Source organism: Litchfieldia stipae (genome assembly GCF_014837155.1).
Lineage (GTDB): Bacteria > Bacillota > Bacilli > Bacillales > Bacillaceae_L > Litchfieldia.
In genome coordinates this window covers 1-57,671 of sequence record NZ_JACYHA010000007.1, presented here as the reverse complement: position 1 = coordinate 57,671, position 57,671 = coordinate 1, and the positions used below count along the sequence as shown (strand labels likewise).

Sequence of the window (57,671 nt, the reverse complement as noted above, 5' to 3'; positions counted from 1 at the left end):
TTGAAATATTTAGCTCAGTATATTTACGAAAAAGTATTCTTGAATTATACAGTAAAACAATGGGGGGTAAAACCAGAAGATTTAGATCCAACAGTTACAGGTCGTGTTCCAGTTTACATTAGTAAAGATAATCGTTATTTCCAAGATCAGTTCCAAGGTATGCCAAAGGAAGGTTATACTAAATTATTTGAAAAAATGTTAAGTAACCCGAATATTAAAGTTATGTTAAATACTGATTATAAGGAAATAATCAATATCAACTTTGATACTAATTCAATGAAAGTATTAAATTCTGACTTTGAAGGTAAATTAATATATACTGGCCCAATTGATTATTTCTTTGACTACAAACATGGAGAATTGCCATACAGATCATTAAAATTTTTATTTGATACGTTCAACCAACCAGAATTTCAAAAAGTTGGAACTGTAAACTACCCAAATAATTATAATTTTACACGTATAACAGAATTTAAACATTTAACGGGTCAGGTATTACCAAATACAACAATTGTTAAGGAACTTTCACAGGAATATATTCCAGGTCAAAATGATCCTTATTACCCTATAAAGAACGAGGAAAATTCACAAAAGTATAAGCTATATAAATCAGAAGCTTCTAAATTAGATAATGTTATATTTGCTGGAAGACTAGCTGAGTATCAGTATTATGATATGGATGCAGTAGTCGCGAAAGCTCTTAAAGTTTTTAAGGAGAAACTACAATGATAAATCAGTCTGTTCAAGCAATAGTGGTTACATTTAATAGAAAGAATGATTTATTAATTTGTATTGATGCATTAATTAAACAATCAAAAGAGTTAGATCAAATAATCATTATTGATAATGCTAGTAGCGATGGAACACAAGAATTATTAATGGAAAATGACTACTTAAATAATAAAAAGATAAACTATATTAGATTAGAACGTAATGCTGGTGGTGCGGGAGGATTTTATGAAGGTATTTCCGAAGCGTTAAAAGGTGATTTTGAATATGTTTGGCTAATGGATGATGACGGTATACCAGCAACCGATTCACTAGAAAAGTTAGTTCAAGTTTCTAACGAAAAAAGCTTGGATATTGCTGGCCCTGTAGTTATTGATATAACTAATAATGAAAATTTGTCCTTTGGTTTAGGTGAAAAATTTACTAATATTAAGGAATTAAATTCTTTTAAGGATGATAAAATAATACCAAATTTATTAAATCCTTTTAATGGTACTTTAATTTCAAAAAAAGTAATTGATAGCATAGGAAATATAAAAAAGGAGATGTTCATCTGGGGTGATGAAGTAGAATATATAGAAAGGGCCAAGTACAATGGCTTTAAAGTTGGTACTGTAATAGATGCAAAACATTTCCATCCCAAAAATAAAGGTACCTTTAAAAATCTATTTAATGGATTAATAGGAAAAGTAATGGTTAAACCAGAGGAAAAAGAAATGATTTTTTATAGGAATTTAGGATATATTAATTCAATATATGGTAAAAGGAATGTGCATTTCAAAACATTATTAAAATATAGTGTATATATTTTATTTTATAGGAAATTCAATTTAAAGTTATTAAAAGAATTTTATTCCTATTATAACGATGGTTATAAGAATTTGTATAAATTGCCTTCAAAATTTTAGTCTTACAAAGAGGTCTTAGTATGAAAATATTAATATTTAATACATTGTATTTTCCAAATATTGTAGGGGGAGCTGAGAAGTCTGTTCAGCTCTTGGCTGAAAGGTTACTTCAAAGAGGACATACTCCTGTAATTGTAAGTAGCTCAAAGGAAGATAAAATTAATGTTATAAATGGTGTTAAGGTATATTATCTAAAATATAGAAATTTATATTGGGCTAGTGAGTCAAATGATAAAAGCAAGATGAAAAAAGTAATATGGCATGGTTTAGATAACTATAATCCATTTTTAGAAACCAAAATAAGTGAAATCATATCTATTGAAAAACCAGATGTAGTTCATACGAATAATTTAGTAGGACTTTCTACTTTGCCATGGATAAGTGCAAAGAAACATAATATACCAATTGTTCACACATTGAGGGATTTTAGTTTAATGTGTTCAAAAGGGACAATGTTCAGAGATTCTAAGAACTGTAAAGATCGTTGTGTGGAATGTTCAATTCTAACAGAATTTAAAAAGTATATGACAAATAAGAATTATGTAAATTATGTAATTGGAAACTCTAAATTCATGGTAAATAGACATAAAGAACTGGGGTTCTTTAGAGATGTACCATCAAAGAGAATCTATAATGGTGCAGTTATTAGAAATGAATCTTCGAATAAAAAAATAAAATCCGAAAATCATAATAATAAACCAATTAAATTTTTTTACATGGGAAGAATTGAAGAGACAAAGGGGGTTAACCTTTTGTTGAATACATTTAAAAATATTTCGCAAGCAGAATTACTATTAGCGGGTAAAGTTACTGATAATAAAATTCAATCTGATATTGATAACAAGTCATATCCTGATAATATAAAGTTTTTGGGTTATATTGATCCAGAGGATATATTGCCCGATATAGATGTACTTATTGCTCCTTCTCTCTGGAACGAGCCTTTACCAAGAGTAATACTTGAGGCATATTCACATGAAGTACCTGTAATTGGGTCCACAAGGGGTGGAATTCCAGAATGCATTATTCATAATGAAACAGGCTTTTTATTTAATCCGGATATAAAAGAAGAATTTGAAAGAATTGTTACTAATATAGTGGAGAAACCTGAATTACTGTCAACTTTTAAGCCGAATATTAAGAGTTATATAAAACAATTTGATATTGAGAAGAGTGTAGATGATTATATAACAACTTACAATAGTGTGTGTCAAAATAAATAAAATTGTTATAAAAACCTCTAATATGAATGAATCAATTTGTAATACTGGAAGTGAATTTAATGAAAAAAGTATATATAAATGGTCGTTTTTTAACACAGTCAGTTACTGGGGTACAAAGATATGGAAGAGAGTTATTAAAGGCTATTGACAAAATAATTACTATAAATAATCCAATTAGTAAAAATTACGAGTTTATAATTTTGATGCCTAAGCTTGATTTAGATATAAAGTTTGATAATTTAAGAGTAAGAAAAGTCGGGGCTTTAAAGGGACATTTATGGGAACAAATGGAATTACCTTATTATTCAAGAGACGGATTGCTACTTAGTCTATGTAATACTGCTCCATTGATTAAAAAAAATCAGATTGTAACAATACATGATGCAGCTGTTTATAGATTTCCCAAATCGTTTTCATTAATGTTTGAGAAATGGTATAAAATTTTATTTAGAGGATTAGGAGTACAGGCTAAAAGTATTATAACTGTTTCAAATTTCTCGAAAAGCGAACTGATAAAATATAGCAAAATAAAAGAAGAAAAAATCTCAGTAGTTAAAGAAGGTAAAGAACATATTCTGGCTTTAAAACCAGATAATAAAATTTTGGATAAATATGATTTAAGAGACAAAAAATTTATTTTTGCAGTTAGTAGTATGAACCCTAATAAGAATTTCAAAGCAATAATTGATGCGATTAATTTAGTAGATAATATAAGTGTTGTAATTGCTGGAGGAACAAACCCTAAAGTATTTAAAGATAACCAGTCAAATTCAATTGAGAATAAAAATATTAAATATGTTGGATATGTAACTGACAATGAGTTAAAGTCATTATATGAAAATGCATTGGTTTTTATTTATCCTTCATTATATGAGGGGTTCGGGTTACCACCATTAGAAGCAATGGCGTGTGGTTGTCCTGTAATTGTTTCCAATACTTCTTCATTACCAGAAGTCTGTGGAGAAGCGTCTATTTATTGTGATCCATATGATTATACTGATATTGCTAATAAAATTAGCTTACTAGTAAACGATAGTAATTTAGCAATTAAGTTAGAAAAACTAGGATTTGAACAAAGTGGAAAATTTTCTTGGAATAGGTGCGCATTGGATGTAATTAAGGTATTAGACTCGAATATTTGATTAGAGCCAGTATATGAAAATTATAACCTTAATTTTATATGTATTAAATGGTTTGAAAATAAGTGTCATGATAGTAATGGTGATGATTGTGTATGAACAATTAAAAACCAACTAAAAATATACGGAGTTCCTAATTATTTGAAACAAGGAAGTTTGCTTAATCCTTTATTTTAAAACTTACTTCCTACAATTTACATTGTATTCTCTACCTTAACAATTTAGTATTAAAATAGCTTTAAAGATATGTAGGCTATCAATAGTAAATGTGCATTAGAAATGAAAAAGAGAAAAACACCTTACCTTCAAAAAAATGTCTTTTTATAAATCTACAACTGTTAATAATATTTTCCCTTTATTCCAAACTAATATCACATATTCAAAGATATGAGAACAATAATCTTAGATATATTCTTTAAAAAGGTTTATTTGTTAAACAACTGAATATTTATAAGAGTTTAGTATACGGTTTATTTTTTGATTTGATAATTATATATATCCTGTTTGTTCTAATTACCTTGTTTATAAGAGTATGAATTTAATTAAAGAAGGGTGATATAAATGAAACTAGTTTTACTATCAGGTGGTTCAGGAAAAAGATTATGGCCACTTTCTAATGATGCTAGATCAAAACAATTTTTAAAAGTTTTAAAAAACGAAGATGGAAAATTGAATTCTATGGTACAACGAGTCTGGTCTCAACTTGTAAATGTTAATTTATCCGAATCTGCTGTTATAGCTACTAGTAATACACAGGTTGAAATGATTCAGAGTCAGTTGGATTCAGAAAAAGTTTCAGTTGTTGTAGAACCAGAGCGACGTGATACTTTTGCAGCTATTGCTTTAGCGGCAACATATTTATATAGCATAAAAGGTGTTAGTTTAAAAGAAGTTATTGGAGTACTACCTGTTGATCCATACGTAGATAATCAATTCTTTAGTAAAGTTAAAGATTTGGAATTAACAATTAATAATAGTGATGCTGAAATTGCCTTAATTGGCGTAGAACCAACATATCCATCTTCAAAATATGGTTATATAGTTCCGGAGAATAAAGATTACAACAAGGATTATTTGAATGTTAGTCATTTTACTGAGAAACCTTCTGAAACTAAAGCGATAGAATTATTAAATCAGGGGGCACTTTGGAACTGTGGAGTATTTGCTTTTAAACTGGAATACATTATCACTTTGTTACAAAAAAAGGGACTTCCAATTCAGTACGAATCTCTACTAAAGCAGTATGATAGATTACCCAAAATTAGCTTTGACTACGAAGTTGTAGAAAAAGCTGAGAAAATTGTAGCTTTACCATACGAGGGTTATTGGAAAGATTTGGGTACTTGGAATACGTTAACTGAAGAAATGGGAACTAATTTAATAGGCAAAGGTATTATTAAAGACTCAACAAATACTCATTTAATTAATGAATTAGACATTCCTGTTACTGTACTAGGTATACCCAATGCAGTGGTAGCGGTTAGTCCTGACGGTATATTAGTATCAGATAAAGAAAAAAGTCCGAATATCAAAGAGTTAGTAAACCGTTTTGAACAACGTCCTATGTACGAAGAAAGACGTTGGGGATGGTACAAAGTACTTGACCATACAAAATTTGAAGATGGACAAGAAGTATTAACGAAACGAATTGGTATTAATAAAGGTGCGAATTTAAGTTATCAATATCATAATCATAGAAATGAAACTTGGACAATAATTAAAGGTGAAGGTGTATTTGTTCTTAATGGTGAAATGAAATCTATAAAAATAGGTGATGTTTTAAAAATACCTGTAGGTGCGAAACATTCAATTAAAGCTGAATCAGATTTGGAATTTATTGAAGTACAGACAGGAAATGATTTGGTGGAAGAAGATATAAAACGTATTTTTATAACTTGGGAAGAAATTGAAAGTCATTGTTTAACTTTAGAAGAGACTGTATAAGATAGATTATTTCTAGTTTATTGATTTGTAAGAAGTTAGCTTATTTTAGTTTTTAAGGGAGATAAAAATGGATAAAAACATAAGAGTTGCCATCGTTCATGATTATCTTAATCAAGCTGGTGGTGCTGAGAGAGTAGTAGGTGTTTTACACCAAATTTTTCCTGATGCACCAATATACACAACAATACTTGATAAAGAGAAATTGATTTCAGAATTAAAAGAAGCAGATATTCGTACCACGTGGATGCAAAAAATCCCTGGTATTAACAAGCATTTTAAAACTTACTTTTGGCTTTATCCACTTGCTATGAAATCCATTACATTATCAGAATATGATTTGATTATTAGTTCTAGTAGTGCCTATGCAAAAGGAGTGAGAAAATCAAAGGATTCAATTCATATTTGTTATTGCCATACTCCAATGCGATTTGCATGGGATTTTGATACTTATATGAATGGGGTAAATATTCCTAAGTTTTTAAAATTCATTGCGAAAATGATGGTTGCACCGTTAAGATTATGGGATAAAACTACATCGAAAGGTGTAGATTATTATATTGCTAATTCAAGTATAGTACAGAAACGAATTAAGCAAAACTATGATTTACCCTCAAAAATTATTTTTCCTCCCGTAAACTTGACACGCTTTAAAGACATTAGTTTAGAAAATGATGAATATTATTTGGTTGTTTCTAGATTAGTCTCTTATAAAAAGATTGATTTGGCAATAGAGGCATGTACAAAACTTGGCAAGAGATTAGTTATAATAGGTGATGGACCAGATAGAACTAGACTTGAATCAATTGCAGGACCATCTGTTGAATTTTTAGGGCGAATCTCAGATAAAGATGTTGAATCATATATGAAAAAATGTAAAGCATTTATTTTTCCTGGTATCGAGGATTTTGGAATTACTCCATTAGAAGTAAACGCTTGTGGTAGACCTGTTATTGCATTTAGAGCTGGTGGTGCACTAGACTCAATTAAATCAGGAGTTAATGGAATGTACTTTGAGGAACAGAATGTAAATGCACTTATGGAAGTATTGAATTCTTTTGATTCAAAAACTTGGAATCCTAGGGAAATTAGGAAACATGCTGAAAATTTTAGTGAAGAACGTTTTATCAAAGAGTTAAAAGAATATATAAATTTAGTATTAAAATAAAACATGTGAACTATTAGTTAGTTTTTGATTTTAGAAAAATAAATTTTATTAGCTATATGAATTATATGAACAATAAATCTATAGAGTAATGACATTTATTAAACTAGTAATTTCAATTAGACTAGAAAGGAATAGTGAGATATGACGTTAGATAAAAATAAAATATATTTTATCACTGGTGTGGCCGGATTTATAGGGTATTATCTATCAAAAAAATTGTTAGAACAGGACTGTCGTGTTGTTGGTATTGATAACATTAATGATTATTATGATGTAGATCTTAAGTTTGCTCGTCTAGAGAATCTTACTCCTTATGAAAATTTCACTTTTATTAAAGGTGATATTTCAAATAAGGAGACAGTTTTACAAATTTTTGATGAATTCAAACCTAATTTTGTTATTAATCTTGCAGCACAAGCTGGTGTGCGTTATTCAATAGAAAACCCAGATGTTTATATACAAAGCAATGTTGTTGGTTTTTATAATATTCTCGAAGCTTGTAGACATAATCCGGTAGAACATCTTGTCTACGCTTCATCTAGTTCAGTATATGGAGCAAATAAGAAAGTCCCATTTGAGGAATCTGACAATGTAGACAATCCTGTCTCTCTTTATGCCTCAACAAAGAAATCTAATGAATTAATGGCATATACTTATAGCCATTTGTATAAAATACCAATTACAGGTTTACGCTTTTTCACAGTTTATGGACCTATGGGTCGACCAGATATGGCATACTTTAATTTTACAGAGAAATACTTTAATGGCGAGTCAATTAGTATTTTTAATAATGGTGATTTTAAGAATGATTTGTATAGGGATTTCACATATATTGATGACATAATAGAAGGGATTGAACGTATTCTTCATAACCCGTCTTTTGATACTAATAATGTTTCCCATAAAGTTTTTAATATAGGTAATAACAATCCAGAAAAATTGATGTTCTTTATTGAAACTCTAGAAAAATGTCTTAGTAATGCTACAGGTAGGAAAGTTATATTTGAAAAGATATATGAACCAATTAAACCAGGTGATGTTCCTGCTACGTATGCTTCGACAGAAATGTTAGAAAGTGCTGTAGGGTTTAAGCCAAAAACAACAATAGAACAAGGACTTCAAAAGTTTGCTGATTGGTATATTGAGTATTATTTTAAAAAATAGGATTTAAACTGGGGTGGATTTGATAATCTATCCCTTTATTTATCATGATTATTTTACTAGAAAATTCCGATTTTGATTGGTATAAATTTAATTATTGTATACACAAAAATATTTGTATTTTGATGATTGTCGACTATTATATACGATAAAATACGTATTTTCTATGTTCCTAGTAGAATTCATTTTTGGTTTATTTTATTTATGTTTTTTAGCTGGAGGAACATTGATAGTCCTTAAAATAGTTTATAAATGGAGGAAAACATGATTTGGGAAAAATTATATGAAAAGTGGGTTTCATTTAACCGTTTAAACAAAGAAATTGAAACTCAACTTAATAAATTGAAAGATGATAAAAAAAACCTAGAAGACTGTTTCTACAAAAACCTAGAGTTCGGCACAGGTGGAATGCGTGGAGAGATCGGTCCAGGTACAAACAGAGTTAATATTTATACTATCAGAAAAGCTACTGAAGGGTTAGCTCGATATATTGATGGTTTTGGTGAAGAAGCAAAGGCTAGAGGTGTAGCAATTGCTTATGATTCTCGTCATAAATCACCTGAATTTGCTTTAGAGGCTGCTCGTACACTTGGGAAGCATGGAATTAAAACGTATGTATTTGAAGAGCTACGTCCGACTCCAGAACTTTCATTTGCTGTTCGATATTTACATGCATTTGCTGGAATAGTGATTACAGCTAGCCACAATCCACCTGAGTATAATGGATATAAAGTGTACGCTGAAGATGGAGGACAGCTTCCACCAGTAGCTGCAAGTGAAATTATCGCAAAGGTTAATGAGGTTGAAGATGAATTAACTGTTGAAGTGGCTGATGTTGAAGAGTTAAAGTCTGAAGGATTATTAACTTTTATCGGCGAACATATTGATGCTGCATTTACGAATCAGTTAAAAACTATTACTCTAAATCCTACACTGATTGAACAAGTGGCAGATCAGTTGAATATTGTTTTTACACCATTACATGGGACTGCTAACAAGCCAGTAAGAAGAGCATTAGATGCACTTGGTTTTAAACAGATTACAATCGTTAAAGAGCAAGAGCTACCAGATCCAAACTTCTCAACTGTTAGCTCACCTAATCCAGAGGAACATGCTGCATTTGAATTAGCTATTGAATATGGAAACCGAGTTAATGCAGATTTATTAATTGGGACAGACCCTGATGCGGATCGTCTTGGGGTAGCTGTGAAGGATGCTAAGGGTGAGTATGTTATTTTGACTGGGAATCAGTTAGGAGCATTAATGCTACAGTACATCCTTTCTCAGAAACAAGAACAGGGAATCCTACCTGAAAATGGAGTCGTCTTAAAGACCGTTGTTACGTCAGAAATTGGACGAGCTATTGCAGAGAAATTTGGTATTCACACAGTTGATACGTTAACTGGCTTTAAATTCATTGGTGAGAAGATTAAAGAATATGAAGAGACTGGTGAGTATGCCTTCCAATTTGGCTATGAAGAAAGTTATGGCTATCTAATTGGAGACTTTGTACGTGATAAAGATGCCGTTCAATCATCTATTATGGCTGCAGAGGTTGCAGCATATTACAAAGCACAAGGGAAAACACTATACCAAGGGTTAATGGAGATATTTGAAGAGTACGGTTATTATCGTGAAGACTTGGTTTCGTTAACTCTTAAAGGAAAAGATGGAGCAGAAAAGATTAATGAAATGATGTCTTCATTCCGTCAAAATCCACCTGTTGAAATGGCTGGAAGGTCCATTGTAGCAGTTGAGGACTACCAAACAAGTAAACGAAGTGAGATTCTTTCTGGAGAAGAGAGCGAGATTAACTTACCAACTTCAAACGTGTTGAAGTATTTCCTAGAGGATGGTTCATGGTTCTGTCTACGTCCTTCTGGAACTGAACCGAAAATTAAGTTTTATTTTGGAGTGAAGGGTAACACTCTAAATGAGAGTATCGATATATTAGAAAGTTTAAAACAAGCTGTATTAAATAAAGTCCAATAACTAAGTTTGGAGTGAATAGAGTGTACAACGAACCACTATTTTTAAAACCTGTGTTTCAAGACCGTATTTGGGGAGGAACAGCTCTTCGTACTCAGTTTGGCTATGATATTCCATCAGAGCAAACAGGAGAATGCTGGGGGATCTCAGCACACCCAAATGGTCCTTCTGAAGTCATTAATGGACCATTGAAGGGGAAGACACTTGATCAGGTGTGGAACTCCAACCGTGAGTTGTTTGCTAATCAAGAGGGCGAAGAATTTCCTCTATTAGTCAAGATTCTTGATGCGAATGATGACCTGTCTGTTCAAGTTCATCCGAATGATGAACAAGCGGTTGAGTTAGAGAAGTATCCGTTTGGGAAGACAGAATGCTGGTACATTATTGACTGTGAAGAAGGAGCAGAAATTATTTACGGTCACCATGCAGGTTCAAAAGAAGAATTTGCACAAATGGTTGAGGCTGGTAAGTGGAATGAGCTGCTTCGTTCTGTCAAAGTGAAGCCAGGTGACTTTGTTTATGTGCCAAGTGGGACGATTCATGCGATTGGTAAAGGGATTCAAATCCTTGAAACACAGCAGAGCTCAGATATTACGTATCGTGTCTATGATTATGATCGTCGAGATGCTAATGGACTGACTCGTAAGCTTCATATTGAGAAATCAATTGCAGTTGCTACAACACCACATCAAGACGCAGCGTTTGAGGTTACGGAATCTGTGAATGGTGGATTAACGAGTAAGAAGTTAATTGAAGAGAAGTATTTCACTGTTTATCATTGGAACCTTGAGGGGACAGTTGAGTTCCGTGAAAATGATAAGTATTTATTGGTTAGTGTGTTAAAGGGGGACGGTGACTTTGTTGTTGATGGTCAATCTTATGCGTTTAAGAAAGGTGATCATTTTATCATTCCTTCGACTTTGAAAGACTATAAATTTGTGGGGAATGCGGAGATTATTGTGTCGCATACTACTAAGTAGAATATGATGTTTTAGCCAGGTGAGGGTGTCCTTGTCTGGCTATTTTACGAGATGAGGAGTGAGGATATATGTATGAAGTGACAGAAGCTGTAGATCGAAGTTATAAGGTCTATATTCTAAAGGATAAAACAACGAATTCATGGGTCAAGATTGCTCCAGAGCGTGGTGGGATTGTTTATTCGTATGGGGTAGAGGGAGAAGAGTTGTTGTACCTGAATGAGGAGACATTTAATCAGCCAGATGCGAATGTGAGAGGTGGGATTCCGATTTTATTTCCCATTTCAGGTCAGTTGACTGATGGAAGCTATGAATGGGATGGAATTACGTATCGGATGAACAATCATGGATTTGCTCGTAATGCCTCATGGGAAGTGGCTGGTTATGAGCAAGATGGAAAGGCTTCTCTGACGTTGAGATTGGTGAGTAATGAGCAGACGAAGGCTTCGTATCCATTTGAAGTTGAAGTTGTATTTACTTATGTCTTGGAGAATGGGAGGCTCGCTATCCATCAGGAGTATATGAATACTGGGGAACAGCCGATGCCAATGTATCCAGGGTTTCATCCATATTTCAAATCGACTGGTAAGAATCTTACATATGAAACGGATGCAACGAGGTACTTTGATTATAATGATGGGCAGGCGAAAGAGTTTGAAGGTCGTGTTGATTTAGAAGGGTTGAAGGAAGCAGTTGTTTTATTAGATGCTAATCAATCTAGTATTGCCTTTCAACCGTCATCTGGTGGGAAGAGAATTCGGCTCGATTATGGGAGTGAATTTAAGTATGTGATGTTATGGACAGAGAGCGGGAAGGACTTTGTCTGTGTGGAGCCTTGGATGGCGAAGACGGATGAATTCAATCGGAAAGATGAGTTAGTGATGGTTGGTGTGGGGGAGAACGTACAGACTGTCTTGAGTATTGGGGTTTTGTAGGTTGTGAATGTAGGCCAGAGGGACAGTCCTCTGGTCTATTCGTGGTTAAGCCTTGGCAAGTTTTTATTGAGCTGAACACAAATGGGATAGGAAGCTGTGATGACTCTAAGTGGGAACTGGAAGAGCATATTTTCCTCGCCTAAAAAAGTATATTCGTTCTAGGTGTCGTTCTAGTATACTTAGTATAAAAAGGAGTGTTTTGTGTGTACGGTTCAATAGAAGCAGGCGGGACAAAGTTTGTTTGTGCTGTAGGGAATGATGATTTTCAGATTGTTGAAAGAGTCTCGTTTCCTACGGCGACACCAGAAGAGACGTTAAATCTAGTATTTGAGTTTTTTGATCGATTTGAATTAAAGGCGATTGGGATTGGCTCGTTCGGTCCGATTGATGTGAATCCAACTTCACCTACTTACGGATCTATTTTAAATACACCAAAACTAGCATGGGTAAATTTTGATTTTGTTGGGGCTATTAAGGCGAGGTATGGCGTTCCAGTTAGTTGGACGACAGATGTGAATGCAGCTGCGCTTAGTGAGGCGACAAAAGGAGCGGGAGCAGGGTTGAAGAGCATTCTGTATCTAACGGTTGGTACGGGTGTAGGTGGAGGAGCGATTGTCGGTGGCAAGATTATCGAAGGATTTGGCCATCCAGAGATGGGGCATATAAAGGTACAGATTCACCCTGAGGATACATTTGGTGGGGGATGTCCGTATCATGTGAATTGCTTAGAAGGCATGGCGGCGGGGCCAACGATTGAGGCTAGACTTCAGAAAAAAGGTAGTGAAATTGATCCAGATCATGAGGTGTGGGACTACTTAGCCTATTATTTAGCACAAGCTCTGCATACATATACCCTTGTCTTAAGACCTGAGAGGATTATTTTGGGTGGTGGGGTAATGAAGGGCGGGAATTTGCTGTCTAAGGTGAAACAAGAGTTAGTAAGTCAGATCGGGAATTACGTAGAGATTCCGCCGATTGATGAATATGTTACTCGACCGGACCTTGGGGATGATGCTGGGGTGGTTGGTGGGTTGATATTGGCTAGGGGTGTGTTGGAGGAAAGTAGGTCGTAGGGATAGTCATAGTGGGTCTACTGTAGAAAGTTGATTAAATACACGATTAATATATCTACCATTTCCTATTTACTAAAAGTAACATTCAAGAATTTTGGAGAAGTAAAGCCCTATTCCCCCTTATTTTTCTTCGAGGAATAGGGCTTATGAGTTTTCGTTAGATGTCAGGATCCTATGATTTTCTATTGCATAGAATCCGTTAAAAGTATGGATGTTCCATTATTAGATTCAGTTACTCTTCAACAAATACTATTCGCTAAAAATTTGAAAGCAATTTTTACCTCTTTCCTTTGCTTGATACATGGCGATATCAGCTTTTTTCAACAGATTTCCTAAATGGATCTCCTCATCATAAGGAAATGTAATAATGCCAATAGAAGCAGAGATATTGATGTTAAATCCTTTCCAGTCAGATAATATACTCAAAAGGTGATGAGCTTTGTCTTCTATCTCTAAATCATCTTGTAAGTTCGGAATAAGGATAACAAATTCATCGCCGCCTAGCCGTACACCTAAACTAGTAGCATCTAAGAATTTCTTAATTCGGTTACCTACTTCTTTTAGGATGTCATCACCTACATGATGACCATGAACATCATTTACTTCCTTAAACCCATCTAAATCAAGGAGCATTAACGTCCCTTTATTAGCAATCTGAGTAAAATGAGTATATAAATAATTTCTACTATAAAGTTCTGTTAAGGAATCGTAATTAACCTTCCTTTCTAATTCAATGACGAAAGAAAATAAGTTGGAGAATTTTTGTAATACTTCGATGTCCTTCTGTGTAAAATTTGATGTTTTGCTGTCAATTGCACATAATGTTCCAAACATCTCACCATTATTATAAAAGATAGGAACACCTAAATAGGCTCGTATATTCGCATCGTGTGTTACAGGTAAATCTTTAGTAAATTCATGTATATGAGTATCATTGATCAAGAGTGGTTCCCGACCACCAAAGAATATCTTCTGTCAATATGCTTCCTCTATTCCTAAAGTTACACCTTCTTTAATGTTAACATCACTGTTATCGTTATCTAATGTTTTTATAATGGAAAAATGATTCTCTGTTGTTTTAGATAAAAAAAATGATTTTCCTTCTAAATATTCATTTACTAATTCTAATAAATCCTTTGCAGCTTCGTAAGTCATTGAACAAACCTCTTTAAAAATTATTTGTAAGATAGATTATATCAAAAAGAACATTTCTGATTTTAAGAGAAAAATTCACCTTCATTACCATTAGAATGGGATTATAAAGTACACTCTTTTTAGAGTTAACTATAGAAAAGCTTATTGCGTAGTATGAGTCTAAATACAAAAAAAGACCACTCTAATTAGTATGGTCTCATCAAATGTTTGACATGCAATCATATTGCACGTGATTTTTTATTTAAAAAATATACCTGTGCAGCCATAAAGCTTGCAGCGAGGAGGCTCACCGGACGGAGAGTGTACTCAGTCTGTGGCTTTCTAAGCAACAATTTAGACGAATACAGCCTAATAAAAAGCGTGGACGTTGATATCTATTGTTGGCTATTTATTAAAGCTTGCTCAATATCTGAAATAATATCATCTACATTCTCAATTCCGATCGATAAACGGATCAGTTCTGGACGTACGCCTGCTGAACGCTGCTCTTCCTCAGTTAATTGTTGATGAGTCGTACTTGCCGGATGAATGACCAACGATTTCGCATCTCCAACATTAGCAACATGGGAGAACAATTCAAGTGCGTTAATAAATCGTTTGCCCTCTTCTATACCGCCTTTAATACCAAATGTTAATATTGCCCCTTGTCCTTTAGGCAAGTATTTCTTTGCCAAGGAGTGAGAACGGTGCGATTCTAAGCCCGAATAGCTTACCCATTCCACCAACTCATGACTTTCTAGGAATTCAGCAACTTTCCGTGTATTCTCACAATGTCTTTCCATACGTAAATGTAATGTTTCTAATCCTTGTAACAGTAAAAATGAATTTAGAGGAGCAATTGAAGGTCCTAAATCACGCAATAATTGTACTCTTGCTTTAATGATATAGGCTAAATTCCCTACTGCTTCTGTATAGACGATACCGTGATAGCTAGGATCAGGTTCTGATAAACCAGGGAACTTGCCATTGCTCCAATCAAAATTCCCTCCGTCGACAATGATTCCTCCAATTGATGTTCCATGTCCGCCAATAAATTTTGTCGCAGAATGAACAACAATATCTGCACCATGCTCAATTGGACGGCACAAAGCTGGAGTAGAAAAAGTCGCATCAACCATCAATGGCAATTCATGCTTATGTGCAACGTCAGCAATCGCTTGTATATCAAGTACATCCCCTTGCGGATTACCGATAATTTCACCATACACCAATTTGGTTCTTGGGGTAATCGCTTGTTCAAACGCTTCTGGGTTCGTCCCATCAACTAGATGAACGGTTATTCCCATTTTCTTTAATGTATGGACAAATAGATTATATGTACCCCCGTATAATGCACTTGAAGCAACAATTTCATCTCCGTTTTCACAAATATTTAAAATGGCCAAATGGATAGCGGAACTGCCGCTCGCAGTTGCTAAAGCCCCAACTCCACCTTCAAGTTCAGCCATTCTTTTTTCAAAGACATCTTGAGTTGGATTCATAATTCTCGTGTAAATGTTTCCAACCTCGGATAATGAAAATAAATTAGCCGCATGCTCTGTGCTCTTAAAACCATAAGATGTTGTTTGATAAATAGGTACAGCTCTAGATTGAGTCGTAGGATCGATTTCTTGTCCACCATGTACGGCAATTGTTTCTAATGCCCATTTTTTTTCACTCACAAAAATTCCTCCTAACATCCATTTTAATTGTATCAACCAATAGGGAAAATGTTCTTTATTTCGGGTTAATTGTACCGTTATTCCCTTTAATTATCAATTAGTTTTGACTATTCAGTTATTTTTGCGTAATGTTTTTTCTCTTACAATAGAGGGAAGTGATAGTCAAATACGAAAAAGACCACTCTAATAAGAATGATCTCTTCAAATGATTTGACATGCAATGGTACTAAACCTGATTTTTATCAAAGGCTGTTTTCTCAAAGTTTGTTGTTTTTTGAGGTGAAATAGTTGAAAATAGATTTCTAGCAGACTGAATACACGGAGACTCCCGTGGGACTAGTAGCCAAAGTGAGACCCCGCAGGAGCGCTTGCGACGAGGAGGCTCACCGGTTACCCCACAGGACGCGGAGTGTATTCAGGCTGCGGTATCAAGAGCAACAATATATACGAAAACAGCCTTATCAAAAAAGCATACCTGCGATTGATGCGCTGAGTAAAGAGGCGAGCATTCCTGCCAACACAGCTCTCAATCCGAGCTTGGCAATATCCGGACGACGGTTTGGTGCCAGGTTACCAAGTCCTCCTAATAAAATTCCTAACGAAGAGATATTGGCAAATCCACAAAGGGCAAAGCTGATGACTGCAACAGTCTTCGGAGAAAGCTCTTCGATCATTGGAGCAAAGGAAGCATATGCGACGAATTCATTTAAGATTAATTTTTGACCTATAAATCCTCCGGCAAGTACCGCCTCATTCCAAGGAACCCCGATGGCAAAGGCCAACGGTGCAAAGAGGATGCCCAGAATCCACTCAAGGGTTAAGGTATCAAATCCGAACCAACCACCGATCAATCCCAACAAACCATTAAGCATCGCGATGAGGGCGATGAAAGCCAGTAACATCGCACCAATATTTAAGGCTAACTGAAGTCCTGTACTCGCTCCATGGGCCGCCGCATCGATGACATTTGTTGAGTTCGTGTCCTTTTCCAATTTCAGTTCATCGGATGTTTCTGAAAGCTCTGTTTCAGGGATCATTATTTTTGCAATAATTAACCCGGCAGGTGCAGCCATAAAGCTTGCAGCAAGGAGGTATTCTAACGGAACTCCGAGTAGGGAGTATCCTATAAGAACGGAACCAGCAACTGAAGCTAACCCACCTGTCATGACCGCAAAAATCTCGGATCGTGTCATTTTATCTAAATAAGGTCTAACCACTAGTGGTGCTTCGGTTTGGCCAACAAAAATATTAGCCGCTGCGGAAAGGGATTCAGCTTTACTGGTCCCCAGCAGTTTCGACAAACCGCCTCCTAGAATTTTGATCACCCACTGCATTAAGCCTAGGTAATAGAGGACCGAGATTAACGAAGAAAAGAAAATGACGACAGGCAACACCTGAAACGCAAAGATAAATCCGACATTCTCAGCCGCAAAAATACCTTCAAACAAAAAAGCAATTCCTTCTTCGGTATAATTGATAATCTCATTGACACCTAAAGCCACTTTCTGCAACATACGCTGTCCAAAATCCCATTTAAGTACAATAAAAGCGAAAGCTAACTGTATCGCTAACCCACCAAGCACGGTCCTAAGGCTAATCGCTTTTCGATTGCTCGAAAATAAAAAGGCCACTCCAAATACAGTCAGGATCCCTAACAAACCCCAAAGAATATTCACCGTTTATCACCCCTTTAATGCTAAGTTTACCCATCACATGGGGAGACAACTCATAATGGGGGGGTGGGATATTTTGTTAAAATATGAGGGTGGAGGGACAATCAACAAGGCTCAAATTTATAATAGCTTAAATGATGATAGGGAATATTATCTACACTAACTAATTAGGTTGGGAGGAGTCTGTATGTACAATGTAACTAAGGATAGAGCGATTAAGATTAGTGCAACGAGCTTTGCAGAAATAAATTACAAAGAAAGCGATATTGAAGAGTTATTAAGAAAGAATATTGATATGATTTGTGATGAAGAAGAATCAATGCTGATTGTTGGGAAGCAGGTTAGAAATGCTCAGCATGGTATCAGTGACCTGACCGCTGTTGATAATAAGGGGAATATTGTATTAGTTGAGATTAAGAGAGATCGGAAAGACATTGAGACGAGAAGAGAGGCCTTTGAATTTCAAGCGATTCGTTATGCAGCCAGTTATGCAACGATTGAAGACCCCGATGATTTAGTGAACAAAATTTACTCACCATACATTGAAAAATACCGAAATGAATTTGAAGATGGTTATTTAACGAGTGCGGAACTAGGGACACGCAAGTTATTGGAGTTCTTGCGTGAAAACGGAGCAGAGAGCTATTTTAACAAGAGCCAAAGGATTATCTTAGTTGCCTCAGATTATGATGAGCAAACTCTGTCAGCAGTTGCGTGGTTGAATAGTAATAATGTGGATATTGCTTGCATTAAAATGATTCCCTATAAAATAAAAGGTGAGATATACATAAGTATTGAGAAAGTATTGCCATTAAATACTGCTAAAGATTATTATGTCACTTTTCTAGATAGTCCATTGAAAAGTACGAAGCAGAAAAAAGGTTTTACACGACGTGATCTTCCGAAAATTGATGAGATGCTTGAATGGGGCGTTGTTAAAGCGGGTGATATCATTGTAGCTAAAGGGCGTGATGATGAGGGTATCCTTTTAGCTAACGGTAATGTAGAAGTAAAAGGGGAAGAACTCACCATGCAAAAATGGCTCAAGGACCTCTTTGGCTGGTCTAGTATTCAAACCTATGTATTTGCCATTCATAAAGAAACAGGGAAGGCACTCTCTCAAATACGGCGGGAGTATATGGAGAAGGAATTGTAAGTTGGCAGAAATAGGAGGCGGGAGGGACAATCCCTGTGGTCTTGTTGGGCTATATGGGTAGTCCCCGCAGCTCAAAAAAGCTTAATCAAAGTAGTGGAACCAGCGTGGCTGCTCAAGGTGAGGGGAATTTGTCTCTGTTATTGAAAATGTTAGAAATTATAGTTAGGTGTACCGTTTTAGTGGACAGATTTTTGATGCTCAAAGCAATATATTTTGCTGTTGAATTTTTTATTGTCTAAACAATATTTTTTAACTTTATCTGATACAGGCTTATTGCAAACTGAACAAGTATAACTTGATCTAGTCTCTTCATTTACTTCACTTGTCTGTAGTGTATGTTTATGTTCTTCTCTTCCTTTTGGATCAGTAATATTTGCTTTTGAAAAAGCTTCATAAATGGTTATAATGTCACTTTCATGTAAGAGAGGTTCTTTATGTTCAATTTTGAGGACTGATAGCTTCCGGTGAATAAATTCAGACAGTTCGATGTCATACACTATCATTTCATTGGATCCTATTTTACGGTAGTCTAAGTCAACTTTAAATGTGCAGCGTTTTGTGAAAGATACCATAGAGATAAATAAGTCATAGTACTTTGTATCAATAAATGCTGTTAATGCTTTTATATGCCCATAGTTTTGTACAAAAGGGTTCATCATTTTAAACTTCCCATTAACCAACCACGTTTTTCGATCTTTCCCACCATAGATGGTCCCTTGATAGTTCTTAGTTTCAATGACAAAGATACTATAGGGAGTTAATACTACATGGTCAATTTGTGAATATCCTGACCTTGCTTTTGGGTTTTTAACGAGGAGATCGCTTAAGTATCGACAATCCTTAGGCAGCTGATCTAGTTGAATATCAATCTTATATTCTCCTATTTCACCTTTTCTAGTATCGATCTGTTCACTCACCTTTTTAGGTTTTGACGCAGTCATATTAGCTTGTTTTGGTTTGTCCTCGTTCTTTTTCTTCTTTAAAAAGTTTAGGAATAATAGCATGAACTTCTCCCTGTTTATTTAATATATTCTCATTGTAGCTAACGACCCCATAGGGGTATTTTAACAGAATGCATGAGAACCGTCCCCAATTAGCCATGAGTCCGGCTTATTTGCTGCTTCTTCCTCACCAACGCCTCAAACCGCTTAGCCATTTCCTGACTTCTTTTCTCAGCTTCCGTATTATGTTGAATCCTTTTTGAAATGAATGCTGTAATCGACTTTTCATCAAGTAACGGATGATATTGTTGCACTTCCGCGAGAATGGTGCCAGCAGTTTTTTCTAATTCAACACCAACTCTAACAAGATCTTCAGGTGAGGGGATTTGTTTTTCCATGCTTGTCTTTGTTTCCTTTCGGTCAGTCCTAGTACATCTGTTTTGCTTAGTTGATTGCTTTTCCTTGTACCGTAGTCTTGCTGTATGAACTTCAGTGACGGTTGTGTATTGTTTGTCGATCCAGTCTCTTAGGATGGCTTCGACGTAGGCCCAGGTTTTGGAGCTGTGTTCGATGGCGAATTTCATGGCTTCGATGATGAGCTCGTCGGAGAGGTCGTTGCTCCAGGCGGTGATTTTTTCGGACATGTAGCTGCCGATGGTTCCGAAGCCATTTTCCTCGTAGAAGTGGTGGGGATTGAGTGGGGCTTCTTCTACAGCTTCTAAGATCTCTGAAGGAATCTTTGAAGTGCTTTCTGGTAATGGTGTGGTGAAGGTGGGCGCTTCGTCGGTACAGGTTGGCTGAGTGGACTGGTTAGATTGGGCACATGGATGGGGCATGGGTTCGAGCGGGTATGGAAGTAGTTCGTGTAGCTTGTCGTAGTTGATGCGGTACCATTTGGTTTTGTCGAGTTTGAGTTTGTTATAGTTTGCGGAGATGAGGATGCCGAGATTCTCTAACTTGGTGATGGTTCTGCGGATGGTGCTGACTGACCAGAAGGGGAATTGCTTTGCCCAGTCTTCGTAGGTGTTGTAGACCCAGTTGTGGTTGTCGTGTTGGTTTGTGCTTCGTTCGAGCCAGTAGTGTATTTGTTGAAGGATGAGGCTTTCGTTGAGTCCGAGTGTGGTGGCGATGGTTGGGTGAACGAGTAGGGGGCTTTCTGGGAATAGTGGTTGAGTTGTCATGGGTTTGGTGAGCTCCTTTTGTAGGGAAGGGAACAAAGTTGTTCCCTGGGTCCGGGTTTATTTTATAAGAATGAAAGATTTATTCTTCTTGTCGGTGTGGTGTGTTTGTGAATTGTAGGATGCAGATGGCGGTGCGTTGCATCTGTTTTTGCAGGATGTAGTGGGATTCGTTCATCTGAATCGATTGGTTGTTCTTGAAGTGAAGGATGGATTGGATGCTTGGGTGGTTCTTGTCGGTGAAGGGCTTGATGGATTTGACATGATGGTAGAAGATCCAGCTGCACTCGAATGCTTGTGGTGAATGGGTGGGAAAGGCGAAGATCTGGCTTTGTGGGTTGATGGGGAGCGGGACCTTCTGCTGGGCGCCTGTTAAATGGGTGACGGCCTTTTGTCTTCCGCAGAAGGTGGAGCCTCCGTCTAAGCAGCCTGATTTGATGAGCTGTAGTGGTGTTTTTCTAACGTAGAGCTTACGTGTTTCTTCTAGTGCGATTGTATAATAGTCAGTGTGTGTCGCAGGGAGTAGGGCGATTGTGCGTTGGTTGATTTCATAGTCATCGAGAATTTGATTCACGAAATGAACACTCCTTATTTGGTATAGGGTTATTGGAATAGGTGTTATTCGTACAGGCTAGTTTGAGTGCTGGATTGTGATGATTTTATTTCTGTGGATCAACGGATAACAGGGCGTCTACTGTAAGTAAGGCGGCCTTTTGGATTTCTATTGAACGGTCTGAAAGTTTATCGACGATTTCAATGAGGATCTCCGGGTTCTCATTTTTCCCTAACTTCTCAGACATGAAAAGTAATTCAGATAGACTCGTATCAAGTGCGATTGCTAGCTTCTCAAGTGTCTCTAGCGTTCCAGACTTCTCCGCACGTTCAAGATATCCGATAAAGTTTTCAGACACGCCGATTTCTTCTGCTAACCTTGCTTGACTCCACGCCTTTTTCTTTCTTAATCTTCGAATGCGTTCTCCAATCACTTTTGTGCTATACAAATAAATCACCTCTAAGGATAGTTAATCCTATAAAGGGTCAAACTTGGACAAACCACAGGTTGGTATTTTTGAGTGATTCCACACGATAGTTGGGATTTCGCAATATTGCCATATTTGGGGGATGTTTGGTTGAATGGTTGGAGGTGATGTTAGTGATTTTGGATGAAAAAAGTTGTCAGAAGGCATCTGAAAGTGTTGAATATCGCCAAGTTTCCACTAATATTCCCTTTTAAAACTGTGTTAGACTATATTTTATAAAAGGTGATGGGAGAGTTGAAAATGGAAGTATTACACAATTACATGAAAGCAACAAATACTCACAATTTTGACGAGGTTAGAAAAATACTGCATCCTAATGCTGTATATTTCTTCACAGATCAAACCTGTACAACCCACGAAGAAATAAAGGCTTACTTTGAACATGCTTGGTCAGTGGTAAAAGACGAAAATTATGAAGCTCAAGCTGTGACATGGTTATATAGGGAAAGTCACTCCGCAACCTGTACTTATACCTATTTCTATGAAGGGTATATTGATGGAACTTATACAAGTGGTCGTGGACGAGCGACAAATGTCTTTGTCAAAGAATCTGACGAATGGCTACTCATTCATGAGCATTTAAGCCCATTGCCACATGGGGACGGTTCTCATGTGTCATTTTGAATCAGTGCAAAGAAAAAAGAAGCATGAGAACAGACCCATGCTTCACTAATGATTATGTCGTTTGTTCACTTCAATTGTAATGAACTCTGGTAAATAGCTGGGAGTACAACCTTTTGCTACTTTTTCATCTTTGTAAAGACCCGTTTTCTCACCTAGTTTCATACAACGTGCACGATTCTGTTCATCATAAACGCCTATCCAGCCTGCCGTGAAATTCATCGCCCATTGAACTTCCGGTTCTTCCTGCGCAATATTAGCCTCTAATGCAGATAGTAAGTATGCGGTGTTATCAGGCGGTGTTTGTCCAGTCCATCTCAATCGCGCTTGATAATACCAGAAAGCTCGCCTTTGAAGAGGAGAAGGACTACTTTCCCATGACTCCATCAATGCCATTGTCTTCTTGCTTTTGGTGAGCTGATTAGCCATTAACCAATCCATTAAGTTATTTCGCTCATCAAAAGGGTGAGTCTGCATATCCTTATCAAGCTGATGTAGCACATCTTCTGATAGAAGTTTTTTGTCCATAATTAAGATGGCTAATAGTCTGGGTAAGTACTCTTCAGTTGCCCAAAGTTCCATCGCTAGTTCGTGATCTTTTTTAATGTCCTTGGCGATTTTTCGTAAGTCGCCTAGCTTAGTTGTACTGTTGATCTGGGCTAGAATGTCTTCTGCTTTTGATAAGCGTGTTAGTTCTGTACCTTGATTTTGATTCATTTTATACAACTCCTTTAGACGGGGGCGGTTCTCGTGTGGCATTTCGAATCGCTGCAGAGAAAGATGAAGCGTGAGAACTTGGCCCAAGCCTTTCTTTTAATAGTATCACTAATTATTGTCCCAATAAAGAAAGGTGGGACGGTTCTTACGTGTTCTTTCCAACCGGTGGAAATCAAAAGGAGGAAGCGTGAGAACCGTCCCCACTCATCTAATTTTCACAATAATTTTCCCTTTCGCCCTTCCTGTTTCCGCATATTCCATTGCTTGTTGAGCCTCTTCAAAGGGGAATACTCTATCAATGATAGGTTTGATTTTACCAGCCTCTATATGGTCAGCGATGATACGTAATTGCTCTCCACTTGGCTTCATGAACAAAAATGTGTATTGAACATGATGCTTTTTTTCAAGCTTGGTCATGTTATGAGTTGCTATTGAGAACAACAGTGTTTTTAACCATCCTGAACCGTATTCCTTACCAAAGCGAGCATTGGGTAATCCGGAGACGGAAACCATTTTTCCTCCGCTTTTTAACACTTGGAATGATCTTTCGAGGTTTTCGCCCCCAAGGGTATCAAAGACAGCGTCGTAGTCTTTCAGAATCTCTTCGAATTTTTCTGTTTTGTAATTGATGATTTCATCAGCACCAAGAGACTTAACTAGATTCGTGCCAGCTTCACTTGCGGTCGTTGCAACAGTGGCACCCATGATTTTAGCCAGTTGAATAGCAAACGTACCGACACCACCAGCCCCAGCCTGAATGAAGATCTTTTGCCCCTTTTGTAATTGCATAATGTCTGTTAGGGCTTGATAGGAGGTGAGTCCAACCAGTGGAATCGATGCGGCTTCTTCAAAGCTCAAATTCTTAGGCTTTAAGGCGATGTCATCCTCATGAATCGCGATATATTCCGCAAACGTACCGATTTTACTCTTGCGTGGACGTGCATAGATTTCATCACCCACTTTAAAACGAGTCACTTTTGCGCCAACCTTTGCAACAATACCAGCAAAGTCATTCCCTAAGATAAGCGGCATCTTATAGTTCACTAACAATTTTACTTTCCCATCTCTTATTTTGAAATCTACAGGATTAATACTGGCTGCATGAATTTCTGCCAGCACCTCATATTCCCCGATGTCAGGTGTGGGCATTTCTACCAAACGCATCGGAACCTTCCCATACCGATCAATCACCATTGCTTTCATAGCCGATTCCTCCCAATCATGTATGTTTAATTACCCTCATTTTGATAAAAATTCTGCATGAACGTATCAATATCCATCACAAGCGTTCTTAATAAACCTAATTCAGTGCGTACATTTATATAATAAAAATTCTTTGTTCCTTCTTTCCGCATTAAAATTACACCCGCATCTCGTAAAATCCTGAGATGATGAGACACCGCAGGTCGAGAAAGATGAGTTTTCTCAGTGATTTCACCCACACGCAATCCAGTTTGACAATCGGTCCCCATCAGAACTAAAAGAATAGATTGCGTGTCTCATCCCCAATGGCGAGTAGTACTTTTTGACTTTTCATAAAATCCTCTTTGATGATATTCAGTTGCTCCTGTTTATCCATTCAGTAAAATACCTCCAACCATTTGTTTAATCGTTTAAGTTGATGAACCATCTGGTTGAATACAACAATAACCGATTGTTACGTCTGCTGCAATATTGAGAAAGAAAATCGAGACGGAAGAACGGGGACGGTTCTCATGTGTCATTCCAAATCAATGCAAAAAAAGGAAGCATGAGAACCGTCTGTCCCCATGCTTCCAAAAAAAGAAGCATGAGAACTGGCCTCATGCTTTATTCGCCTACCATGCCGTCATTATCATTGTCACGCATGTAGGGGTATAACCAATGATCGCTCGTTATTGGCATCTTGAAACCTGCATCTTTTGCTTCTTTAATTGTCACTTGTCCATTCCCGTTTGTATCAATACTAGAGATATCACCGGTTTTGGCTGGACTAGTTGAATCAGTTGGCTTGCTGCCTGTTAAACCAAGTGACTCGTTGACTTCATCAGGGTTCACATTGTCAAATGTATCAACAATCACATTGCCCTTTAACGTATAGGTGTACTTATAACTTGAAGGAATCTGCGTTTCTGTATTCGGATAGGTGATAATGGCTTCAAAATTCGTAGCGCCACCAGCACGGCGAATGGCGTCTTCCATATATGCTTGGTCACCATGTCGGTTCAGCGTACTTTCTTGTGGGGTAATATTATACGCATTCGATACCCCTCCAAGCGAATCAGCAATGACATGTCCTTCATCTAACATGTCACTCTCCACACCAGGTACCTTAGCCTCATCAGAAAAGTATCTGCCAGACGATAAAACAGGTTCGTTATCGTCATCTTGCAAAATAATTTCGTCAGCAACCACACGTACTAATTGCCCGTGTTCATTCGTAAATGCCCAATATTCACGCTCCCCAAAACCAATGTCAACAACGACATTAGCCTCACGATATCCAGACAAATTACCACCATCCACTTCAATAAGTGTGTATCCTGCGAACAGGTCATTAGTTGGCTCGGATGGTGTTTCCTCTACTTCTTGCTCTGGTTCATCAACAACCGGTGTGATCGGTTCTTCTTCTTTTTCACTATCTTTCTCTGTTTCAACTGTAGTTACTTCTTGTGGCTCTGTTTCAACATCTGCAATCGATTTATCTTCTACATCAGTACAACCAGCTATAAAGATGATCGTTAAAAGTAAGACTAAATAGTTCAATTTCTTTTTCATCTAAGGACTCCTCTATGTTTTGAATATCTCAGGTTGTTAACAGCGTTAACCTGTTGATAATAGTATAATTCAAGACTAACTTAATTTCAGTACCTACTTTATTCCATACCGTTCAAACGGAGTCCGAGAAGGCGAGCAAAGGTACTCTATAGGTGTTGAGTACGGATGCTCACGGATGCTCACGGATGTTATTTCGATTCAGTACAAAGAAAAAGAAGCGTGAGAACCGTCCCCGTTTTTCCAAAGAAGCGTGAGATTAACAATGTTTTTTGAAAAAAGCTTATATTTTTGCAAAAACGTTACATAATACTTAACACACCTTATTGATGAAAATAAGGTTATGCATTTTAACTTACATTACTAAGAGTAAGGGGGACTTTGAGTGGAAGAGACAAAAGGTAAGAGAAAAAAGCCTTTTTATAAAAGATGGTGGGTATGGTTATTGGCCATTATTTTGATAGTTGCCATTGCGAATGGTGGAGATGAAGAAGATGTAGCATCACCTCCTCCAGAGGAAGGAACCGAAAATGCAACGCCTACAGAAGGAGCAGACGAAGCGCCTGCGGAAGAACCTGAGGAAGAAGTATATGGGATTGGACAAAAGGCAACTGTTGCTGATGTTGGATTCACTGTTAACGGGATTGAAGAAACGAGTGAAATTAACAGTGGTAATGAATTCATTGAAAATGCGACAACTTCAGGCAAATTTATTATTGCGGATATAACAGTAGAAAATGGAAAAAAAGAAGCGTTAACGATTAATTCAAATTATTTCAAGCTAGTATCAGCTGATGATGTTGAATACGAAGCTACAACTGACGGTACAGTTATGATGGCAATGGGTGATGCAATGAATGACTTCTTCCTTACACAAGTAAATCCAGGCTTATCTAAAGGCGGAAAAGTGGTATTTGAAGTACCTGCTGATTTGAATATTGCAGAAGCAAGATTACATTGCCAAACTGGTGCATTTGGTACGGAATCGATTCAGATTTCTTTGAAGTAATTAGTAATAGGTAGTGAAATAGTGTGGAAAAAGCAGAGTGGAATCCTCTGCTTTTTTTCATTAACACGGATTTGGCAGATTGGGGACGGTTCTGATGTGTCATTTTTGTCTAGTTGGCAAAGTGAGAACCGTCCCCATGTTGCCCATTGACAACCTAATTCTATGAATCTATAATAAAAGCGAGTTTGTAAACGTTTTCAAATCTGTGTTGGAGGTGTTTTCGAGGGTAGGGATTTCTGTTATTTTGACTTTTGGTGAAACGTTTTATCATGGATTTATTAGCGTTTTTATGAATAATTTTATGGAATTAATAGTGTTTGATAAAACGTTTAATCAACATTTTTTTGCTAATTATAGAGGAGAAAGGGTTGAGTGTATGAGTAAGCAATCGATGAAAAAGGCATTAATCGTTTTGATGGTTTTTATGATGTTTATTCCAATTGGAAGTCTTCAAATTCCGTTAAGTGTAAATGCGGAGACGGTTGGTACGCTTGAAGCAACTGATATTCCAGAGAACACAATAAGAATTCATTACCAAAAAGCGGATCAACATTATGAGAATCTTGGTCTTTGGTTATGGGAGGATGTTGCGGCACCATCGACTGATTGGGCGGCCGGAGCTACTCCTTTTTCAGCTGAGCAGACGGACAGCTATGGAGCTTATGTTGATGTAGAGCTGAAGGAAGGTGCACAGAAGCTCGGGTTTTTAGTGGTTGATCGAACAACTGGTGAAAAAGAAGGTGGAGATAAGAATTTCACCATTAGTTCCCCTGAGATGAATGAGATTTGGATTAAAGAAGGAACGGATGACATTTTTACATATGAGCCGGTGGAGCTAGCTGAGAATACGGTTAGGATTCATTATGTGAGAGACGATGCTAATTTTGAGAATCTTGGTCTTTGGATGTGGGAGGATGTAAACGCTACATTTGAAAGTTGGCCAACATCAGCGATTCCTTTCACGGCTGAGCAGACAGACCGATATGGTGCGTATATCGATGTTGAATTAAAAGAAGATGCACAAAAAATTGGCTTCTTAGTTGTAAATAGAGAAAATGGTGAAAAAGAGGGTGGAGACAAAGGGTTTTCACTACTAGAAGACTATAACCATCTATGGATTAAAGAGGGTGATGACAATGTCTATATTTCACCTTATTGGGAAACACCAACTGGGATTGTGTCAGGGGAAGTATTGTCTGATCGCAAGTTAAGCCTTACTTTTACAAGCACAAAGGGGTTAACGACGGAGGAGTTAGTGCAATCGTTAAGTATAACTGATAAGGATAACAACGCTGTTAGCATTGATTCTGTTGAAATCGCGAGTGAGACTTCGGTCATTGTTCATGCGCAGATGAATTTGGACAATGCACCATTCAATGTGACGTTCCAAGGACGAACAGTACCTGCCAAAGTAGGTTGGAGATTGTTAGATGAGATGTATGCTTATGATGGCAATGATCTTGGAGCGACTTATAAAAATGGCGATGTGACATTGAAGCTTTGGGCGCCAACGGCTAGTGCTGTGACAGCGAATTTTTATGATAAAGGCGATGCTTCTGCTCTTGTTGGAAGTATTGAACTTGAGCTAGGTGAGCATGGTGTTTGGGCTGCAGACGTGACGGCAGCGGAGTTAGGTGTCGCGGACGTAAGGGGTTATTACTATCAATATGATGTTACAAATGATGGTGTATCGAAGAAAGTGTTAGATCCTTATGCGAAATCAATGGCGGCTTTTACCGTGAATACGCATGGAGAAGCGGGTCCGGATGGAGATACGGTTGGGAAAGCAGCCATTGTTGATTTAAGTGCAACGAATCCTTCTGGTTTTAATGGAGCCGATATTGAGGGCTATGAAAAGAGAGAAGATGCAATTATTTGGGAAGTTCATGTGAGAGATTTCACCTCTGATCCATCGATTGAAGGTGATTTACATGCGAGATGGGGAACGTATTCAGCGTTTATTGATAAGCTTGATTATATTAAATCTCTTGGTGTGACACATGTTCAGCTTTTACCAGTCATGGCTTGGTATTATGGTGACGAAACGAAGATGGGTGAGAGGGAATTAGACTATTCAGCTGGTGGTAATGAGTACAACTGGGGCTATGATCCTCACAATTACTTCTCTCCAGATGGGGCTTACTCTGAGAACCCAGAGGACCCAGAGTTAAGAATTAAGGAGTTAAAAGAACTGATTGACGCGATTCATGATGCAGGTATGGGTGTTGTTCTTGATAATGTCTATACTCATATGGCAAAAGCAGATTTTCTAAATGATATCGTGCCTAATTATTATGCTTTCCAAGATGCGAATGGTAATTTTATAGGCGGCTTTGGAAATAATCTTGCTACGAATCACAAGATGGCTGAGAAGCTGATGATAGATTCAGTGAAATATTGGTTTGAAGAATTCAAGATTGATGGTATGAGATGGGATATGATGGGTGATGCAACGTATGATGCGGTGCAAAGAGCCTATGATGCGGCAGCTGACATCAATCCTGATGCGTTATTTATTGGAGAAGGCTGGGTCACATTTGGTGGTCACTTAGCAGATCCATCGTTGCAAGGAATGGGTGCTGATCAACAATGGATGGACAAAACGGATAATGTGGGTGTCTTTTCTGATGAAATCCGTAATGAATTGAAATCAGGGTTTGGTTCAGAAGGTGAGCCACGATTCCTGACTGGTGGGGCGAGAGATATTAACTTGATCTTCAATAATATTAAAGGTCAACCAACGAATACTCCTGCAGATGATCCAGGTGATATGGTTCAATATATTGCGGCACATGATAATCTTCCATTATATGATGTGATTGCGCAATCGATTAAAAAAGATCCGTCCATCCCGGAGAACGACTTGGAAATTCATAAGCGAATCCGAATTGGGAACGCGATGATTTTAACATCTCAAGGGACGGCCTTCCTTCATGCAGGTCAAGAGCTTGGGCGTACGAAGCAGTGGAAGGCAGACGGTGTACCTGAACAAAAGTATCATGCACTTGAAGATGAAGCTGGAGAAGTATTTGGCTACTTTGTACATGATTCATACGACTCTTCCGATGCAATTAATATGTTCGATTGGGAAAAAGCAACCAATTCCGATACGTATTCAGTGAACAACGTCACTCGTGAATACACAACCGGTCTCATTGAACTAAGAAAATCATCAAATGCATTCAGACTTGGTGAACTAGACTTAGTCAACTCGAATGTGACACTAATTGATTCACCTGAAATCAATGATCAAGACCTAGTGATTGGTTATAAAAATGAATCCACAGACGGAACAGGAAGCTACTATGTCTTCATTAACGCTGACAATCAAGAAAGAACGATTACATTGTCAGAAGACTTAACGGCCTACAAAGTATTAGTCGACAGTGATGAGGCAGGCGTGGCAGAAGTAACGGAGATGTCTGGATTTGAACTCACAGAAAGCAGCCTGACAATGGAGCCGTTGACAACAATCGTGATTAAAAATGAAGTAAAGGGTGAGGAGACTGATCCAGTAGACCCGGTGGATCCAGCTGAGCCGGGAGAGCCAGTAAATCCTGAGAAGCCGATAGATTCTGAGGACCCAGAACAACCAGCTGATCAGGTTGATTCAGAAGACCAAGAAGTAGGAACAGATCCAACTGATCAAGAAGAGAGTGGAACAGTTAAAGATGGAAGTGAAAATCAACTTCCGAATACAGCAACTAATAATTACACTTTATTATTAATTGGTGCGTTGATGCTAGTACTTGGGTTTGGTTTGTATGGAGTTAGGAGACTAAGAAGAAATTAAGAGCGAGAAGGAGCCAGGGGGACAGTCCCACTGGCTCTTTTTGTGCCGCGGGGACTGTCCCGAGCTTTCGTATTCTTCAGCCAGGAAGGATCTATCCGTTGAATCATACTCATCTTTCGTGGGAATATAGCTGAGATTCGTTGGATTCCATCCGGATTTGGTTGAATTCATTGGTATGTTCCAGCCAGGAAGGCCCCTTCCGTTGAATCATACTCATCTTTCGTGGGAATATAGCTGAGATTCGTTGGATTTCATTCGGATTTCGTTGAATTGATTGATATGTTTCAGCCAGGAAGACCCCTTCCGTTGAATCATACTCATCTTTCGTGGGAATATAGCTGAGATTCGTTGGATTCCATTCGGATTTGGTTGAATTGATTGATATGTTCCAGGCATCAAGAGCACTTCGTTGAATGATACTCATCTTTCGTGGGAATATAGCTGAGATTCGTTGGATTCCATCCGGATTTGGTTGAATTCATTGGTATGTTCCAGCCAGGAAGGCCCCTTCCGTTGAATCATACTCATCTTTCGTGGGAATATAGCTCAGATTCGTTGGATTCCATCCAGATTTGGTTGAATTGATTGATATGTTTCAGGCATCAAGAGCACTTCGTTGAATGATACTCATCTTTTGTGGGAATAAGGCTCAGATTCGTTGGATTCCATCCGGATTTGGTTGAATTGATTGGTCTGATCCAGCAGCCGTGAGGACATTCCGCACGCTTCCTATTTTTTATTAAACCACAAATACTTTTTTATTACTTCAGTCCCAACGGAACTTCCGACAATGCCTATTAGAACGTTTGATGAAATGGTTTTAACTACATAATATATTACGACCCCAGTGATGCAATCTATGATAATGAATTTTTTTATTGTTGAACTATTAATAGAATAGAAGATAACCTGGTTTTGATTTTTCATTGTCTTCACACCTTATTGTTTTCCTATAGGTATGAATGTTCATGATTGTCTTATTCTACAAACTTGCTTGGGATGCTATTGGGACGGTTCTCGCGTCTCCATATCTCTGTGAAACACACATTGTGAAACAAGAAAATTCGGGTGGTGACAGGCACAACTAGGAAAAGGAAGCGTGAGAACCGTCCCCAAACTTCCCACTAACCCAAATAATAAATAGCTAATTGGGTTCTATCGCGGAGTTGGAGTTTTTCTAAGATAATCGATAGGGTGTTGCGGACGGTTCCTTCACTGATGTAGAGATGCTCGGCGATTTCTCGATTGGAGAGGCCTTGAGCGACTAATCCGGCAATGTCTTTTTCCCGTGGGGTTAATTGTTCTAGGTTTTTCTTTTGTGTGGGCTGCATCAATTGTTTGAGCACATCTGCATCTAAGACAGACGATCCAGACATGAGGGTGCGTAATTGCTGGGCCATACTTGAAACCTCTGTTGATTTGATTAAATAGCCCTCGGCACCAGCTAGGATGGCTAGCCTTATATTCTTTTCATCTTTAAAAGTGGTAAGCATCATGACGCGAACCTTTGGCCATTCTGATTTGATTTGCCGAGTGGCTTGAATCCCATCCATCACAGGCATCTGAATATCCATTAAAACCACATCTGGTACTTCCACCCGGCAGGCTGTAATCGCTTCTGCACCATGACCTGCGGTGCTGATGACCTCCATATCCTCTTCGCGAGATAAAAGCAGTTTCAAGCTTTTACAAACTAAACAATCATCGTCTACGATTAAAATCTTCATCGTTCAAATCTCCCTTTATCGTTTTATTTTAAAGGTAAGACACAAATGAATAAGAAACCATTTGTGGTGTCAGTCGATATACTCCCACCAACAGCCTTCGCCCGATGACGTAGGTTTCTTAGCCCCGTTCCATGACCATGACCATAACTCTCCTTCATGACTCCATCATTAAAAACAGATAGTCTTAGAATATGGGGACTAATATCCAATGTAATTTTCACCATTGTTGGTTTTGCATGCCGAATGGTATTTGTTAAGGCTTCTTTAAGACAGGGATAGAGAATACTCCATAAATGAGCAGGGATGTTGGATGTATCACCAAACACTTGGAAGTTCACAGGACACAGCGTGAATCGGTCACTAATTTCTTGTAATCCCTCGATGCCCAACTCTGTTACTGGCTTGATATTATGGACGGTTTCTCTTAAATAGACCGCACTTTTGGAGAGTCGCTGCTGCGCTTCGTAGAACATTTCTTTGGCAGCTTCCTCGTCGTTTTCCTTCCACAACTGTTCAAAGGCTTGAAAAGCAAGGATTGATGCAGTGAGTTCGTGACCAACTTCATCATGAAGCTGTTGAGCAATGCGGTTTCGTTCTAATTGCTCGGCCATTTGCGCTCCATGAGCATTGGCAATGAGGAGCTCTTCTTTTAAATTGATCAATTCATAATGATCCTTTCGCTGGAGATCGGACTCTCTTTGAAAGTGTTCTGTTTCCTGAGCCCATCGTCCGAGGATCGCTCCCGATAATCCTGCTTGGATGTAGACTGCCACAAGGGCAAGGGAGGTTTCAGGATAGGAGATGGCAAATAAAATTGTGGGTAGCGCATACAGGAATTGCCTCTTTAGCATACTCTCGAATATAGGCATAGCAAGGGCCAAGGCAGCAAATGGCCAATAAATGATCGTGATCATGCAAGCTGCTTGATCGATAAGAACGGTCCATGTTGGGAGGTGAAATCGCCAACGAGCCAGTGTCATCACCACAAGAAACAAGAGAAGGATTACTCCTCCTGTCCCGTTGTCATCCCTTAACCACAACAGGCATAGTAAAAGTAATCCGAATAAGCGCCAATAAATGATTGCTGATGTTGAAGTCCATTTTTCCCATTTCGTCAACATTTGTACACACGTCCTTCTGATTCATACTTATCATTGTAAAGGAGAAAGGGAAAATTGTCAGTCTAGCGAAAGCCTCTTGTCTAAGAAAGTCTTCTTCTGCTACCTACTAATAAAAAAGCGATGCAAAAGAGGAACATAATGACTAACGGGAGGACGAGATCTTTGGCAGTTGCTCCGTAAGAGACAAGAGTCGTTGCTTCTGCTACCCAATAGGTTGGTAATAGCATTACCGCTCGCTGAATGAAAGATGGCATGATTTCTACTGGCCACATGACCCCTCCAAGCATGCCCATCAGAATAATGACTCCTCCTAAAACACTGGTAGCCGTTTCCTTATTTCGGAATATAGAATACCAGGCTAATGAAAATCCTAATGCCGTCATAGAGAAAGCCGTGTAAATAATAAAGAGGAAGAGTGGTGAGGGCAAGTTGTCACCATGTACGAGTACCCCTAACAAAATGAACGCTACATTTACAGTCGTCAAAATAATCGTGTAGGCTAATAAATTTTGCCACAAATATTGAAAATGGGTGATAGGCGCGACACTGACACGTAATAACGTCTTATTGAATCGATCTTCTAAAATAATGCCCCCAAGCCGAGTGGCAATGAACAATAATAGGAGAGGATAATATTGAAATCCTAACGGCATAGGTGGCCATTCTCCTGTAGGTAAAAAAACGGATCCGATGGGCAGCACAAGTAAAAAGAGACTATTTGATTTTTTTCGAAAAAAACGTTTGAACACAAAGGTGAAAATCGTCATCAGAGCTTCCGCCTTCCAAAATAGACTGCTAAGATAGACAATCCAACAGCCCAAGCTATTAGAATACCCAAACTAATGAAGGCTTTGTCAATATGTTCACCTGTCATCGTTGCAAAAATCATATTCTTTCCGAGAGAAAAGGGATTGCTATAGCTTGCGATAAATTGAAAAAAGGTACCTTCAGGTAATGGAAACCATACTTCTCCAAGCGCAAGGCACAACAGTCCGAATCCTGTACCTAAGCGTTCTGCTGTCTTATATGTTTTCACGCCTAATACAAAGTTAATATAAATAAGCTGAATCACAATCGATACAACCAATAGGATAAGAAGGACCAAGCCCATATTTCCCCAATGAACGTCATAGACAAAGATCGTATAAATGACAATGACGAAACTCTGGAGTACATTAAATAGAGTAGAGGAAATTAATATCGCATAGGCATGCTTATGTGCTTCATAGGGTAACGAGTACATTCGCCATTTCATAGAAGTCATGAGGTCGCCCTGCACATATTCCATCGTATAGAAACCACCATACATAAGAAACGTAAGTGTCATAATCACAACAACCTCATCGATCATCGGTATTCCTTGCGATTCACTCATAGCACCATCTACGATAAACCCTAACACAGTAATTAATGCGAGCGGGGTCAATACCAAAATGGCCATGCCAACATAACTTCTGAGCATTCGACGAAACATGAAGTAACTAGACCTTAAAATCACGCTTGCTCGCCTCCATCCCTCAGGCGCTTACCAGTTAGAGTTAAAAATACATCCTCTAAGGTTGGTTTTTCTGCAGAGACGGAATGAATGCCTCCAAAGTCCTTCGCAATCGAAAGGGCGCGATCAAGGTTAGCTGCACCGACTTGTGAAATGATGACAATTTCTTTACCACTTTTAATGACTTGCTTTACTCCTTCAAGCTTACGTAGTTTTTCCAATAGGAGCTCCGACGGGTCAGCTACCTCCAGCTTTATTTTTTCCTCATGCTGAATTCTGTTCACTAGCTCATCAATCGTCCCATTCGCAATGACATGTCCTTGATCAATGATCACCACTCGTGAAGCGAGATTTTGAACTTCCTCCATATAATGTGTGGTGTAAAGAATCGTGGTTCCATTCTTGTTCAATTGACGAATCGTTTCTAATATATGATTCCTGGACTGTGGGTCAATCCCCACGGTCGGTTCATCCATAATGAGTAGTTTCGGTCTGTGAACGAGAGCGCAGGCAATATTTAAGCGCCTTTGCATCCCACCAGAGAATTTAGTTGGAAGCTTATGAGCATGTTCTGAAAGGCCGACAAACTCTAGCGTTTCTTCTATCCGTTTTTTTAATTCTTCTCCCTTAAGACCATAAATGCCTCCGAAAAATGCCAAGTTCTCTCTAGCACTCAGGTCAGTAAAAACCGTGATATCTTGAGTCACTAGCCCAATTTGACGCTTAATCTCTAGTAAATTCGTTTTTTGTTCCTTCCCAAATAAGCTAATCTCCCCTGAATCAAAACCAATAATCCCTGCTAATGCATGTATAAGACTTGTTTTACCTGCTCCATTTGGGCCCAATAACCCAAGAATTTCGCCTTCTCCTATATCTAAATCAACATGATCCAATACCAGCTGAGAACCATATCTTTTCACAATATTATTCATTCGGACAATTGTCATAGCCTTATCCTCCTTGTCATACTTCATAGTATTATCTTAATTGTTCTCAATATAAAAGGAGTAGTTACAAATGTAATGAATGGCAAAGTGGGGACGGTTCTCACGTCTCCATATCTCCGTGAAACGCACATTGTGAAACAAGAAAATTCGGGTGGTGACAGGCACCACTGTTCTTTGTCTGACCTCCGATGCATATTTTAATAAGTGTTGGTTATTCCCAAAAGATCTTAGGAGAGGTTGGCTCATGATTAAGTATGTGATGTTTGATTTTGATGGGACGATTGCGGATTCAAAGAGGGCGATTGTGTCGAGCTGGAATCGTCTTGCCAAGAAGTATAGATATAAAGAAATTACGTTTGAGGAATTGGATGAGTTGAAGAAGCTTTCGCTCAAAGAAAGAAGCCAATTATTGAATTTTCCATTGCGTAAGATTCCGGTTGTCTTGCCCCAGCTTTATAAGTTATTTCTAGAGGCGAGGCATCAGGTGAAGTTGTTTGATGGGATGAAGGAAGTGCTTTCTGAGTTAGGGAGCAAAGGCTATAAAGTGATCATTATTTCCTCTAATTCACGGGACAATATTTTAGACTTTTTGAAGCTTAACGAGATAAACAATGTCACAAAGGTGATTTGTTCGAGTAGTTTTTTTGGGAAGGATAAGTTGATTCAGAGGTTTCTGAGAGAGTCGCAGCTCGGAACCTCTGAAGTGATTTATGTGGGCGATGAGCATCGTGATATTGTCGCATGTAAAAAAGTCGGCGTGAAAATCGTTTGGGTTGGATGGGGGTATGATTCAATTGAAGTGGTCGAAGCGGCAGAACCCGATTATAAGGTATATACGCCGGCGGATATTATGAAGATTATTTAGGGACAGGGGAGATCTCCTGGCTCTATTTTTGCTCGCCAAGACAGTCCTTGTAGTCGAACCATGGACTAAGAAGTATCACTACTCAGATAAAAGACTTGAGATATAATAGATATGGTGAAATTAGTTAAATGTAGGGAAGAGTCTAAGACGAATAGGAGAAAGATTCTATAATGAGAAAATTACATCTAGACAATATAAATAAAACGATTGATAAAAGAAAAAAAGAAGTCAATGAATTGTTGGCGATAAATAGTAGTACTAGGCGTAAAAAACGAAGTCGGGTACGCAGTAAAGGAGAACGGGAAGCGCTTGACCAAATTTCAAAAAAACGCTGGGAGAAATCTGTTGAAAAAGGTGAGATCAAGAAACTTGGTGATCGAAAGTGGTATTATGACCATACAACCGTTTAGATTCTGGGGTCGGTCTTACGTCTCATTTATCCGTGAAACACTGCTGTGAAACGAGAAAATTCGGGTGGTGACAGGCACCACAAAAAAAGGAAGCGTTAGAACCGTCCCCACGCTCCCGTACAAAACCCTAAAGAGCTCAATACAAATGAACCCCTAAATAAATCGCCATCCCCCAAATAATAATGGCTGAGAGCTGGTTGACTCTTTTCAGGAGCATATCACTCTTCCCAAGCTGTCCAACCTTGCGACCGAGGATGGCTAGTGAGAAGAACCAAATCCAAGAGACGATGATACAGGAGATAGCGAAGATAATTTTTTCATGGCCTGTGTAGGCAAGGGAGCTTGTTCCGATGACTCCGATGGTGTCGATAATCGCATGTGGATTAAGTAATGAAACAGAAGCTGCGAACGTTATTTGTCGTCGAGCAGAGAAGCGATGTTGCTGTTGGACATTGTTTGCTGGTTCGGGCGCGCTTCTCCACATCACTAGTCCCATATAAGTTAAGAAGATCAATCCAACGACAAATAGCAAAATCTTCAACCATTCCACATTGAGTACTACCATGGATACGCCTGTGACAGCGAGAAAGATGAGAATCGTATCACAAATTCCTGCTGTGATAATGGCGGGCAATGCGTGTATGAATTTCTTATGAGTTGCCCCTTGATTAAATATAAAGACATTTTGAACGCCCAAAGGCAGAATCAGCCCGAACGCCAAAATCATTCCGTGTACTAGTGCCTGCATAATTTCACTCCCAGTTGGCAAATTGGGGACGGTTCTCATGCTTCATTTTTGGTGGGTTGAGGCCGTTTTGGAAATGGCAAACTGAGAACCGTCCCCATGTCAAGGATACTAAAAAATAATAGACACGTCTGCAACCAATTGGATGGAAGTGGACCCAACCAATTTGCTAGTATAGTAGTAAATAGCTAAAAGCGGGGATTGTCCAATGAATGAAATCGAGTGGAAACCAACAAAGGATGCTAACATCGCGTTACATCAACAAATCTATGATTTTCTAAAAAGCAAGATCATGGCTGGTGAATGGACGGTAGGAACGAGAATCCCAACTCAACGTAGCTTGGCTCAGCAGTTTGAGGTCAATCGTAGTACGATTGTGTTTGCGCTAGACGGGTTGATTGCTGATGGATTAGTAGAAACAAAGGTTGGTAGCGGGACACGAGTGATCAATAATACATGGAGCTTACTGACTTCCACGCCGCCTCCTGATTGGAAAAGCTATGTTTCATCAGGTATTCATAAGCCGAATATTAGTATGATTCAAGAGATTAATCGTGCTGAAGCAAATCGGAATTTTATCAGATTAGGAACAGGGGAGCTGTCGCCAGACTTATTGCCGAACGCTCAAATGAAAGAGATTTTACAAGTAGATGATAAAAATGACTTGTCACTAGGGTACACTGAACCAAAAGGGCTTGTCTCCTTACGTAGAACGGTTAGCCATTATTTAAGGAGCAAAGGAATTGTTGCGTCGCCAGACTCGATTTTAATCGTATCAGGAGGTCTTCAAGCTCTTCAGCTCATCTCGATTGGGTTGTTAAAACGAGGGTCAACCATCCTTCATGAATCACCTTCATACTTAAATTCGGTCCATGTCTTCCAATCAGCCGGAATGAATCTAGTCGGTGTGCCAATGGATCAGGAAGGGATTAAGCATAATGAGATTGAGCGGGTAAAACGACAACACCAAGCAGCCCTGCTCTATACAATCCCTAGCTTCCACAATCCAACAGGAGTGTTAATGAATGAGCAACGGCGCTCTGAAGTAATGACGGTTTGCGAGCGTGCATCATTACCGATCATTGAGGATGATGTCTATGGTGATTTATGGTTTGAAGGTCCGCCACCGAAACCACTCAAAGAGCAAGATACGCAAGGGAATGTGTTGTACATTGGGAGCGTCTCGAAAACTCTCAGTCCTGGATTGCGTGTAGGCTGGATCGTCGGACCAGAGCCAGTCATCGATCGCTTAGCAGATATTAAAATGCAAACAGACTATGGCTCCAGCTCCTTATCCCAGTATGTCGTTGAAAAATGGTTGTCAAGTGGATTGTACAATGATTTCTTGGAGAGGGTAAAAGTAGAGTTAAAGCATAGAAGGGATTTTATGATTCAACTTTTACATCAGTACTTTTCGGAGATTGCAAGCTGGAGTGTTCCAAAAGGTGGGTTTTATATTTGGTTGAAGTTTGACGTAGAGGTTTCGACTAGCAAACTATTTGATCTTGCACTGAAGGAGCAGATCCTGCTGAATCCAGGAATGATCTATGACAAAAACGATTTTGAGCATATTCGATTGTCATATTCTTATGCCTCGTTAGAACAAATAGAAGTTGGCTTGATTCGGTTGGCTGGGTTGATTAGGTGAAGTGGGGACGGTTCTTATTTTGCCTCTTTTTGAGAGAGGCAAATTGAGAACCGTCCCCATGTAGCATTCAGAATTGTATATGGATACTAACGATTTCAGAGCGTGTTCCGATTCGAATAGGGGGACCCCAGAAGCCGAAACCGGATGTAACGAACGTGTGTAGCTGTTCTTTTTGTAAATAGCCCCAATCATTTTTGTAGATCGATTTTGTGATTAGGTTGCCAGGGAAGACCTGCCCACGATGGGTATGGCCTGAGACCATTAGGTCAATGCCTTCTTGCTGTGCAATGTCAAGATCATATGGCTGATGATCGATGAGGAAGGCAGGTTTTGTCAGGTCCACATCCTTCATTAGAACGTCTAAAGGTAGTCTGTCGCGTTCGGTACGATCTTTGCGTCCAATGAGTGTGAATTGACCTTGGACTTCGATTGTTTCATCATACAGGACGGTGATGCCGCTATTTTCGAGTGCGTCAATTAGCTGTTGCATGGTCCCGTCATGCTTGTCATGATTCCCTAGTGAGGCATAGACTCCGTATGGTGCGTGGAGATTGGATAATATTTGATCAATCTTCTGATCAAGGAAAGGTTGTACATCATCGTCGAAGAGATCTCCGGGTATTAGGATGAGATCAGGGTTCAGTGCGTTGATTTCTTTTACCATACGCTCCGCGTGATCCTTACCTGATAGTAGACCAAAATGTGTATCTGCCGCCATCGCAATATGGAGGTTGTCCAATGTTGAGGAGCCTTTTTCCATCTCGATTTCATAGCTTTGAACGACCGGGCTGTATGCGTTAAATGTGCCGTATGCTAGGAAAGATATGAACAGTGCTAAAGTGATAATCCCAGCCCATTTGTGTGTTCTTTGTCTCGATAGTTTGGTGAGACGCAAGAGGGTAACTGTTAGATGAGCAAGGGGCACTAATAGTAACAGCAAGTAAAAGCATGCCATCCAGTAAGAGCCAATGATATTTAAAATGGTGAGGCCAGACATGCGGCCCCAAATAAAGGAGCTAGCTGCTAGTGCGATCACGAGGCTGTATAAGATCTTGAACCGTCGACTTGATGATTCCGGTCGAAGCCAGCGATACCCGCGCCAGCCAATATAGTAGACAAGTCCGCCATAAATGAGCAGGGATATGAGTAGAATTAGAATGAACATAATGATTTATCAAACTCCTTTTTAGTGTAGAGTGGGGCTGATGATAAGTGCCCGGATGTGTGGGGACGGTTCCTCCATTTGCATGTCGATTTAGTGTGAAGAAAAGGGAAGCGTGAGAACCGTCCCGGTACTGCCAGAAAGGAAGTATGAGAACCGTCCCAACACTGCCACTTTTCCAGTGAAACAAGAAAAATCGACTGGTGACAGGCACCACAAAGTACAAAAAAAGAAGCACGAGAACCCCCGTGCTTCCCGCCCTTATTTCGCTGCTGATAGTTCAGACAGGTTGATTTTTCCTTCTTCGACTAAATGACAAGCGGCTTGTTGTCCTTCGTCGACACGGTGTAGCTTTGGTTCTTCCGTACGACAGCGGTCGTAGGCGAACGGACAGCGTGTATGGAAGCGACAGCCAGAAGGAGGATTGATAGGAGAAGGGACGTCTCCTTTTAAGATAATTCTCTCTTTCTTTTCTTCGATATTTGTACTAGGAATCGCTGAAAGTAGAGCATGTGTGTAAGGATGCTGTGGACTTTCAAATAATGATTTTTTGTCAGAGATTTCAACGATTTTTCCTAGATACATAACAATGATACGATCAGAGATATGACGAACAACTCCAAGATCATGTGAGATGAATAAATAAGTTAACTGGAACTTTCGTTGCAGGTCTTTTAATAGATTTAATACCTGTGCTTGGATCGAAACGTCAAGCGCTGATACGGCTTCATCACAGATAATCAACTTCGGATTCACGGATAGGGCTCTTGCAATTCCGACACGTTGACGTTGACCACCACTGAATTCATGTGGGTGGCGATCGATTTGGTGTGCACCGATACCAACTGTTTGAAGCAATTCTTCAATCACTTTTCGACGGTCTTTTCTAGGAACGACGTTTTGAATTTCGAGCGCTTCGTCTAAGATTTGAAAGACGGTTTGTCTAGGATTGAGTGAAGCGTACGGATCTTGGAAAATGATCTGAAGATCGCTACGTTTTTTTCTCATTTCCTTTTTATTTAAGCTTAATAAGTCTTCTCCGTCAAACATGACTTCACCAGAATACGGATTGTCTAGGCGTAGGATGGCTCTTCCTGTAGTTGATTTCCCACATCCAGATTCCCCAACGATACTAACCGTTTCACCTTCTTTAATCGAAAAGCTGATGTCATCAACTGCTTTTACATGATTCACAGTACGTCCTAGGATACCACCTTTGATGGGGAAGTATTGCTTGAGATTTTTAACTTCTAACAAGGTTTTTGTGCTCATCGCTGGGATACCTCCTCTTGTTTTTCCCATTTATCACTGTATATCCAACAACGAACCTGTTCGCCATCCTTTGTGTCTATTAGCTCAGGCAATTCCGCGCGACATAGGTCTCTTGCATGCGGACATCTTGGAGCGAAACGACAGCCCTGTGGCAAATTGAATGGACTTGGAACGGAACCAGGAATCACGGATAGGTCACCTTCATAATCCTGGTCATGCTTTGGTACAGAGTTTAATAATCCAACTGTATAAGGGTGCTTAGGATCAGTGAATAGCGTTTTCTTATCCGCATATTCAACGACCTTCCCACAGTACATAACGGCAACATAATCACACATTTCAGCAACAACACCTAGGTCATGAGTGATCATCATCAGGGAAGTTCCTAACTCTTCCTGTAGCTTCTTAATTAAATCAAGAATTTGTGCTTGAATCGTAACGTCTAGGGCTGTTGTTGGCTCATCGGCAATTAACAACTCTGGATTACAAGCAAGCGCAATGGCGATCATCACACGCTGGCGCATCCCACCTGATAATTCAAACGGGTATTGCTTCGCACGCTTTTCAGGGGATGGAATACCAACAAGCGTAAGCATTTCAACCGCCTTTTTCCATGCCTCTTTACGGTTTAATTTCTGATGAATCCGTACCGATTCCGCAATTTGCTCCCCACAAGTTAGGGTAGGGTTCAATGAAGTCATTGGCTCCTGGAAGATCATTGAAATATTATTTCCACGAATCCCCATCATTTGTTTTTTCGTTTTGTCGAGAAGATTTTCGCCTTTGAAACGAATTTCTCCGCCCACGATTTTACCAGATGTTTCCTCTAGTAATCTAAGAATCGATAGGGACGTGATACTTTTCCCTGAACCAGATTCCCCAACCACTCCGAGGGTCTTTCCTTTTTCGATGGTAAAATCCACACCATCTACGGCTTTTACCTCGCCTTCATCTGTGAAAAAGGAGGTACGTAGATTGATTACTTCTAAGATATTATCGTTTTTTGCATTAGTCATTCTATTTCACCCTCCTTAGTTCATGTCAATTCGTTTGTTAATGAGGCGGTACGTAATATCAACAAGGAAGTTAACAAGTACAAATAGGACCGCACAAACGAGAATCGTTCCTTGCACCATTGGGAAATCATGTGCACGGATGGAGTCGATAATCAAACGGCCAAGACCGTTGATAGCAAATACGGTTTCCGTAATAACCGCTCCACCTAGTAAACCACCAAACTGTAAACCTACAACTGTAACAACAGGGACTAACGCATTACGTAGGGCATGCTTATAAATAACAAGACGGTCACTTACACCTTTTGCGTAAGCCGTTCGGATATAATCCTGGTTAATAACCTCTAACATACTTGAACGTGTCATACGAGCAATGATTGCTGCTCCACCCGTTCCTAATGTGATTGCTGGTAGAATCATATGCTCCCACGTTCCCCAACCTGCAACAGGAAGGACACCGAGGTTCACTGAGAAGAGATAAATCAACATAATACCGAGCCAGAAGTTTGGCATCGATAGTCCAAATAATGCAACAAGCATAATTCCGACATCAGTCAGAGAGTATTTTCTTGTAGCGGAAATAATTCCTGCAATTAAGCCAAGTAATACAGCAGCAGCTGTTCCAATCAAGGCTAATTGAACTGTAATCGCAAAGCGGGAATCGAAAATCTCTTCTGTTACTGGACGAGATGTTCGGATGGATGTCCCTAAATCACCTTTTACAGCATCTCCAAGGAATCGGAAATATTGAATATGAAGTGGGTCATTAAGACCTAAATTTTCACGCATTTGTTCGACTTGCTCTGGATTTGCATTTTCTCCGGCCATAATTTTGGCTGCATCACCAGGAATAAGGTGCATCATCAAGAATACTGCTAATGTAACCCCGATCATGACGGGGATTGTTTGAATAAGTCTTCGAAGGATGAATACAAACATTTAGTTCACCTTCCCCTTTATGATTTTTTTGTCTTTGGATCTAGCGCGTCACGCAGACCGTCACCAAATAGATTGAAGCCAATTACTACTACTAAGATAACTAACCCTGGAAACAGAGTAATATGTGGTGCCTGACGAATATACGATCTTCCCTGGCTCAGCATCGTTCCCCATTCAGGATCTGGTGGCTGTGTTCCCATTCCAAGGAATGAAAGTGCTGCAGCAGTAATAATGGCAGAAGCGATATAAAGGGTTGATTGAACTATGATTGGTGAAACGATGTTCGGAAGGATATGGCGGAAAATAATTCTACCATCTGTTGCTCCCATTGCTCGAATCGCATCAATATACTCTAGTTTTTTCACACTTAATGTCGACCCTCGTACAATTCTCGCAAATGTCGGAACCGCAAAGAAGGCAATCGCGATAATCACGTTTGTCGTACTAGCTCCTAATACACTAACAATTGCTAGAGCTAATAGAATTCCTGGGAAAGCTAGTAAAACATCACAAATTCTCATTAATAGAGAATCGACCCAGCGGCCATAATAGCCAGCAACAATTCCTAGAACAATTCCAACAATTGCTCCTAGAATCGTTGAAACAATCCCTACAGTTAAGGAAATCCTAGATCCATAGAGGAGACGGCTTAAGATATCTCGTCCTTTGTCATCTGTTCCAAACCAATGTTCAGCAGATGGTGGCTGTAATTTGTTTGCGATATTCATTGTAGTTGGACTGTGTGGTGCGATAAGTGGAGCGAAAATAGCTAGTGAAATAAATACTGTAACGATCAAAGCACCTGCAATAGCCGCCTTATTCTTAGCTAACTTCCTTAAGAATTGCTTAGAGGAAGTGAGTCTCTCATTTGGCTCATTGATAGGAACAGTACCTGTTGAAGTAGGCTGTAGCTGTGGTTGGCTCATTCCTTATTCCCCATCCTTTCTATTCTTTTGATTATTAATTTTTGATTACAGTTGTTTTACACAGTAGTTCTATAATACCGATTACTCAAAAATATTACAATAGTATGATTATTATATTTTTATAGATTATAATGTTAGTTCGAGTATTTTAGAATCTTCGGAATCCGTAATAAATCACCAATCTTTGCTACTTTTGTGAAAAAATCTGACAAAGATTACTATTCTACTAAAATGCTTACTTTATTGGTTTATCGTTTAAAAGGACTAAAGAATGAAAATTTTTATTCAAAATATATTGTTTGTTTGTAATTTTTAGATTATTATAGACGAGACCATGTAAGCAAGCATGGGTACAAAAAATAAAAACTGGGGGTTTATGCATGAAGACAAAAAAGAATGCATTTCTAGCACTGTTGCTAGCATTTATGATGGTACTAGCAGCATGTAGTGGAAATAACGACACAACGGAAGAAGAGACACCAGGCACTGACGCTGAAGAAACACCAGAAGTTCAAGAAGGTGGAGAGTTAGTATTCGTTACTCCTTCTGATGCACCGACATTAGATCCACACGGAATGAACGATACAGCAACAACAAATGCAACAACTCAAATTTTCGATCGTTTAACTGAATATGCTGCAGACGGTTCAGTTGTAGGTTCTCTAGCAGAATCGTTCGAAGCAATTGATGATACAACTTGGGAATTCAAATTACAACAAGGTGTTAAATTCCACGATGGAACAGATTTCACAGCAGAAGCTGTAAAAATCAACCTTGAGCGTTTAATTGATCCAGATTTCGCTTCACCTCGTGCAGTTGTACTAAACATGATTTCTGAAATCACTGTTGTAGACGACCACACTGTACAAATTAGTACAGCTGAGCCATTTGCTCCACTACCATCTCACTTAGCTCATAATGCAGGTTCAATTATTGCTCCTTCAGCGATTGAAGAAGAAAATAATGGTGGTAAAAAGGTAGATGAAAATCCAGTAGGTACAGGTCCATTCAAATTTGAATCTTGGAACCGTGGCGCTGAAATCAAGTTCGTGAAAAACGAAGATTACTGGGGTGAGCCAGCGAAAGTTGACTCAATCGTAATGAAAGTTATTCCTGAGCAAGCTACACGTGTAGCAATGCTTGAAACAGGTGAAGCACACGTCATGTTAGTTGGTTCTTCTGACGTAACAATGGTAGAAGCAATTGACGGTGTTGAGCTTGATCGCGTAAAAGGTACTCGTATGGACTATGTAAGTTTCAACATCAACAAAGAGCCATTTAACAACGTAAAAGTACGTCAAGCGATCGCAATGGCAATCAATAAAGACGATATCGTTAATGGAATTCTTGATGGTCAAGGGGTACCAGCTGTAGGTCCACTTGCTCCAACAGTTGTAGGTAACTCTCAAGATCTTAAGCCACTTGAATTCAATGTAGAAGCAGCAAAAGCATTATTAGCTGAAGCTGGTTTTCCAGATGGATTTGAGACAACTCTTTATGTAAACGAAGGAAGTAAAGAACGTGCTGACATCGGTGAATTAGTTCAAGCACAATTAGCTGAAATTGGAATCACTGTTTCAATCGAAATTATCGAGTGGGGCGCTTTCTTAGAAAAGACTGGTGCTGGAGAGCATGAAATGTTCGTACTTGGTTGGACGACTGTAACAGGTGATGCTGACTACGGTCTATACGCACTATTCCATTCTTCAATGCATGGAACTCCAGGTAACCGTGCATTCTACACGAATGAAAAAGTTGACGAGTTATTAGACAAAGGTCGTACTTCAACTGACCAAAACGAGCGTAACGCTGCATACGCAGAAGTATCACAAATCCTAATCGATGAAGCTCCAATGGTGTACCTACAACATCCTGACTTCGTTCACGGTATGAACGGAATCGACGGACTGTTTGTAAACTTCAGTGGAACTCCATTCTTCCATAACGTATCATTAACAAAATAATAAAAGAAGGGCCAGGGGAGAAATCTCCTGGCTTTTTTGTTTGGGGCAGAGCGGGGGGGCAAGTTGTGCAAGTTGGGGACGGTTCTCAGTTTGCCGAAAATGGATCAGAAGAGATGGTCGGTGAACTTCGTTGGATTATGTTGTTGTTTCGTCGGAATAGGGCTGAGTTTCGTTGAATAGAGCTCAATTTTCGTTGGAATAATGGATATGCTTCAGCCAGGAAGTCCACTTCCGTTGAATCTTGCTGATCTTTCGTCGGAATATGGTTGATTTTCGTTGAATAGAGCTCAATTTTAGTTGGAATAATGGATATGCTTCAGCCAGGAAGAGCCCTTCCGTTGAATCATATTGATCTTTCGTCGGAAAAGGGTAGAGTTTCGTTGAATAGAGCTCAATTTTAGTTGGAATAATGGATATGCTTCAGCCAGGGAGAGCCCTTCCGTTGATTCATATTGATCTTTCGTCGGAATATGGCTGAATTTCGTTGAATAGAGCTCAATTTTCGTTGGAATAATGGATATGCTTCAGCGAGGAAGAGCCCTTCCGTTGAATCTTGCTGATCTTTCGTCGGAATAGGGCTAAGTTTCGTTGAATAGTGTTCAATTATCGTTGGAATAATGGATATGCTACAGCCAGGAAGAGCCCTTCCGTTGAATCATATTGATTTTTCGTCGGAAAGTGGCTGAGTTTCGTTGAAAGTGGTCAATTTTCGTTGGAATAATGGATATGCTTCAGCCAGGGAGAGCCCTTCCGTTGAATCATACTGATCTTTCGTCGGAATATGGCTGAGTTTCGTTGAATAGAGCTCAATTTTCGTTGGAATAATGGGTATGCATCAGCCAGGAAGTCCACTTCCGTTGAATCATACTGATCTTTCGTCGGAAAAGGGTAGAGTTTCGTTGAATAGAGCTCAATTTTCGTTGGAATAATGGATATGCTTCAGCCAGGGAGAGCCCTTCCGTTGAATCATATTGATCTTTGGTCGGAAAAGGGTAGAGTTTCGTTGAATAGAGCTCAATTTTCGTTGGAATAATGGGAATGCTACAGCCAGGAAGAGCCCTTCCGTTGAATCATACTGATCTTTCGTCGGAAAAGGGTAGAGTTTCGTTGAATAGAGCTCAATTTTCGTTGGAATAATGGATATGTTACAGCCAGGAAGAGCCCTTCCGTTGAATCTTGCTGATCTTTCGTCGGAATATCACTCAGTTTCGTCGAATTCCTTACAATCTCCGTTGAATAAATAAGATAAGGCCGAGGGAACATTGTCCCTCGACCTCATTCACACGCAGAATTTTAAGTAGCCGCCGAAGATGATGCGTCATCAGCTTTCACACAATCGATGGCGACAACGATTGCAATGATGATTTTCTCCATTTCTTCATTCAGGATTTCAACCTTGTAGCTATCGCCCCAGGTGAACCATTCTTTGTTAACTTTGCCGACGACTTTTCCGTTCTGCAATACTTCGAAGTTCATATCCCACCAGTTACCGTGAACCTCGATATTGGCAGCTTCAATCGAATAACGTGCTTTTAAGAAGGAGAGCTCCTTCTTAATTGTTAACTCTTCTTGACCATCTACCTCAACGTAAAACTTTGGTAAGAAGCTGAACACTTTTTTCGTAATGATTGCTACTTGTTCTCTTGACGAATTCATGATGGAGAACGTCTTTGGGAATTGCATGAAACTGCCCTCGACGAAATACACATCCTCCTCCTGTTGATTCTTTACTGTGAATTTTCCAGCTAGACTGAATACCTTTTGCTTGATGTACAGCTGCTTCATCGTATAGCCCTCCTTTTGGCGTTTTGGTGCTAACTCTCTTTGGTTCTAATATACCATGTATGAGATGGATTTTCCTTTTCTTGGATAAAGTCTTTCTGTTTTTGGAAGTATATTAAATAGGATTGAATTTTTCATGAAGAATTGCATTAGTATTTAGCTTTCGTTGTTTTAGTTAGGAGGATTTATTTGTATGGAAAATCATCATGACCATATTTCATTAACATCCGCTGAATTGGCTAATATGTGGACGACGTATCTTGCGGATACAATGGCTATTTGTGTGTTCAAGCATTTTCTTGAGCATATAGAGGATGATGAGGTAAAAAAGTTGGTCACGTTCGCAATGGAGTTATCTGAAAAACATGTTCATTTTTTGCGTGAGATTTACACGAGCGAAAACGTTCAAATTCCACAGGGTTTTACAGAAGAGGATGTGAATTTAGAGGCCGGCCGTTTATTTTCGGATACATTTTATGTGAATTATATCAAACAAATGGCTAAGGGTGGCTTAGTTACATACGGTAGAGTGGTGCAGAACATGTATCGTCAAGATCTTCTGGTCTTTTTTAATTCCTGTTTATCTGAGGCGGTAGAGCTGAATAAGCGGGCCACTCAGCTCATGTTAGAACTCGGTATTGCCTTGCGTCCGCCGAATATCCCTTATCCCAATCAATTGGAGTTTGTTCAGAAGCATTCCTTTGTGTTAGAGGGGCTTGGACGAAGGCAGGAGCTAACTGGTTCAGAGGTTACTAACCTGTTTTCAAACGTTCAGTCGAATCATTTGGGCTCAGCTTTAGCGAGAGCGTTTAGCCAAGTGGCACAGTCGGAAAAAACCCGTCATTTTTTTATAAAAGGAAAAGAAATTGCGTTGAAGCATATTAAAGTATTTGGTACTTATCTGGATTTAGCATCCTTACCTGTTCCAATGACGTATGACAATGAGGTGACAAAATCTCAAGTTGCGCCGTTTTCTGATAAGCTGATGATGTTTCATTTCAGTTTGATGATTTATACCGGTGTTGGGAACTATGGTATATCCATTTCTGAGAGTCAGAGAAGTGACATGGTCGCTGATTATTTGCGTTTGATTGGTGAAGTTCTGAAGTATTCTGAGGAAGGTGCAAACATTATGATTGCGAATCAATGGTTGGAGCAACCGCCTTTATCGGCAGATCGCAAGGAGCTAGCGAAGGATTAGTGTGAGGGAGAGCCAGGGGGTAATTTAGTCCCCGCGGCTCCCCGTGACTCATTTATTTTCCATGAAGTTTTGTTTTTCTAGGTAGTTCAGGACGGTTTGTGAAAAATCAACATGGGATTCCTTCGTGTACTTGGCGATGGTGTAGACTTGGGCTAGATTCTTCAACCCTAATTCCTCAACCATTTCCTTGAGTCTAGGAATGTCCATGTAGCGCTGCCAGCCCTTTTCGTTACGTTCTTTGTAGATGTCTAGAATGTCTTGGTCGGAATAATCATGGTACTGGTCATAGTGAACGATTCCATGTCTCGGCAGACGGTCGCGTGGGGCAGGGTTTTCGGCAGGGTATCCTAGTGAATATCCCACAACTGGCACGACATTTGGTGGTAGGTTTAATAGCTCACCAATTTGATCACAGTTTGCTAGAGTTGACCCCATATAACAAATGCCAAGACCCTCATTTTCCGCTGCCAGCGCACAGTTTTGCGAGGCTAAGGTCGCATCAATAGCACCAATCATGAAGCTCATGAAATTATCAAAATGCACAGGTGCATCATTGAGCTCAAGCCATTTTCTCATTCGATTAAAATCAGCGCAAAACGTTAATAGCACTGGTGCATCAACAACCATCGACTGCTCCATATGTGCGCTATATAATTTCTCTCTAAGCTCTTTGTCTCTCGTCACAACGATCGAATACGTCTGCATATTTCCACTTGAAGAAGCGCGAATTCCCGCATCCAATATCTTCTCTAGTAACTCCTGACTTACTTCTTTGTCCTCATACTCTCTGATTGATCGGTGTCCGTGTATAACATCATTTAGGTCCATATGTATCACTCCTTATATAGGAATTATACAACAAATACGAATTTTCTGAAAGAAATGAAGGGACGGTTCTCGTGCTTCCTTTTTCTTGAGAAAAGGCAAACTGAGAACCGTCCCCATTTAGATTTTTATTCCTTTTATTTCATTAAAACAGTCAATGCAAATATCTTTTCCTCGGAATTTGAATGTATCCGCTATACTTTCACATACGACACAGGAGTCTGAAGGTATATATTTCTTTAAGAGAACGGTATCATTTTCGACAAAAATTTCAATTGGATCTTTAATATTGATATTAAGCGTTCTGCGTAGCTCAATAGGAAGTACGATTCTACCAAGTTCATCAACTTTTCTAACGACACCTATAGACTTCATTACTAAACAGCTCCTTTTCCAATTTAACTCTATCAATCTAGATTTTTGCTCGAATAATTAATTCCTATTTATTATAAATTTAGCACTATATGGTAGCGTTGTCGAGTGAGGAGATTGGAGAAAAAAGGAGCAGAAAAACTTGCGTACAGCTTCTTTGGTCTAGGGACTGAAGTGGCTCAGGGAGCCTCCCACAGATCGAGATGAATTACTAGAATTCATTAAGTGAGCTCATGTAGCTACAATTAGTTAGAGCCAGGGGAGAGACCACCTGGCTTCTTAGGCTTTTCCGAGATTCTTTCTGTCTGCAGCTAATGGTGGTTTTTCTAACCATCCGTATTTTATTAACAGCTGTGCCCCGTCTTCTGCATACAAACCGACATCAGCCATGAATTTCGTGTACTCTAAAGCGATATCTCTTCTTTGAGAAACGGATAACCCTGCACCGTAGTATCCTATTGCTGCTGAAACTAATGTGACAATATGAAATAACATTAGTTTGTCTGAATAAGGGGATACGGTGGTGTTGGTTACTTCAGACACCCATGAGTTTGGGGAAGATAAATCTTCTTTTGTTAACAATTTGCTAAACGTATCAAAATGGTCCTTGCATATGCTTTTCCCTCTATAGAAGTACTTTTGGATGTCTTTTGTTTGACATACTTGTCCAAATCCCAATTCTAATACAATTTTGACGATATCTTTTTTCATATTAATATTCATGCCGCTAATTTCCATCGCGTTTAGAGGTCGTTTTTTTCCATACCAGCCTGCTAAATAATGTTGTTGGTCAACAAAATCGACTTGTGTCGGTGTATCGATCCTAGCTGGCTTGCTATATAGCCCTTTGTTGAGCATGACATTTAGGATTCGTTTATGTAGTTCCATGGTTTCGATGTTGCATTGAATGAAGTAATCTAGTTGATCTTCTCTGGAAGAGGTTGAGACAGCGCCTGCGTATCCTGATAACCCAAGCAAAGTCATCGCATGCATGTAATCAATCATAAATGCATCCGTAAATAACGGAGGCGCGTTTAGATTCACATCTTCTTCTAGTGAGAATCCCTTAGGAATTGGGAATTGTTCTTGAGTGAAGAATTCAGTAATTTTTACGATATGGGATTTTGCGAGACTCAGGGCAAATTCAAGTACCGCTTTGATATCTTCATCCTTTGCCTTTTCAATTGCATGAGTAAGGACACAAATTGATAATGAATCATTGATGTATTGAGTCCATAGATTTGCGATTTCTGCTGAAGTTAGATTGACGTGATGAGTCATTTTATCCATGATTGTGCCTCCTGTTTATTCGCCGCTAAAATAGCGTTCCCAATTATGGAAAAAATATGTGGGGAGAGAGAATTGGGGACGGTTCTGATGTGACCCCAAAAAGTCAGATTTTACTCTAACTTTTGGGGGCAGTACATTTGGCAAAGTGAGAACCGTCCCCAAATTGACCCAAATTGACCCAAATTGACCCAAATTGACCCAAATTGACCCAAATTGACCCAAATTGACCCAATTTGCCCAAAAAATATTTCGGGAAATTGTGAGGGGTTTCTAGGGATTTTGCACCATGATTTTTGGGTGTTAGGTCATGATGAGTTCTTATTCGACAGTTTTATCCTTCGTTAGCTATTTTTCACCTACGTGATGTGAGGAAAGTTTACATTTTATGAGAAAAACAGTTCCTTTATCCTAGGCCTCACAGTACTAGTCTGAAAACTATTAATCTTGTATATTGAAAATATTGAAAATTTACATTAAATTTTCAATTCAATCATTTGTGGGGGAGGTCAATTACTAGTTTTGCATTTTAATTGTAAATTAGGAGGATGTCGATGTTAAAAAGAATTTCTGCAATTTTACTAGTTTTATTAATCGCATTTAGTGGTAGTGGCTTAGCCGTTTCTGGTGGAATTACTCCACAGAAGGTAGATCTTGTAAAGCCAGAGAGCAAGGACGCTAGTCTAAAAGCTCAAGAGTTAGAGGCTATTGATCCGAACAAAGAGGTTCGTGTCATTGTTGAGTTAGCTGGGGATACACCAGTAGAAACTGCAACGAAAAAGGGGAAGAAGTATGACAAGCTTTCAAAGGGAGAGCGTAAGCAATTAGAGAAGGCTGCAAAGAATAAGCAAAAAGCAGCGAAGGATAAAATCAAAGGCAAGAAAGTCGATGCTGAATATTTACAAGATTTCAATGCCATTGTAAACGGCTTTAGTGCAAAGGTAAAATACGGCGAGATTGAAAAAATCAAAGAAGTCGCTGAAGTAAAGGAAGTATACATAGCAACTGAATATGAACTTCCAACTGAAACACCAGACATGAAGTATAGTAAAGAATTAGTACAAGCTCAAAATGCTTGGAGAGATTTTGGATACGATGGTGAAGGGATGACCGTTGGGATCATCGATTCAGGTCTAGATCCAAGTCATAAGGATTTTCTTTTAACAGATGGTTCAAATGCGGAGTTGTCGAAGGCGGATGTAGAAAGTGCGATCGCTGAATTTGAATTACCTGGTAAATTTTACAATGAGAAGGTTCCTTATGGTTGGAACTACATGGATAACAATGATGTCATTCTCGATAGCAATGTCGACACTAACATGCACGGGATGCACGTAGGTGGAACAGTTGCTGCAAATGGTGATGAAGAAAACGGCGGAATTAAGGGCGTTGCTCCGGAAGCACAATTATTAGCTTTACGTGTATTCGGTAACAATGTGGCAACAACGTATGGTGATATTTACATTAAAGCAATTGATGATGCACTTAAATTAGGGGCAGATGTCCTAAATATGAGTTTAGGTTCTCCAGCTGGATTTGTGGATGAGACGTCTCCAGAACAACAAGCGGTAAAACGCGCGGTTGATAACGGAGTGATAGTATCGATTTCTGCAGGGAACTCAGCATACTTTGGAAATGGCTATTTCTATCCGTATGCATCTAATCCTGATTATGGGGTAGTAGGTTCACCAAGTGTGTCTTATAGCTCGATTTCGGTTGCTTCTTATGAGAACTCGTTCATGGATGTTGATTCAGTTGGCGTGTCAATTGATGGTGGCGACGCAGAGCAAGTGATGTACCTATCTGCAGGGCAAAATGGTCCTGCAATTGGAGAAAGTTATGAGCTAGTTTACGCTGGTTTAGGAAACCCGGCTGATTTTGCTGGTAAGGACTTGGCTGGAAAATACGCGTTAGTTCAGCGTGGTGAAATTGGATTCGTTGATAAAGCAGTTAATGCTCAAGCAGCGGGTGCAGCGGGTGTAATCATTTATAACAATGCAGGTGGAACAGTGAGCATGGCAACAGAAGCTAGAATCACCATTCCACAATTATTCATGCTACAAGCTGATGGAGATCGTTTTGCAGCTGCATTAAAAGAAGGTAAATCTGTTTCAGTTACATTCAGTGGTGAAAAAATGAATATTCCAAACAGTGCATCAGGTCTTATGAGTGACTTTACTTCATGGGGAATCACTCCAAACCTTGATTTCAAACCTGAAATCACAGCACCAGGTGGACAAATCTACTCAACTGTTGATGGTGATCAGTATTCAGTGAAGAGTGGTACTTCAATGGCAGCTCCACATGTTTCAGGTGGTTCGGCATTAGTTTTACAACGTGTGGATGAAGAGTTCGCGCTTGACGGTGCAGCAAGAGCAGAGCTTGCTAAAAAGTTCTTATTAAATACGTCTGCTCCAATTGACTTCGACGGAGCACCAGTTTCTCCACGTCGTCAAGGTGCAGGATTAATGCAACTTCATAACGCATTATCAACACCTGTTGTGGTTACTGACTCGGTGACTGGTGAGGCAAAGGTAGCGTTAAAAGAAATTACTAAGAATCAAGTGACATTTGAATTAACAGCGGAAAACGTAACTGACGAAGCTGTCTCTTATGAGGTAAGTGCAAGTGCTCAAACAGATACACCTGCTAACGGTGGGGGTGTGCTAGTGACACCATCTAACTTAGTCGGTGCGCTAGATTTAGGAGCGGTTGCGACAGTTAATGGTTCAGCGGTTAGCACGATTGAAGTACCAGCAAATGGTGCGGCAACATTTGAAGTAACTCTTGATGTTAGCGATTGGGATGCTGATTTAAAAGAGGTATTTACAAATGGATACTGGTTAGAAGGATTTGTTAAATTAACTGATCCAACTGACACAAATCCAGATCTTGTGGTTCCTTATGTTGGATTTAAAGGTGAGTGGGATGCTGCACCTGTTGTTGATACACCAATTTGGGATCCAATGTCTTACTACGGATATACTGGTCTCTTAACTCATGTTGGTGGAGGTAGCTATAACTACTTAGGTACTGACCAAGCAACTGGTGATATCAACCCTGAATTCATTGCGATTTCTCCAGATGGTGATGGAGCAAATGATAGTGCAACGTACATTCTATCACTTATGCGTAATGCGAAAGAGTTGAAGTTTGAAGTAGTGGATGCGAAGGGTAAGGTTGTAAAAGAAATTACAACAGCAGGTTACCAACGTAAAAACTATTATGATGGTGGAAGAGGAGCGCAGTACTACCTAAATTCAGGCTGGACGTGGGATGGTACACTGCAAAATGGTAAAGTTGCTCCAGACGGTCAATACTACTTCCAAGTAGCGGCAACGCTTGACTTCGAAGATGCAGAGACTCAATACGTGAAATTACCGGTGAAGCTTGACATGACAACACCGAAGTTGAAGACAACATTAGCAAAAGACGAGCAAACTGTCACTGTTGATGTGTCCGATAAGACAAGTGGCGTTGCTTACTGGTATGTTGAGGTCGACGGTGAAGTTGACGGAGCTCCTTACGTGAAGGGCGAAACCTCACATGTTCTTGCGAAGCCTGCTACAAAGGATCAAACGGTAACGGTGGTTGCTGTAGATCACGCGGGTAACGTGACGACCAATGATGTGAAGATCGGTAGTAAAGGGAATAATGGAGTTACAGGGAATAAGAAGAAATAAGTGACTGATTTGAGCCAGGGGTGTTTGACCCTGGCTCTTTTGGAAGTAAGGGGACGGTTCTCAGTTTGCCATTTTCGAATGATGGCAAACTGAGAACCGTCCCTACTTAACCTTCGCTACGCCGAGTGCATAGTGGGTAAAGAGGATGTTTTCAACGAGTTCTCCTTGTGATTCTTCGCAATCGACAATAAGGATAATTTCTGAATGAAAGCCTTTCTTTAGTCTTTGCTTCTTTTTGTTGACCTTTTCAGTGAATAGTCGAATCACGAACCCTAATAGAAATCCGCCTGCGGCACCGATAAGCCCCCAGTAAATAGGTCCCCACTTAAGCTCAAATCCGATACTCGCAAAAATGACGGCAAAGGCTGTGGAGAGGGCTGCGCCAATATCTATTAAAGAAGTACCATCTGAACGATGCATGGTATCGAAGATCTGATGGTCCTCGGTCCGGTTGTCGAGCGGGAGGACAAAGATCTTTTCTTTTTGAATCCCTTTTTTCTCTAACGTAACAATCGCCATCTCGATAAAATTGGTATGCTCAAATGTTGAAAATAGCTGCATGATTAATTCACCTTTTTTCCTTTTAATACTTTAAACGTAGAAGATTGATATTGTTCTTTAAAAAAACGACGTTGTTCCTTATCGTATAATTTATTGTTTTCGACGGTGTTTATATAAGAATCATAAACTGAAAAACCATACAAAGATGGGAAAAATAAGAGCCATTGAGGCACCAACACATCGGTCGCCTGCTGAATTTCTCCGATAAATAATAGTGAAATAGCTTCAAGACCACGAGAATTGTAAAAAAAGATAACGGTCCAGGTGATGGTAAAAAAGGCACTTACAATTCTATGCATATATAGCTGACCTAATCCTGGAACAAAAAGCGACCAAATGACCGCCATGATGGGGCTTCGTTTATCTAAATAATTGATTTCAAGTGAACCGATACTAAAGCTATTAAATTGATGATCCTCTCGTTCTGCTAGAACATACACCTTATTCATATCGACGGTGGTACGATAACTGTCCCAAATCCCAAAAATATAAACTGGTATATAAATTAATAACCATCTCGTGTCTAAAACGTCCGTTGCTTTCTGAATCTCCCCTTGAAATGAGTAAATCATCGCCAAATTAAGGTTGGATTGAATGTTAACAATCACTTCCCACATGAATAACACAAATCCCCTGAGATACTTTGATAAAAGGAGATGACCAAATCCAGGATAGAAATGCTAATTTAAATATGTACAATATCACTTGAATAAAGATGTACAAAGTTGATCAGTCATTTCATACTATTCTAGAGGTGAATGGAATGTATATGACTGTAAATG

49 protein-coding genes and 1 pseudogene (1 of these 50 running past the window's edge) are annotated in these 57,671 nt (G+C 39.1%); 21 read left to right on the top strand and 29 right to left on the bottom strand.

Annotated elements, in window-relative coordinates:
* From glf to F7888_RS10400, 11 genes are all read left to right on the top strand, one after another.
* A protein-coding gene (gene glf / locus F7888_RS10450; RefSeq protein ID WP_191779179.1) for a UDP-galactopyranose mutase crosses the window boundary here: on the top strand, window positions 1–729 show its 3' portion. 420 nt of this gene lie to the left of the window's left edge; only the last 729 of its 1,149 coding nucleotides appear in the window; its start codon lies beyond the left edge, outside the window; its stop codon occupies window positions 727–729.
* The gene (locus tag F7888_RS10445; RefSeq protein WP_191779177.1) at window positions 726–1,637 is read left to right on the top strand and encodes a glycosyltransferase; all 912 of its coding nucleotides are present in this window, start codon (window positions 726–728) and stop codon (window positions 1,635–1,637) included. The genes glf and F7888_RS10445 overlap by 4 nt, the downstream gene beginning before the upstream one ends.
* A 20-nt stretch (window positions 1,638–1,657) precedes the next feature.
* Window positions 1,658–2,860: a glycosyltransferase family 4 protein gene (locus F7888_RS10440; RefSeq protein WP_191779175.1), complete on the top strand. Its 1,203-nt coding sequence runs from the start codon at window positions 1,658–1,660 to the stop codon at window positions 2,858–2,860.
* A gap of 59 nt (window positions 2,861–2,919) precedes the next feature.
* The gene (locus tag F7888_RS10435; protein ID WP_191779173.1) at window positions 2,920–4,002 is read left to right on the top strand and encodes a glycosyltransferase family 4 protein; all 1,083 of its coding nucleotides are present in this window, start codon (window positions 2,920–2,922) and stop codon (window positions 4,000–4,002) included.
* Window positions 4,003–4,560: 558 nt separating this feature from the next.
* Entirely contained in the window at window positions 4,561–5,943 is a 1,383-nt protein-coding gene (locus tag F7888_RS10430) for a sugar phosphate nucleotidyltransferase (protein ID WP_191779171.1), read from the top strand.
* Window positions 5,944–6,010: 67 nt separating this feature from the next.
* A complete protein-coding gene (locus F7888_RS10425) occupies window positions 6,011–7,108 on the top strand; it encodes a glycosyltransferase (protein WP_225228729.1) in 1,098 nt (365 codons plus the stop codon).
* Between the two features lie 141 nt (window positions 7,109–7,249).
* Window positions 7,250–8,272, top strand: coding sequence for a GDP-mannose 4,6-dehydratase (locus tag F7888_RS10420; RefSeq protein ID WP_191779169.1), 1,023 nt, complete (start codon window positions 7,250–7,252; stop codon window positions 8,270–8,272).
* 261 nt (window positions 8,273–8,533) lie between these two features.
* Window positions 8,534–10,261 carry a phospho-sugar mutase gene (locus F7888_RS10415; RefSeq protein WP_191779167.1) on the top strand — a complete coding sequence of 576 codons (1,728 nt, stop codon included), beginning with the start codon at window positions 8,534–8,536 and terminating at the stop codon, window positions 10,259–10,261.
* A gap of 20 nt (window positions 10,262–10,281) precedes the next feature.
* A complete protein-coding gene (gene manA / locus F7888_RS10410) occupies window positions 10,282–11,238 on the top strand; it encodes a mannose-6-phosphate isomerase, class I (RefSeq protein ID WP_191779164.1) in 957 nt (318 codons plus the stop codon).
* Between the two features lie 68 nt (window positions 11,239–11,306).
* Window positions 11,307–12,170, top strand: a complete 864-nt coding sequence (locus F7888_RS10405; RefSeq protein WP_191779162.1) for an aldose epimerase family protein — start codon at window positions 11,307–11,309, stop codon at window positions 12,168–12,170.
* A gap of 203 nt (window positions 12,171–12,373) precedes the next feature.
* Window positions 12,374–13,243, top strand: a complete 870-nt coding sequence (locus tag F7888_RS10400) for an ROK family protein (RefSeq protein ID WP_191779160.1) — start codon at window positions 12,374–12,376, stop codon at window positions 13,241–13,243.
* A gap of 249 nt (window positions 13,244–13,492) precedes the next feature.
* Here F7888_RS10400 and F7888_RS10395 read toward each other — a convergent pair whose 3' ends face one another.
* The 4 genes from F7888_RS10395 to F7888_RS10380 form a co-directional block, all read right to left on the bottom strand.
* The gene (locus F7888_RS10395; protein ID WP_191779159.1) at window positions 13,493–14,185 is read right to left on the bottom strand and encodes a sensor domain-containing protein; all 693 of its coding nucleotides are present in this window, start codon (window positions 14,183–14,185) and stop codon (window positions 13,493–13,495) included.
* Between the two features lie 33 nt (window positions 14,186–14,218).
* Window positions 14,219–14,398 carry a hypothetical protein gene (locus F7888_RS10390; protein WP_191779156.1) on the bottom strand — a complete coding sequence of 60 codons (180 nt, stop codon included), beginning with the start codon at window positions 14,396–14,398 and terminating at the stop codon, window positions 14,219–14,221.
* A gap of 374 nt (window positions 14,399–14,772) precedes the next feature.
* The gene (locus F7888_RS10385) at window positions 14,773–16,059 is read right to left on the bottom strand and encodes a homocysteine synthase (RefSeq protein WP_412095992.1); all 1,287 of its coding nucleotides are present in this window, start codon (window positions 16,057–16,059) and stop codon (window positions 14,773–14,775) included.
* A 461-nt stretch (window positions 16,060–16,520) separates the two neighbouring features.
* Window positions 16,521–17,735: a NupC/NupG family nucleoside CNT transporter gene (locus F7888_RS10380; protein WP_191779152.1), complete on the bottom strand. Its 1,215-nt coding sequence runs from the start codon at window positions 17,733–17,735 to the stop codon at window positions 16,521–16,523.
* A 184-nt stretch (window positions 17,736–17,919) separates the two neighbouring features.
* Between F7888_RS10380 and F7888_RS10375 the strand changes: the two genes are divergently transcribed.
* The gene (locus F7888_RS10375; protein ID WP_191779150.1) at window positions 17,920–18,888 is read left to right on the top strand and encodes a hypothetical protein; all 969 of its coding nucleotides are present in this window, start codon (window positions 17,920–17,922) and stop codon (window positions 18,886–18,888) included.
* A 176-nt stretch (window positions 18,889–19,064) separates the two neighbouring features.
* On the opposite strand, the gene F7888_RS10370 is transcribed toward F7888_RS10375, so the two are convergent.
* The 4 genes from F7888_RS10370 to F7888_RS10355 form a co-directional block, all read right to left on the bottom strand.
* Window positions 19,065–19,892: a nuclease-related domain-containing protein gene (locus F7888_RS10370; protein ID WP_191779148.1), complete on the bottom strand. Its 828-nt coding sequence runs from the start codon at window positions 19,890–19,892 to the stop codon at window positions 19,065–19,067.
* A gap of 89 nt (window positions 19,893–19,981) precedes the next feature.
* Window positions 19,982–21,010, bottom strand: coding sequence for a DnaD domain-containing protein (locus F7888_RS10365; protein ID WP_191779145.1), 1,029 nt, complete (start codon window positions 21,008–21,010; stop codon window positions 19,982–19,984).
* Window positions 21,011–21,089: 79 nt separating this feature from the next.
* Complete coding sequence (locus F7888_RS10360; RefSeq protein WP_191779143.1) at window positions 21,090–21,581, bottom strand: competence protein ComK; 492 nt, start codon at window positions 21,579–21,581, stop codon at window positions 21,090–21,092.
* Window positions 21,582–21,666: 85 nt separating this feature from the next.
* Entirely contained in the window at window positions 21,667–22,008 is a 342-nt protein-coding gene (locus F7888_RS10355; RefSeq protein ID WP_191779141.1) for a helix-turn-helix domain-containing protein, read from the bottom strand.
* 279 nt (window positions 22,009–22,287) lie between these two features.
* Here F7888_RS10355 and F7888_RS10350 point away from each other — a divergent pair, with 279 nt between their 5' ends.
* Window positions 22,288–22,671: a YybH family protein gene (locus F7888_RS10350; RefSeq protein ID WP_191779140.1), complete on the top strand. Its 384-nt coding sequence runs from the start codon at window positions 22,288–22,290 to the stop codon at window positions 22,669–22,671.
* Between the two features lie 45 nt (window positions 22,672–22,716).
* Here the strand turns inward: F7888_RS10350 and F7888_RS10345 are convergent, their stop codons facing one another.
* The 4 genes and pseudogenes from F7888_RS10345 to F7888_RS10330 form a co-directional block, all read right to left on the bottom strand.
* Window positions 22,717–23,385, bottom strand: a complete 669-nt coding sequence (locus F7888_RS10345; RefSeq protein WP_191779418.1) for a DNA alkylation repair protein — start codon at window positions 23,383–23,385, stop codon at window positions 22,717–22,719.
* Window positions 23,386–23,589: 204 nt separating this feature from the next.
* Window positions 23,590–24,588 carry an NADP-dependent oxidoreductase gene (locus tag F7888_RS10340; protein ID WP_191779137.1) on the bottom strand — a complete coding sequence of 333 codons (999 nt, stop codon included), beginning with the start codon at window positions 24,586–24,588 and terminating at the stop codon, window positions 23,590–23,592.
* Between the two features lie 26 nt (window positions 24,589–24,614).
* A pseudogene (locus F7888_RS10335) lies at window positions 24,615–24,964 on the bottom strand (ArsR/SmtB family transcription factor).
* A gap of 230 nt (window positions 24,965–25,194) precedes the next feature.
* Window positions 25,195–26,142, bottom strand: coding sequence for a DNA/RNA non-specific endonuclease (locus F7888_RS10330; protein ID WP_191779135.1), 948 nt, complete (start codon window positions 26,140–26,142; stop codon window positions 25,195–25,197).
* Window positions 26,143–26,524: 382 nt separating this feature from the next.
* Between F7888_RS10330 and F7888_RS10325 the strand changes: the two genes are divergently transcribed.
* A complete protein-coding gene (locus tag F7888_RS10325; protein ID WP_191779133.1) occupies window positions 26,525–27,148 on the top strand; it encodes a DUF4352 domain-containing protein in 624 nt (207 codons plus the stop codon).
* Window positions 27,149–27,524: 376 nt separating this feature from the next.
* Window positions 27,525–30,941 carry a pullulanase gene (locus F7888_RS10320; RefSeq protein WP_225228728.1) on the top strand — a complete coding sequence of 1,139 codons (3,417 nt, stop codon included), beginning with the start codon at window positions 27,525–27,527 and terminating at the stop codon, window positions 30,939–30,941.
* 1,124 nt (window positions 30,942–32,065) lie between these two features.
* Here F7888_RS10320 and F7888_RS10315 read toward each other — a convergent pair.
* From F7888_RS10315 to F7888_RS10295, 5 genes are all read right to left on the bottom strand, one after another.
* Window positions 32,066–32,668: a response regulator gene (locus F7888_RS10315; RefSeq protein WP_191779131.1), complete on the bottom strand. Its 603-nt coding sequence runs from the start codon at window positions 32,666–32,668 to the stop codon at window positions 32,066–32,068.
* Between the two features lie 23 nt (window positions 32,669–32,691).
* Window positions 32,692–33,789, bottom strand: a complete 1,098-nt coding sequence (locus F7888_RS10310) for a sensor histidine kinase (protein WP_191779129.1) — start codon at window positions 33,787–33,789, stop codon at window positions 32,692–32,694.
* A gap of 80 nt (window positions 33,790–33,869) precedes the next feature.
* Entirely contained in the window at window positions 33,870–34,556 is a 687-nt protein-coding gene (locus F7888_RS10305; RefSeq protein WP_191779127.1) for an ABC transporter permease, read from the bottom strand.
* Window positions 34,556–35,287 (bottom strand): ABC transporter permease, encoded by a 732-nt coding sequence (locus F7888_RS10300; RefSeq protein WP_191779124.1) that lies wholly within the window; start codon window positions 35,285–35,287, stop codon window positions 34,556–34,558. Before F7888_RS10300 ends, F7888_RS10305 begins: the two co-directional genes overlap by 1 nt.
* Window positions 35,284–36,231, bottom strand: a complete 948-nt coding sequence (locus F7888_RS10295) for an ABC transporter ATP-binding protein (protein WP_191779122.1) — start codon at window positions 36,229–36,231, stop codon at window positions 35,284–35,286. Before F7888_RS10295 ends, F7888_RS10300 begins: the two co-directional genes overlap by 4 nt.
* Before the next feature lie 244 nt (window positions 36,232–36,475).
* Here F7888_RS10295 and F7888_RS10290 point away from each other — a divergent pair, with 244 nt between their 5' ends.
* Window positions 36,476–37,096: an HAD-IA family hydrolase gene (locus tag F7888_RS10290; protein WP_191779120.1), complete on the top strand. Its 621-nt coding sequence runs from the start codon at window positions 36,476–36,478 to the stop codon at window positions 37,094–37,096.
* Window positions 37,097–37,266: 170 nt separating this feature from the next.
* A complete protein-coding gene (locus tag F7888_RS10285; RefSeq protein WP_191779118.1) occupies window positions 37,267–37,506 on the top strand; it encodes a hypothetical protein in 240 nt (79 codons plus the stop codon).
* Between the two features lie 136 nt (window positions 37,507–37,642).
* Here the strand turns inward: F7888_RS10285 and F7888_RS10280 are convergent, their stop codons facing one another.
* Window positions 37,643–38,254: a LysE/ArgO family amino acid transporter gene (locus tag F7888_RS10280; protein WP_191779116.1), complete on the bottom strand. Its 612-nt coding sequence runs from the start codon at window positions 38,252–38,254 to the stop codon at window positions 37,643–37,645.
* Window positions 38,255–38,459: 205 nt separating this feature from the next.
* Between F7888_RS10280 and F7888_RS10275 the strand changes: the two genes are divergently transcribed.
* The gene (locus F7888_RS10275) at window positions 38,460–39,899 is read left to right on the top strand and encodes an aminotransferase-like domain-containing protein (protein WP_191779114.1); all 1,440 of its coding nucleotides are present in this window, start codon (window positions 38,460–38,462) and stop codon (window positions 39,897–39,899) included.
* A gap of 67 nt (window positions 39,900–39,966) precedes the next feature.
* Here the strand turns inward: F7888_RS10275 and F7888_RS10270 are convergent, their stop codons facing one another.
* From F7888_RS10270 to nikC, 5 genes are all read right to left on the bottom strand, one after another.
* The gene (locus tag F7888_RS10270) at window positions 39,967–41,064 is read right to left on the bottom strand and encodes a metallophosphoesterase (protein WP_191779112.1); all 1,098 of its coding nucleotides are present in this window, start codon (window positions 41,062–41,064) and stop codon (window positions 39,967–39,969) included.
* 258 nt (window positions 41,065–41,322) lie between these two features.
* Entirely contained in the window at window positions 41,323–42,333 is a 1,011-nt protein-coding gene (locus F7888_RS10265) for an ABC transporter ATP-binding protein (RefSeq protein WP_225228726.1), read from the bottom strand.
* Complete coding sequence (locus F7888_RS10260; protein WP_191779110.1) at window positions 42,330–43,349, bottom strand: ABC transporter ATP-binding protein; 1,020 nt, start codon at window positions 43,347–43,349, stop codon at window positions 42,330–42,332. The genes F7888_RS10265 and F7888_RS10260 overlap by 4 nt, the downstream gene beginning before the upstream one ends.
* A gap of 15 nt (window positions 43,350–43,364) precedes the next feature.
* On the bottom strand, window positions 43,365–44,288 hold the full coding sequence (locus F7888_RS10255) for an ABC transporter permease (RefSeq protein WP_191779108.1): 924 nt from the start codon (window positions 44,286–44,288) through the stop codon (window positions 43,365–43,367).
* Between the two features lie 17 nt (window positions 44,289–44,305).
* Window positions 44,306–45,214, bottom strand: a complete 909-nt coding sequence (gene nikC / locus F7888_RS10250) for a nickel transporter permease (RefSeq protein ID WP_191779106.1) — start codon at window positions 45,212–45,214, stop codon at window positions 44,306–44,308.
* Between the two features lie 380 nt (window positions 45,215–45,594).
* Here nikC and F7888_RS10245 point away from each other — a divergent pair, with 380 nt between their 5' ends.
* Window positions 45,595–47,178, top strand: coding sequence for a glutathione ABC transporter substrate-binding protein (locus F7888_RS10245; protein WP_191779104.1), 1,584 nt, complete (start codon window positions 45,595–45,597; stop codon window positions 47,176–47,178).
* A gap of 1,293 nt (window positions 47,179–48,471) precedes the next feature.
* Here F7888_RS10245 and F7888_RS10240 read toward each other — a convergent pair.
* A complete protein-coding gene (locus F7888_RS10240; RefSeq protein ID WP_191779102.1) occupies window positions 48,472–48,963 on the bottom strand; it encodes an LURP-one-related/scramblase family protein in 492 nt (163 codons plus the stop codon).
* A 190-nt stretch (window positions 48,964–49,153) separates the two neighbouring features.
* On the opposite strand from F7888_RS10240, the gene F7888_RS10235 reads away from it, so the two are divergent.
* On the top strand, window positions 49,154–50,161 hold the full coding sequence (locus F7888_RS10235; RefSeq protein WP_191779100.1) for a DUF3231 family protein: 1,008 nt from the start codon (window positions 49,154–49,156) through the stop codon (window positions 50,159–50,161).
* A gap of 48 nt (window positions 50,162–50,209) precedes the next feature.
* Here F7888_RS10235 and F7888_RS10230 read toward each other — a convergent pair whose 3' ends face one another.
* From F7888_RS10230 to F7888_RS10220, 3 genes are all read right to left on the bottom strand, one after another.
* Window positions 50,210–50,989 (bottom strand): nitroreductase family protein, encoded by a 780-nt coding sequence (locus F7888_RS10230; protein ID WP_191779099.1) that lies wholly within the window; start codon window positions 50,987–50,989, stop codon window positions 50,210–50,212.
* A 117-nt stretch (window positions 50,990–51,106) separates the two neighbouring features.
* Window positions 51,107–51,361: an AbrB/MazE/SpoVT family DNA-binding domain-containing protein gene (locus F7888_RS10225; protein ID WP_191779098.1), complete on the bottom strand. Its 255-nt coding sequence runs from the start codon at window positions 51,359–51,361 to the stop codon at window positions 51,107–51,109.
* Window positions 51,362–51,637: 276 nt separating this feature from the next.
* A complete protein-coding gene (locus F7888_RS10220; protein WP_191779097.1) occupies window positions 51,638–52,648 on the bottom strand; it encodes a DUF3231 family protein in 1,011 nt (336 codons plus the stop codon).
* Between the two features lie 551 nt (window positions 52,649–53,199).
* On the opposite strand from F7888_RS10220, the gene F7888_RS22925 reads away from it, so the two are divergent.
* Window positions 53,200–56,328, top strand: coding sequence for a S8 family serine peptidase (locus tag F7888_RS22925; protein WP_191779096.1), 3,129 nt, complete (start codon window positions 53,200–53,202; stop codon window positions 56,326–56,328).
* Window positions 56,329–56,430: 102 nt separating this feature from the next.
* Here the strand turns inward: F7888_RS22925 and F7888_RS10210 are convergent, their stop codons facing one another.
* Window positions 56,431–56,889, bottom strand: coding sequence for a hypothetical protein (locus F7888_RS10210; RefSeq protein ID WP_191779095.1), 459 nt, complete (start codon window positions 56,887–56,889; stop codon window positions 56,431–56,433).
* A 2-nt stretch (window positions 56,890–56,891) separates the two neighbouring features.
* Window positions 56,892–57,506: a hypothetical protein gene (locus tag F7888_RS10205; protein WP_318246261.1), complete on the bottom strand. Its 615-nt coding sequence runs from the start codon at window positions 57,504–57,506 to the stop codon at window positions 56,892–56,894.
* Window positions 57,507–57,671: the final 165 nt, after the last annotated feature.

Coding starts and splice junctions, on each gene's coding strand:
- F7888_RS10415 (WP_191779167.1), top strand. CDS start 8,534: ATGATTTGGGAAAAATTATATGAAAAGTGGGTTTCATTTAACCGTTTA.
- F7888_RS10345 (WP_191779418.1), bottom strand. CDS start 23,385: ATGAATCAAAATCAAGGTACAGAACTAACACGCTTATCAAAAGCAGAA.
- F7888_RS10315 (WP_191779131.1), bottom strand. CDS start 32,668: ATGAAGATTTTAATCGTAGACGATGATTGTTTAGTTTGTAAAAGCTTG.
- F7888_RS10350 (WP_191779140.1), top strand. CDS start 22,288: ATGGAAGTATTACACAATTACATGAAAGCAACAAATACTCACAATTTT.
- F7888_RS10430 (WP_191779171.1), top strand. CDS start 4,561: ATGAAACTAGTTTTACTATCAGGTGGTTCAGGAAAAAGATTATGGCCA.
- F7888_RS10235 (WP_191779100.1), top strand. CDS start 49,154: ATGGAAAATCATCATGACCATATTTCATTAACATCCGCTGAATTGGCT.
- F7888_RS10255 (WP_191779108.1), bottom strand. CDS start 44,288: ATGTTTGTATTCATCCTTCGAAGACTTATTCAAACAATCCCCGTCATG.
- F7888_RS10440 (WP_191779175.1), top strand. CDS start 1,658: ATGAAAATATTAATATTTAATACATTGTATTTTCCAAATATTGTAGGG.
- F7888_RS10225 (WP_191779098.1), bottom strand. CDS start 51,361: ATGAAGTCTATAGGTGTCGTTAGAAAAGTTGATGAACTTGGTAGAATC.
- F7888_RS10275 (WP_191779114.1), top strand. CDS start 38,460: ATGAATGAAATCGAGTGGAAACCAACAAAGGATGCTAACATCGCGTTA.
- F7888_RS10285 (WP_191779118.1), top strand. CDS start 37,267: ATGAGAAAATTACATCTAGACAATATAAATAAAACGATTGATAAAAGA.
- F7888_RS10320 (WP_225228728.1), top strand. CDS start 27,525: ATGAGTAAGCAATCGATGAAAAAGGCATTAATCGTTTTGATGGTTTTT.
- nikC (WP_191779106.1), bottom strand. CDS start 45,214: ATGAGCCAACCACAGCTACAGCCTACTTCAACAGGTACTGTTCCTATC.
- F7888_RS10290 (WP_191779120.1), top strand. CDS start 36,476: ATGATTAAGTATGTGATGTTTGATTTTGATGGGACGATTGCGGATTCA.
- F7888_RS10305 (WP_191779127.1), bottom strand. CDS start 34,556: ATGACGATTTTCACCTTTGTGTTCAAACGTTTTTTTCGAAAAAAATCA.
- F7888_RS10340 (WP_191779137.1), bottom strand. CDS start 24,588: ATGAAAGCAATGGTGATTGATCGGTATGGGAAGGTTCCGATGCGTTTG.
- F7888_RS10210 (WP_191779095.1), bottom strand. CDS start 56,889: ATGCAGCTATTTTCAACATTTGAGCATACCAATTTTATCGAGATGGCG.
- F7888_RS10425 (WP_225228729.1), top strand. CDS start 6,011: ATGGATAAAAACATAAGAGTTGCCATCGTTCATGATTATCTTAATCAA.
- F7888_RS10420 (WP_191779169.1), top strand. CDS start 7,250: ATGACGTTAGATAAAAATAAAATATATTTTATCACTGGTGTGGCCGGA.
- F7888_RS10365 (WP_191779145.1), bottom strand. CDS start 21,010: ATGACAACTCAACCACTATTCCCAGAAAGCCCCCTACTCGTTCACCCA.
- F7888_RS10205 (WP_318246261.1), bottom strand. CDS start 57,506: ATGTGGGAAGTGATTGTTAACATTCAATCCAACCTTAATTTGGCGATG.
- F7888_RS10310 (WP_191779129.1), bottom strand. CDS start 33,789: ATGTTGACGAAATGGGAAAAATGGACTTCAACATCAGCAATCATTTAT.
- F7888_RS10265 (WP_225228726.1), bottom strand. CDS start 42,333: ATGAGCACAAAAACCTTGTTAGAAGTTAAAAATCTCAAGCAATACTTC.
- F7888_RS10375 (WP_191779150.1), top strand. CDS start 17,920: ATGTACAATGTAACTAAGGATAGAGCGATTAAGATTAGTGCAACGAGC.
- F7888_RS10280 (WP_191779116.1), bottom strand. CDS start 38,254: ATGCAGGCACTAGTACACGGAATGATTTTGGCGTTCGGGCTGATTCTG.
- F7888_RS10240 (WP_191779102.1), bottom strand. CDS start 48,963: ATGAAGCAGCTGTACATCAAGCAAAAGGTATTCAGTCTAGCTGGAAAA.
- F7888_RS22925 (WP_191779096.1), top strand. CDS start 53,200: ATGTTAAAAAGAATTTCTGCAATTTTACTAGTTTTATTAATCGCATTT.
- F7888_RS10270 (WP_191779112.1), bottom strand. CDS start 41,064: ATGTTCATTCTAATTCTACTCATATCCCTGCTCATTTATGGCGGACTT.
- F7888_RS10220 (WP_191779097.1), bottom strand. CDS start 52,648: ATGGATAAAATGACTCATCACGTCAATCTAACTTCAGCAGAAATCGCA.
- F7888_RS10405 (WP_191779162.1), top strand. CDS start 11,307: ATGTATGAAGTGACAGAAGCTGTAGATCGAAGTTATAAGGTCTATATT.
- F7888_RS10245 (WP_191779104.1), top strand. CDS start 45,595: ATGAAGACAAAAAAGAATGCATTTCTAGCACTGTTGCTAGCATTTATG.
- F7888_RS10445 (WP_191779177.1), top strand. CDS start 726: ATGATAAATCAGTCTGTTCAAGCAATAGTGGTTACATTTAATAGAAAG.
- F7888_RS10390 (WP_191779156.1), bottom strand. CDS start 14,398: ATGACTTACGAAGCTGCAAAGGATTTATTAGAATTAGTAAATGAATAT.
- F7888_RS10260 (WP_191779110.1), bottom strand. CDS start 43,349: ATGACTAATGCAAAAAACGATAATATCTTAGAAGTAATCAATCTACGT.
- F7888_RS10295 (WP_191779122.1), bottom strand. CDS start 36,231: ATGACAATTGTCCGAATGAATAATATTGTGAAAAGATATGGTTCTCAG.
- F7888_RS10370 (WP_191779148.1), bottom strand. CDS start 19,892: ATGCTATTATTCCTAAACTTTTTAAAGAAGAAAAAGAACGAGGACAAA.
- F7888_RS10330 (WP_191779135.1), bottom strand. CDS start 26,142: ATGAAAAAGAAATTGAACTATTTAGTCTTACTTTTAACGATCATCTTT.
- F7888_RS10435 (WP_191779173.1), top strand. CDS start 2,920: ATGAAAAAAGTATATATAAATGGTCGTTTTTTAACACAGTCAGTTACT.
- F7888_RS10230 (WP_191779099.1), bottom strand. CDS start 50,989: ATGGACCTAAATGATGTTATACACGGACACCGATCAATCAGAGAGTAT.